The sequence below is a fragment of the Streptomyces sp. D2-8 genome, assembly GCF_023184515.1.
Lineage (GTDB): Bacteria > Actinomycetota > Actinomycetes > Streptomycetales > Streptomycetaceae > Streptomyces.
Map to the genome: position 1 here is coordinate 336,707 of NZ_JAAHBP010000008.1, position 56,805 is coordinate 393,511.

At 70.0% G+C, this 56,805-nt stretch carries 51 protein-coding genes, 1 tRNA gene and 3 pseudogenes; 37 read left to right on the top strand and 18 right to left on the bottom strand.

The window, feature by feature from the left end:
• Positions 1 to 575 precede the first annotated feature (575 nt).
• On the top strand, positions 576 to 1,505 hold the full coding sequence (locus tag G3I77_RS17510; RefSeq protein WP_248504792.1) for an aminoglycoside phosphotransferase family protein: 930 nt from the start codon (positions 576 to 578) through the stop codon (positions 1,503 to 1,505).
• Positions 1,506 to 1,696: 191 nt separating this feature from the next.
• A pseudogene (locus G3I77_RS17515) lies at positions 1,697 to 1,834 on the top strand (DUF5958 family protein); the annotation flags it as partial.
• A gap of 167 nt (positions 1,835 to 2,001) precedes the next feature.
• On the opposite strand, the pseudogene G3I77_RS40895 reads toward G3I77_RS17515, so the two are convergent.
• The 3 genes and pseudogenes from G3I77_RS40895 to G3I77_RS17530 form a co-directional block, all read right to left on the bottom strand.
• Positions 2,002 to 2,221, bottom strand: a pseudogene (locus G3I77_RS40895) (DUF4265 domain-containing protein); the annotation flags it as partial.
• Between the two features lie 415 nt (positions 2,222 to 2,636).
• Positions 2,637 to 2,969, bottom strand: coding sequence for a hypothetical protein (locus G3I77_RS17525; protein WP_248504798.1), 333 nt, complete (start codon positions 2,967 to 2,969; stop codon positions 2,637 to 2,639).
• 152 nt (positions 2,970 to 3,121) lie between these two features.
• A complete protein-coding gene (locus tag G3I77_RS17530; RefSeq protein WP_248504800.1) occupies positions 3,122 to 3,763 on the bottom strand; it encodes a hypothetical protein in 642 nt (213 codons plus the stop codon).
• Between the two features lie 493 nt (positions 3,764 to 4,256).
• On the opposite strand from G3I77_RS17530, the gene G3I77_RS17535 reads away from it, so the two are divergent.
• Positions 4,257 to 4,571 carry a DUF6234 family protein gene (locus G3I77_RS17535; protein ID WP_248504802.1) on the top strand — a complete coding sequence of 105 codons (315 nt, stop codon included), beginning with the start codon at positions 4,257 to 4,259 and terminating at the stop codon, positions 4,569 to 4,571.
• Between the two features lie 809 nt (positions 4,572 to 5,380).
• Here G3I77_RS17535 and G3I77_RS17545 read toward each other — a convergent pair.
• Positions 5,381 to 5,452: transfer RNA gene (locus G3I77_RS17545), tRNA-Arg, on the bottom strand.
• A 121-nt stretch (positions 5,453 to 5,573) separates the two neighbouring features.
• Between G3I77_RS17545 and G3I77_RS17550 the strand changes: the two genes are divergently transcribed.
• From G3I77_RS17550 to G3I77_RS17675, 26 genes are all read left to right on the top strand, one after another.
• Positions 5,574 to 6,086 (top strand): PleD family two-component system response regulator, encoded by a 513-nt coding sequence (locus tag G3I77_RS17550; protein ID WP_248504804.1) that lies wholly within the window; start codon positions 5,574 to 5,576, stop codon positions 6,084 to 6,086.
• Positions 6,087 to 6,191: 105 nt separating this feature from the next.
• Positions 6,192 to 7,238, top strand: a complete 1,047-nt coding sequence (gene nrtL, locus G3I77_RS17555; RefSeq protein ID WP_248504806.1) for an ArgS-related anticodon-binding protein NrtL — start codon at positions 6,192 to 6,194, stop codon at positions 7,236 to 7,238.
• Positions 7,239 to 7,254: 16 nt separating this feature from the next.
• A complete protein-coding gene (gene lysA / locus G3I77_RS17560; protein ID WP_248504808.1) occupies positions 7,255 to 8,646 on the top strand; it encodes a diaminopimelate decarboxylase in 1,392 nt (463 codons plus the stop codon).
• A 175-nt stretch (positions 8,647 to 8,821) separates the two neighbouring features.
• Positions 8,822 to 10,111 (top strand): homoserine dehydrogenase, encoded by a 1,290-nt coding sequence (locus G3I77_RS17565; protein ID WP_248504977.1) that lies wholly within the window; start codon positions 8,822 to 8,824, stop codon positions 10,109 to 10,111.
• A gap of 6 nt (positions 10,112 to 10,117) precedes the next feature.
• Positions 10,118 to 11,176 (top strand): threonine synthase, encoded by a 1,059-nt coding sequence (gene thrC, locus G3I77_RS17570; protein WP_102908196.1) that lies wholly within the window; start codon positions 10,118 to 10,120, stop codon positions 11,174 to 11,176.
• Positions 11,177 to 11,517: 341 nt separating this feature from the next.
• Complete coding sequence (thrB, locus tag G3I77_RS17575; RefSeq protein WP_248504810.1) at positions 11,518 to 12,447, top strand: homoserine kinase; 930 nt, start codon at positions 11,518 to 11,520, stop codon at positions 12,445 to 12,447.
• Between the two features lie 402 nt (positions 12,448 to 12,849).
• Complete coding sequence (gene rho, locus G3I77_RS17580) at positions 12,850 to 14,880, top strand: transcription termination factor Rho (RefSeq protein ID WP_248504813.1); 2,031 nt, start codon at positions 12,850 to 12,852, stop codon at positions 14,878 to 14,880.
• Between the two features lie 153 nt (positions 14,881 to 15,033).
• Positions 15,034 to 16,791: a trypsin-like serine protease gene (locus G3I77_RS17585; protein WP_248504979.1), complete on the top strand. Its 1,758-nt coding sequence runs from the start codon at positions 15,034 to 15,036 to the stop codon at positions 16,789 to 16,791.
• A gap of 207 nt (positions 16,792 to 16,998) precedes the next feature.
• On the top strand, positions 16,999 to 18,135 hold the full coding sequence (locus G3I77_RS17590; RefSeq protein ID WP_248504814.1) for an LCP family protein: 1,137 nt from the start codon (positions 16,999 to 17,001) through the stop codon (positions 18,133 to 18,135).
• Positions 18,136 to 18,284: 149 nt separating this feature from the next.
• Complete coding sequence (gene rpmE, locus G3I77_RS17595) at positions 18,285 to 18,506, top strand: 50S ribosomal protein L31 (RefSeq protein ID WP_003992975.1); 222 nt, start codon at positions 18,285 to 18,287, stop codon at positions 18,504 to 18,506.
• Between the two features lie 104 nt (positions 18,507 to 18,610).
• A complete protein-coding gene (gene prfA / locus G3I77_RS17600) occupies positions 18,611 to 19,687 on the top strand; it encodes a peptide chain release factor 1 (protein ID WP_248504815.1) in 1,077 nt (358 codons plus the stop codon).
• A 39-nt stretch (positions 19,688 to 19,726) separates the two neighbouring features.
• A complete protein-coding gene (prmC, locus tag G3I77_RS17605) occupies positions 19,727 to 20,572 on the top strand; it encodes a peptide chain release factor N(5)-glutamine methyltransferase (protein ID WP_248504816.1) in 846 nt (281 codons plus the stop codon).
• Between the two features lie 70 nt (positions 20,573 to 20,642).
• Positions 20,643 to 21,290, top strand: coding sequence for an L-threonylcarbamoyladenylate synthase (locus G3I77_RS17610; protein ID WP_248504817.1), 648 nt, complete (start codon positions 20,643 to 20,645; stop codon positions 21,288 to 21,290).
• Positions 21,287 to 21,967 carry a protein-tyrosine-phosphatase gene (locus G3I77_RS17615; protein WP_248504818.1) on the top strand — a complete coding sequence of 227 codons (681 nt, stop codon included), beginning with the start codon at positions 21,287 to 21,289 and terminating at the stop codon, positions 21,965 to 21,967. Before G3I77_RS17610 ends, G3I77_RS17615 begins: the two co-directional genes overlap by 4 nt.
• A gap of 68 nt (positions 21,968 to 22,035) precedes the next feature.
• A complete protein-coding gene (glyA, locus tag G3I77_RS17620) occupies positions 22,036 to 23,274 on the top strand; it encodes a serine hydroxymethyltransferase (RefSeq protein ID WP_248504819.1) in 1,239 nt (412 codons plus the stop codon).
• A gap of 129 nt (positions 23,275 to 23,403) precedes the next feature.
• Entirely contained in the window at positions 23,404 to 24,747 is a 1,344-nt protein-coding gene (locus G3I77_RS17625) for an MraY family glycosyltransferase (protein WP_248504820.1), read from the top strand.
• Positions 24,748 to 25,045: 298 nt separating this feature from the next.
• Positions 25,046 to 25,483: a hypothetical protein gene (locus G3I77_RS17630; RefSeq protein ID WP_248504822.1), complete on the top strand. Its 438-nt coding sequence runs from the start codon at positions 25,046 to 25,048 to the stop codon at positions 25,481 to 25,483.
• Positions 25,484 to 25,756: 273 nt separating this feature from the next.
• A complete protein-coding gene (gene atpB / locus G3I77_RS17635) occupies positions 25,757 to 26,524 on the top strand; it encodes a F0F1 ATP synthase subunit A (protein WP_184854058.1) in 768 nt (255 codons plus the stop codon).
• A 79-nt stretch (positions 26,525 to 26,603) separates the two neighbouring features.
• A complete protein-coding gene (locus G3I77_RS17640) occupies positions 26,604 to 26,840 on the top strand; it encodes an ATP synthase subunit C (protein WP_010040161.1) in 237 nt (78 codons plus the stop codon).
• Between the two features lie 39 nt (positions 26,841 to 26,879).
• Positions 26,880 to 27,428 carry a F0F1 ATP synthase subunit B gene (locus tag G3I77_RS17645; RefSeq protein WP_142159450.1) on the top strand — a complete coding sequence of 183 codons (549 nt, stop codon included), beginning with the start codon at positions 26,880 to 26,882 and terminating at the stop codon, positions 27,426 to 27,428.
• The gene (locus G3I77_RS17650) at positions 27,425 to 28,240 is read left to right on the top strand and encodes a F0F1 ATP synthase subunit delta (RefSeq protein WP_248504824.1); all 816 of its coding nucleotides are present in this window, start codon (positions 27,425 to 27,427) and stop codon (positions 28,238 to 28,240) included. The genes G3I77_RS17645 and G3I77_RS17650 overlap by 4 nt, the downstream gene beginning before the upstream one ends.
• Before the next feature lie 126 nt (positions 28,241 to 28,366).
• Entirely contained in the window at positions 28,367 to 29,956 is a 1,590-nt protein-coding gene (gene atpA / locus G3I77_RS17655; protein ID WP_248504826.1) for a F0F1 ATP synthase subunit alpha, read from the top strand.
• Between the two features lie 20 nt (positions 29,957 to 29,976).
• Positions 29,977 to 30,894 carry a F0F1 ATP synthase subunit gamma gene (locus G3I77_RS17660; RefSeq protein WP_248504827.1) on the top strand — a complete coding sequence of 306 codons (918 nt, stop codon included), beginning with the start codon at positions 29,977 to 29,979 and terminating at the stop codon, positions 30,892 to 30,894.
• Entirely contained in the window at positions 30,895 to 32,331 is a 1,437-nt protein-coding gene (gene atpD / locus G3I77_RS17665) for a F0F1 ATP synthase subunit beta (protein ID WP_107455436.1), read from the top strand. It abuts the gene before it with no gap.
• Positions 32,332 to 32,448: 117 nt separating this feature from the next.
• The gene (locus tag G3I77_RS17670; protein ID WP_215118518.1) at positions 32,449 to 32,826 is read left to right on the top strand and encodes a F0F1 ATP synthase subunit epsilon; all 378 of its coding nucleotides are present in this window, start codon (positions 32,449 to 32,451) and stop codon (positions 32,824 to 32,826) included.
• 131 nt (positions 32,827 to 32,957) lie between these two features.
• Entirely contained in the window at positions 32,958 to 33,404 is a 447-nt protein-coding gene (locus tag G3I77_RS17675) for a DUF2550 domain-containing protein (protein WP_189592969.1), read from the top strand.
• Between the two features lie 86 nt (positions 33,405 to 33,490).
• Here the strand turns inward: G3I77_RS17675 and G3I77_RS17680 are convergent, their stop codons facing one another.
• From G3I77_RS17680 to G3I77_RS17695, 4 genes are all read right to left on the bottom strand, one after another.
• Positions 33,491 to 34,006, bottom strand: a complete 516-nt coding sequence (locus tag G3I77_RS17680; protein ID WP_248504830.1) for a hypothetical protein — start codon at positions 34,004 to 34,006, stop codon at positions 33,491 to 33,493.
• 236 nt (positions 34,007 to 34,242) lie between these two features.
• Positions 34,243 to 36,066, bottom strand: a complete 1,824-nt coding sequence (locus G3I77_RS17685; RefSeq protein ID WP_248504832.1) for a glycoside hydrolase family 18 chitinase — start codon at positions 36,064 to 36,066, stop codon at positions 34,243 to 34,245.
• A gap of 124 nt (positions 36,067 to 36,190) precedes the next feature.
• Complete coding sequence (locus G3I77_RS17690; RefSeq protein WP_248504835.1) at positions 36,191 to 36,832, bottom strand: response regulator transcription factor; 642 nt, start codon at positions 36,830 to 36,832, stop codon at positions 36,191 to 36,193.
• Complete coding sequence (locus G3I77_RS17695; RefSeq protein WP_248504837.1) at positions 36,829 to 38,022, bottom strand: sensor histidine kinase; 1,194 nt, start codon at positions 38,020 to 38,022, stop codon at positions 36,829 to 36,831. The genes G3I77_RS17690 and G3I77_RS17695 overlap by 4 nt, the downstream gene beginning before the upstream one ends.
• 152 nt (positions 38,023 to 38,174) lie before the next feature.
• Between G3I77_RS17695 and G3I77_RS17700 the strand changes: the two genes are divergently transcribed.
• A complete protein-coding gene (locus G3I77_RS17700) occupies positions 38,175 to 38,753 on the top strand; it encodes a hypothetical protein (protein WP_248504839.1) in 579 nt (192 codons plus the stop codon).
• The gene (locus G3I77_RS17705) at positions 38,750 to 38,938 is read left to right on the top strand and encodes a DUF5708 family protein (RefSeq protein WP_248504841.1); all 189 of its coding nucleotides are present in this window, start codon (positions 38,750 to 38,752) and stop codon (positions 38,936 to 38,938) included. The genes G3I77_RS17700 and G3I77_RS17705 overlap by 4 nt, the downstream gene beginning before the upstream one ends.
• Before the next feature lie 28 nt (positions 38,939 to 38,966).
• Here G3I77_RS17705 and G3I77_RS17710 read toward each other — a convergent pair whose 3' ends face one another.
• A complete protein-coding gene (locus tag G3I77_RS17710) occupies positions 38,967 to 39,539 on the bottom strand; it encodes a cob(I)yrinic acid a,c-diamide adenosyltransferase (RefSeq protein ID WP_248504843.1) in 573 nt (190 codons plus the stop codon).
• Positions 39,540 to 39,552: 13 nt separating this feature from the next.
• Positions 39,553 to 39,651, bottom strand: a pseudogene (locus G3I77_RS17715) (ABC transporter permease); the annotation flags it as partial.
• Between G3I77_RS17715 and G3I77_RS17720 the strand changes: the two are divergent.
• The 4 genes from G3I77_RS17720 to G3I77_RS17735 all read left to right on the top strand — a co-directional run bounded on the left by G3I77_RS17720 (position 39,638) and on the right by G3I77_RS17735 (position 44,456).
• On the top strand, positions 39,638 to 40,231 hold the full coding sequence (locus G3I77_RS17720; protein ID WP_248504844.1) for a TetR/AcrR family transcriptional regulator: 594 nt from the start codon (positions 39,638 to 39,640) through the stop codon (positions 40,229 to 40,231). The pseudogene G3I77_RS17715 and the gene G3I77_RS17720 sit on opposite strands and share 14 nt — an antisense overlap.
• 116 nt (positions 40,232 to 40,347) lie before the next feature.
• Positions 40,348 to 41,196 (top strand): 3-hydroxyacyl-CoA dehydrogenase family protein, encoded by an 849-nt coding sequence (locus tag G3I77_RS17725; RefSeq protein ID WP_248504845.1) that lies wholly within the window; start codon positions 40,348 to 40,350, stop codon positions 41,194 to 41,196.
• 150 nt (positions 41,197 to 41,346) lie between these two features.
• Positions 41,347 to 41,670, top strand: coding sequence for an STAS domain-containing protein (locus G3I77_RS17730; protein WP_003993003.1), 324 nt, complete (start codon positions 41,347 to 41,349; stop codon positions 41,668 to 41,670).
• A 266-nt stretch (positions 41,671 to 41,936) separates the two neighbouring features.
• Complete coding sequence (locus tag G3I77_RS17735; RefSeq protein WP_248504846.1) at positions 41,937 to 44,456, top strand: ATP-binding protein; 2,520 nt, start codon at positions 41,937 to 41,939, stop codon at positions 44,454 to 44,456.
• 67 nt (positions 44,457 to 44,523) lie between these two features.
• Here G3I77_RS17735 and nucS read toward each other — a convergent pair whose 3' ends face one another.
• On the bottom strand, positions 44,524 to 45,195 hold the full coding sequence (gene nucS / locus G3I77_RS17740; protein WP_033312972.1) for an endonuclease NucS: 672 nt from the start codon (positions 45,193 to 45,195) through the stop codon (positions 44,524 to 44,526).
• Positions 45,196 to 45,449: 254 nt separating this feature from the next.
• On the opposite strand from nucS, the gene G3I77_RS17745 reads away from it, so the two are divergent.
• Complete coding sequence (locus G3I77_RS17745; protein ID WP_030246492.1) at positions 45,450 to 45,842, top strand: SCO5389 family protein; 393 nt, start codon at positions 45,450 to 45,452, stop codon at positions 45,840 to 45,842.
• An 84-nt stretch (positions 45,843 to 45,926) separates the two neighbouring features.
• Here the strand turns inward: G3I77_RS17745 and G3I77_RS17750 are convergent, their stop codons facing one another.
• Positions 45,927 to 46,955, bottom strand: coding sequence for an LLM class flavin-dependent oxidoreductase (locus tag G3I77_RS17750; RefSeq protein WP_248504847.1), 1,029 nt, complete (start codon positions 46,953 to 46,955; stop codon positions 45,927 to 45,929).
• A 265-nt stretch (positions 46,956 to 47,220) separates the two neighbouring features.
• Here G3I77_RS17750 and G3I77_RS17755 point away from each other — a divergent pair, with 265 nt between their 5' ends.
• Positions 47,221 to 47,553 carry an ATP/GTP-binding protein gene (locus G3I77_RS17755; protein ID WP_248504848.1) on the top strand — a complete coding sequence of 111 codons (333 nt, stop codon included), beginning with the start codon at positions 47,221 to 47,223 and terminating at the stop codon, positions 47,551 to 47,553.
• Between the two features lie 5 nt (positions 47,554 to 47,558).
• Here G3I77_RS17755 and G3I77_RS17760 read toward each other — a convergent pair whose 3' ends face one another.
• The 6 genes from G3I77_RS17760 to scy all read right to left on the bottom strand — a co-directional run bounded on the left by G3I77_RS17760 (position 47,559) and on the right by scy (position 56,731).
• Positions 47,559 to 48,440: an ABC transporter permease subunit gene (locus G3I77_RS17760; protein WP_248504849.1), complete on the bottom strand. Its 882-nt coding sequence runs from the start codon at positions 48,438 to 48,440 to the stop codon at positions 47,559 to 47,561.
• A complete protein-coding gene (locus G3I77_RS17765; protein WP_248504851.1) occupies positions 48,437 to 49,723 on the bottom strand; it encodes an ABC transporter ATP-binding protein in 1,287 nt (428 codons plus the stop codon). Before G3I77_RS17765 ends, G3I77_RS17760 begins: the two co-directional genes overlap by 4 nt.
• Before the next feature lie 113 nt (positions 49,724 to 49,836).
• Positions 49,837 to 50,607 carry an ABC transporter permease gene (locus tag G3I77_RS17770; protein WP_248504853.1) on the bottom strand — a complete coding sequence of 257 codons (771 nt, stop codon included), beginning with the start codon at positions 50,605 to 50,607 and terminating at the stop codon, positions 49,837 to 49,839.
• 2 nt (positions 50,608 to 50,609) lie between these two features.
• Positions 50,610 to 51,578, bottom strand: coding sequence for an ABC transporter ATP-binding protein (locus G3I77_RS17775; RefSeq protein ID WP_248504855.1), 969 nt, complete (start codon positions 51,576 to 51,578; stop codon positions 50,610 to 50,612).
• An 86-nt stretch (positions 51,579 to 51,664) separates the two neighbouring features.
• Positions 51,665 to 52,600 carry a cellulose-binding protein gene (locus G3I77_RS17780; RefSeq protein WP_248504857.1) on the bottom strand — a complete coding sequence of 312 codons (936 nt, stop codon included), beginning with the start codon at positions 52,598 to 52,600 and terminating at the stop codon, positions 51,665 to 51,667.
• Positions 52,601 to 52,783: 183 nt separating this feature from the next.
• Complete coding sequence (scy, locus tag G3I77_RS17785; protein ID WP_248504859.1) at positions 52,784 to 56,731, bottom strand: polarized growth protein Scy; 3,948 nt, start codon at positions 56,729 to 56,731, stop codon at positions 52,784 to 52,786.
• Positions 56,732 to 56,805 lie beyond the last annotated feature (74 nt).

The following is a 56,805-nucleotide window of genomic DNA, read 5'->3' on the forward strand; positions in this document are numbered from 1 at the left end:
GACCGGCACGGCCGCGAGGATCCGTACCGGCGCCGGAGGGACAGCGCTGATGGGAGGACGCGGCCCGACCGGGAGCCGGTCGGCACGGGTTCACCGACGGACGCCGACGGGCACCGCGCCGGATGGGATCGGCGCGCCTTGCACTGCTCGCCTTCCTGGCGAGCGCGCTCGTGCCCCTCACCGTCGCCGGTCATCCGCGCAGCGCGCTCTGGGTGCCGGTCGGCGTCGCCGGGCCGGCCCTCGCCGCAGCCGGGGTGTGGTGGACCTGGGCGCACAGCGGCGCCGGGCGTGCTGGGAGCGGTTGTTGTCCGTGCTAGCCGACGGACGAACTGCCCGTGCGCACGAGCGCACGCAAAAACTCCCGACCTGTACCGCAGGTCGGGAGTGATTCCGGAAGTGCCCCCGGCAGGATTCGAACCTGCGCACACGGCTCCGGAGCCCAGGTGAGAGCAGGACTCCACCGGGGCCCTGACCTGCGCCGGAGGCTCTGAGTAGGCAGGCGCCGAGCAAGATCATCACGTCCCTATTACGTGGGCCACCTGTCGGCCGGCGACTCCGGGCCGTATCGTCGAAGCATGATCTCGGGCAGCGATGGGGGACCGGTCGGCGGCGGCACGGAGTTCACGGCGGAGGGCCTGGCGGCCATCCTCCATGAGACGTGCGAGACGGCCGGACTCGACTCCCGCGGCGCCGAGTTGCTGCGGCTGGGGTCGAACGCGGTCTACCGCCTGGCTTCGTTACCGGTCATCGTCCGCATCGCCCGCGATCCGGCGGTGCTGGCGGAGATGGAACGGGCCGTGAACGTGGCCCGGTGGCTGGAGACAGAGAACTTCCCAGCCGCCCGAGTGCCAGCCTTGGTGAGTCAGCCGATGGTCGTCGGCGGCCTGGTGGTCACCTTCTGGGAGAGCGTCCAGGAGAACGAGGAGTACGCGACGCTCGGCGAGCTGGCTGACCTGCTGCGCCGCTTGCACTGGCTGGAAGAACCTGAGCCACTCGGCCTGCCGTACTTCGATCCGATGGCCAAGCTGACGGCGTCACTAGACGGGCTGAACGGCGTGGCCGAGGAAGACAGGGCCTTCCTGGAGGAGCGAGCGGCCAGGCTCTCCAAGGACTATGACCGGCTGGACTTCGTCCTTCCCTTCGGCATGATCCACGGAGATGCCAACATCGGGAACATCCTCCGGCACCGGGACGGGCAAGCGGTACTCATCGACCTGGACGGCTTCGCGCTTGCTCCACGCGAGTGGGACCTGATCCTGACGGCGATCTACCACGACCGTTACGGGTGGCACTCGAAGACGGAGTACGCGGAGTTCGTCCACCGGTACGGCTTCGACCTCATGAACTGGCCAGGCTACGAGACCTTGGCCGACCTCCGAGAACTCATGATGGTGGCATGGGCCGGTCACCAGGTCGGAACGAGTGAACATTCTGCCGCCGAGTTCGCCCGGCGGGTGCGGTCCCTGCGGACGGGCGAGGGGCGCGAGGAGTGGAAACCCTTCTGAGGGTGCCCTGGTCAAGTTCGCGTCAGCGCATGGTCAGCTGTACTGCTCCGAAGCGATCCACAACCTGTGCTCGCGGGCCTGCTCTGCGAGTTCATGCACCGCGCTGCTTCGGTCGGCCGCGCTGAGATTACGGCGGAACTCGGCGAGATAGCTGATGCATCGGGCCGACTTGAGCGGAAGCTCTTCCGGCCTACGAACTAACCAAGTCCTTCCGCTTGCTCGTCGCCCTCTTCAGCATCGCCGACTCCCGCAGGCGGGCGCTGCACTGTGTCGGCGGATGTGGTCACGCGTGGCACAACCTGCCGGATCCGCCACGCGACGCAACCTGAGATGTCTTCTTTCCCTGGGTGTTGTCGGGGATCTTGGGGAGCTGGGTCTTTACTGGTCAGGTGCGGTGGGATCGTGCGCCTGGTAGTCGTCGTTGGTCGTCATTGGCCACTGCCGAGCGGCCTCGGACGGCCCAGGGACGGCCCAGCCGTGGATCACATGAACGGCCTCAGCCAGCGGAGGTAACCCGCCACTGCGCGGTGATGCACCCCTCTTCCATGTCCCACCACTCCGTGGCCACGCCATGGCTGAGCAGCTTCTGCACCTTGGCGAGATCAGCGGTGGGCGGGACGTCCAAGGCAACCATGCCGAACCGCTCTATGCCCTCGCCGCAGAACTCCGAGTCCTTGAAACGCGTTGATCACGCTCTGCCGCACAGTTGCAGAGCCGCCGGGTTCGGTAGGAGTGCCCGCCGTCGTTGATCCAGACGCTGTCGGCCGACCACCTTGCGCCGCTGAGCACGGCCGAGCAGGCGATGAGCAACACGCTCACGAACGTGTGACGCCTCCCGCGCCGGTGGCGCGGGGTCAGCCAACGTGGCCAGCTCGGGCAGTGCGCGGTGCTGACGCGAGGGCGACTTGATCAGGCAGACGCTGGCACATTGAAGCTCCGGTTCGGCAAGGCGACTTGATCTCTCGCCCACTCCAACCGGACCTTCGATATGTACGGGACGGGCCCACCGGCGGTCGTCACACCACCGTCACCTGCAACCATTCGACCCCGCCAAGACTTTGCAACCGCCCTGGGTGAGCCCCCGACCACCACTTGGGAAGTGTCGGGGGCGCATACGCTCTCGCCGGAATCCTACGAATGATTCTTCTTCTCGACGTAGTAGGCGTAGGCATAGCCACCGCTCGTGCCGTCAGCGGTAACAGCCGAAAATGCGACAGGGCCCGACTCGGCTGTGTTGATGCTCCGTTGAAAAATGGACCCGTCGCATACAAGGGTGGCCGATGGAGCGTCTTTGCCCGCAGTGGTGAGCGTCAGTTTCACCTTTTCGCCACCCGTACAAGTGAACGCGAATGCCACGCTCAATACATCGTCGGGCACGGACGCCAGCGTGTTCCCGAAGTTCCGCTCCAGCACGCCAGACCCGTCACTCAGCGACTCCATTTCGATAATGCCCTTCTCCAGCACTGACTTCGCCGCTTCTGCCCCGTCCGAAGCGGAGGTCTTCGAAGTTGAGGCCTTCGGAGGAGACGGCTCGCTGGAGCTGCAAGCCCCCACAGCGAGCGGCATGGAGATACCCAGGCAAATGGAGAGATATCGTACGCGCCTGCCACTGATCATCACGAGTTCTTCCGCCCGATCGAAATGTCGCCCTTCCTGGGAGCCTTGATGACGATGGTCTTCTTCTTAACCTTGCAAGGCGGAGCAATCCACGTCTTGGTGGCCGTGAGCTTCCATCCCTGTTGGCCGAGCACTGCCCGGTACCCCTTCGTTGTGGTGTTCTTGTCGGTGACGGTCTGCGTACCGGACCATGTCCACTTGTTGCTGATCTTGGTATCGACAGAGGTCTTGGCCTTCGACAGGATGACCCCCGCCTCGGCTTCCGCACTGACGCCGATGTCCCAGGTGAATTCATAGCTTTCGGTCAAGGCCCAGGACACGCTCTGGCCGGGCAGCAGCCAGGTCGACTTCGGCGGCTTGCTGGCTATGAAGTACGGCGATCCCTTGACTTTGTACTTCGGCTTGTCGTTCACCTCAGGGCACGCGCTCGCGCTTCTGCCATCACTCGCCTTCTCGCGCTCCCCTTCGAAGGTGAACGTGACCTCGTCACCGAAACCGATGACACGCCCATCGTTCAGGACAATCCCGCCGCCGTCAGTGGGAGTTATCTCATCCTCCCCGCTATCAGCGTGCGCGATAGTCGACATACTAAGCACCGCAACTACGGTGGTAGCGGCGAGAACCCGTATCTTGCTGCGCATAAGTGCGCCCCCTGTTTTGTGTGTTGCCTCCAGCCGGGTTGGTCGCTTCCCGGCTGCGATCATCATCGCACCACATGTGAAGCAAGCGTCACAAGCGCATCAACGAAGACTTGAGGAATAACTGAGCGAGAAGCCGTGAACGCCGAAGAGCCCCGACTTCGATGGGCCGAGGGTCTTCGAACCGGTGGGGTTAACAGGATTTGAACCTGTGGCCTCATCCTTATCAGGTCGATCATGCGGTGTCGGCGACGTCAGTCAAGGCGCTCCGTGCCTTGCCTGCTCGTGCGCTGCTGTCCGGCTCAGGTCCCCGCTGTTCGCGCTTGTTGGTGTCAGCCGCTGATGTCAGTGCAGAGCGACAGCCTTGACAGATTCGCCCCGGTGCTTCGTGGAGACGGCGCATCTGAGTACCTGTGCTCATGTGCAGTGCCCGCTCTAACACCAAGCTGACTCCATGTACTTAGCAGATCGGCCTGAAGACGGGACGGCAGTGGGCATGGGACAGGCAGATGAACCATCAACCGGCCAGCAGATCGCGGTCAGCGTGGTGCTACTCGTCATCGACTTCATGGTCATCGCCTGCGCTGTGTACGTCTACGGGATGACGGGATGGGCCGAAAGCTACGACAGTGACAGCACCAGTCCGTCGAGTGCGTCGGGGGTGGCATTGCAGGCATCGTGGCTACTGGTAGGCGGCGCAGTAGTCACAGGCGGTGGCCTCCTGGCCAAGGGCTGGCGTATTGCTGGCATCGTGCAGCTGGTTGTCCTTGGGGGTGCGGCGGCACTGTTCTCTTCTGCTGTCGGTGGATAGCCCGCCCCTGCCAAGCCAGAGGTTCCCACCACTCACCCCAGCTCCCATCCCGTCCGCCGTCGACCCACACACCGTGGAGCGGGCGTGGTCCCTGGCGTCCAGGTGGAGCGCGCCACTGTACGAACGACCTGGACGCCAGGGACCGCGTCTGCTCGGCTCTGCCTGGGTCGACGGCGTACGGGATGGGAGCTCCCTGCGCACGCCACTTCGGGCCCGCAGTCGGGAACGGCGCCCCCTCCATCCCGGTGCCGGCCGATCCCCCGCCGGAGGCCTTGCCTTGCCCGCACGCTGCTCTGTGCGGTGATCGACTCATGGCCACCGGCCCTATCCACGCGTGGGCGCGCGTCGGCGCAGCCCGGGCGGAGCGGGCCGAAGGCAGGAGCGGCGCCCGGAGCGGAGCCGGGAGCGCGCCCGGCGGAGCGGAGCGCAGCCGGGGCTTGATGACGTAGCTGCTGAAGATCTACGCCAAGTGCATCGACGGCCAGGAGCAGGAGATGAACGACCGCATCATGCAAGGGCTGGGGGAGGGGGACGAACCTACGGACTGACAGCCGACCATGACCGACAGACCGAAGCCCCGGACCGTGAGAGGTCCGGGGCTTCGGCCTGTCCACGGGAGGTCCACAGGGCTACTCTCAAGGCCTGCGAAACGGCCTGTGACCTGCCGTGAAGCCCGCCAAGATCAACATGCTATTACAACGTGATCACTGGCAAACAGCTGCTCCCGGCGGCATTCGCCTGCACACACAACAAGACCCCGCACTCAGCAAACGCGCTGATGGCGGGGTCTTTAGGCACTTCCTGCGAAGTGCCCCCGGCAGGATTCGAACCTGCGCACACGGCTCCGGAGGCCGTTGCTCTATCCCCTGAGCTACGGGGGCGTGTCGGTCGAGGAGCTGTTGCTCGCGGCGACGGGTAGAACACTACCAGCTCCCTCGGGGTGGTCATGAACGGGTTTCCGCTGCCGGGGGCGGGGATGCGGGTCGCTCGAGCGGGGTGGAAGTGGGGAAAACCCGGACGCGATGGCCGGGGTCGACCTACTCTCGAGTTGTGCCAGGGGCGTCGGGTCGGGTGCTTGTTGTGGACGACAACAAGGTCATCCGGCAGTTGATCAGGGTCAACCTCGAGCTGGAGGGGCTGGAGGTCGTGACCGCGGCCGATGGTGCCGAGTGTCTTGATGTCGTTCATCAGGTTCGGCCCGATGTGGTGACCCTCGACGTCGTCATGCCCAGGCTGGACGGGCTGCGGACCGCCGCTCGCCTGCGGGCCGATCCGCGGACCCGGGACATGCCCCTCGCCATCGTCAGCGCCTGCGGTCATCACGAGGTCGAGGCCGGACTCGAAGTGGGTGTCGACGCCTTCCTCGCCAAGCCCTTCGAGCCCGCTGAACTGGTGTGTATGGTGCGGCAGTTGGTCGAGCGGGCCCGGGGTGGGGGCCGGCCGCGCGGCGGTGGTCCCGACGCCGGCGGCGGGGGCGCCCAGGCGAAGGAAGTGGATCAACCCGCCGTACCGTAGGCGCGTGGCCCGTGCGCAGCCCCTGAACAGGGGGGTGCGTCCACATCCCGGACCGTGCGGAAACCGGCTCGCATACCCACCCCCTTCCTCCCATACGCTTGTCCCGTGACCCCCGTCGAGCTCTCCCGCACCGTGCTGTACGCCGTGCGTCGTGCTGTCGACGAGGGTGAGCTCAGCGTGACCGTGCCGGAGCGGGCCGTGGTCACTCCGCCGGGGCCCGGGGGGTGTGGCGACTACGCCACGAACATCGCCCTCCAACTGGCCCGCGCGGCAGGACGGCCGCCGCGTGACGTGGCCGAGATCCTGCGGGCGCGGCTCCTCGACGAGCGACGGTTCACCGACGTCGTCGTCACCGGGCCCGGCTTCCTCAACCTCAGCCTGCAAAGCGCCGCCTCCGCCGGCCTCGTCGAGGAGATCCTGCGGCGCGGGCGGCGGTACGGGCACGCGGCCACCGGGTTCAGCGGGACCGCCGTCCGGCTCCGGTGCCCGGCGGAGGTGCGTGCCGTCGTGGTCGCGGACGCCGTGACCCGTGTGCTGCGCAGCCAGGGGGACTTCGTCCGTGTCGAGTGCGACGGCCGGCCCGACCCGGAGTGGGAGTCCGTCCTCGGGGCCGACGTCACCACCCGCGGGCCACGTCTCATCGCCGACCGGTCCCTCACCGTGCGCCCCGTCCCCGCCCCCGCCGACCCCCTGCCCCTCGGCAGGGACGCCGCCCGCTGGGCCCTGCTGCACCCCGCCGCCCACGACCGGCCCCGGATCCCCGGCGATCACCTCGTCCAGCGGGAGACCAACCCCCTCTTCCGCGTCCGGTACGCCCACGCCCGCACTCGGGCCCTCCTGCGCAACGCCGCCGACCTCGGCTTCCACCCCGAGCCCGGTCCCGTGAGCGAAGCGGAAGCGTTGACGGCCGTACTGGGCGACCACCCCCGCGTCCTCGCCGCCACCGCCGCGCAGCACGCCCCCGACCGCCTGGCACGGCACCTCATCGCCGTCGCCGATGCCGCGATGCCCCTGCTGTCCGCCGTGCTGCCCCTCGGTGAGGAGAAACCCTCGGCCGCCCACCGTGCCCGGCTCGCGTTCGCCGAAGCCGCCGGGACGGTGCTGGCCGGCGGCCTGTCCCTGCTCGGTATCGACGCTCCCGACCATCTCTGAGAGACACGAACAGATCATGAGCCGTTCCGCACACCCCGCCGGGCCCCGTCACGCCGATGTCCTCCCCGAGGGTCACTACTCCGCCCCGCCCGCCGACCTCAACGCGCTGGACCCCAAGGTGTGGGCCCAGACCGTGACGCGGGACGGCGACGGAGTCGTGACCGTCGGCGGCATCCCCGTCACCCGGCTCGCCGAGGAGTTCGGCACCCCCGCCTACGTCCTGGACGAGGCCGATTTCCGGGCCCGCGCGCGTGCCTGGCGCACCGCCTTCGGGACCGACGCCGACGTCTTCTACGCCGGCAAGGCCTTCCTCTCCCGCGCCGTCGTGCGCTGGCTCGACGAGGAGGGGCTGAACGTCGACGTCTGCTCCGGCGGCGAGCTGACCACCGCCCTCTCGGCCGGCATGCCCGCCGACCGCATCGCCTTCCACGGCAACAACAAGTCCGTCGACGAGATCACCAGGGCCGTCGAGGCCGGAGTCGGGCACATCGTCCTCGACTCCTTCCAGGAGATCGTCCGCGTCGCCCACATCGCGCAGAGCCTCGGAAAGCGGCAGAAGGTCCTCATCCGCATCACCGTCGGCGTCGAGGCCCACACCCACGAGTTCATCGCCACGGCCCACGAGGACCAGAAGTTCGGCATCCCGCTGGCCGGCGGACAGGCCGCCGAGGCCGTACGCCGGGCCCTGAAGCTCGACGGGCTCGAGCTCGTCGGCATCCACAGCCACATCGGGTCGCAGATCTTCGACATGTCCGGGTTCGAGGTCGCGGCCCACCGGGTCGTCTCGCTCCTGAAGGCCGTCCGCGACGAGCACGGCGTCGAGCTGCCCGAGATCGACCTCGGCGGCGGCCTCGGTATCGCGTACACCAGCGACGACGACCCCCGCGAGCCGCACGAGATCGCCAAGTCGCTCACCGAGATCGTCACCAGGGAGTGCGAGGCGGCCAAGCTGCGCACGCCGCGCATCTCCGTCGAGCCGGGGCGCGCCATCGTCGGCCCGACCGCCTTCACGCTCTACGAGGTCGGCACCATCAAGCCCCTCGACGGGCTGCGGACCTACGTCTCCGTCGACGGCGGCATGTCGGACAACATCCGCACCGCGCTGTACGACGCCGAGTACAGCGTCGCGCTGGTCTCCCGCACCTCCGACGCCGAGCCGATGCTCGCCCGCGTCGTCGGCAAGCACTGCGAGAGCGGGGACATCGTGGTCAAGGACGCGTTCCTGCCGGCCGACCTGGCACCGGGTGACCTCATCGCCGTACCGGCCACCGGCGCGTACTGCCGGTCCATGGCCAGCAACTACAACCACGTGCTCCGCCCGCCGGTCGTCGCCGTCGACGGCGGTGAGGCACGGGTGATCGTCCGCCGCGAGACCGAGGAGGACCTGCTGCGTCTCGACGTCGGCTGAGCGAGAGAGCAAAAAGGCGAGAAAGCGGAAATCGGCGGGCGGCGGAAGATCTCCTGTCTTCCGCCCCAGCGAAAATGAAATAGACGTCTCACGATCCGGACCGGGGGCAGAAACTCCCGTCCGGTGAGTGAGACTGGTTCCACCGTAGACGGTAATGAGGAAACGAGGTCGGATGATGCGTACGCGTCCGCTGAAGGTGGCGCTGCTGGGCTGTGGAGTGGTCGGCTCAGAGGTGGCGCGCATCATGACGACGCACGCCGACGACCTCACGGCCAGGATCGGGGCTCCGGTGGAGCTGGCGGGTGTCGCCGTCCGCCGGCCCGACCGCGTACGCGAGGGCATCGACCCCGCGCTCATCACCACCGACGCCACCGCCCTCGTCAAACGCGGCGACATCGACGTCGTGGTCGAGGTCATCGGCGGCATCGAACCCGCGCGCGGCCTCATCACCACCGCCTTCGAGCACGGCGCCTCCGTCGTCTCCGCCAACAAGGCGCTGCTCGCCCAGGACGGGGCGGCCCTGCACGCCGTCGCCGACCAGCATGACAAGGACCTCTACTACGAGGCCGCCGTCGCCGGTGCCATCCCGCTGATCCGGCCGCTGCGCGAGTCCCTCGCCGGCGACAAGATCAACCGGGTGATGGGCATCGTCAACGGCACGACGAACTTCATCCTCGACAAGATGGACTCCACCGGCGCCGGCTACCAGGAGGCCCTCGACGAGGCCACCGCCCTGGGCTACGCGGAGGCCGACCCGACCGCCGACGTCGAGGGCTTCGACGCCGCCGCCAAGGCCGCGATCCTCGCCGGCATCGCCTTCCACACGCGCGTGCGCCTCGACGACGTCTACCGCGAGGGCATGACCGAGGTGACCGCGGCCGACTTCGCCTCCGCGAGGGAGATGGGCTGCACCATCAAGCTGCTCGCCATCTGTGAGCGAGCCACCGACGGGGCGTCCGTCACCGCGCGCGTGCACCCGGCCATGATCCCGCTGAGCCACCCGCTGGCCTCCGTCCGCGGCGCCTACAACGCCGTGTTCGTCGAGTCCGACGCCGCGGGGCAGCTCATGTTCTACGGCCCCGGCGCGGGCGGTTCCCCGACGGCCTCCGCCGTGCTCGGCGACCTCGTCGCCGTCTGCCGCAACCGGCTCAGCGGCTCGACCGGACCGGGCGAGTCCGCCTACGCCGCGCTGCCGGTGTCCCCGATGGGCGACGTCGTCACGCGCTACCACATCAGCCTCGACGTGGCCGACAAACCGGGTGTTCTCGCCCAGGTCGCGACCGTCTTCGCCGAGCACGGAGTCTCGATCGATACGGTTCGCCAGTCGGGGAAGGACGGCGAGGCCTCCCTCGTCGTCGTCACGCACCGTGCGTCCGACGCCGCCCTCACCGGGACCGTCGAGGCGTTGCGCAAGCTCGACACCGTGCGTGGTGTCGCCAGCATCATGCGGGTTGAAGGAGAGTAACCAGCAATGACCCACCAGTGGCGCGGAATCATCGAGGAGTACCGGGACCGGCTGCCGGTATCCGACAGCACGCCGGTCGTGACGCTCCGTGAGGGCGGCACGCCCCTCGTGCCCGCGCAGGTGCTCTCCGAGCGCACGGGCTGCGAGGTCCACCTCAAGGTGGAAGGCGCGAACCCCACCGGGTCCTTCAAGGACCGCGGCATGACCATGGCCATCACCCGGGCCAAGGAGGAGGGCGCGCAGGCCGTCATCTGCGCCTCCACGGGCAACACGTCGGCCTCCGCCGCCGCGTACGCCGTGCGGGCCGGGATGGTCTGTGCCGTGCTCGTGCCGACGGGCAAGATCGCGCTCGGCAAGATGGGCCAGGCCCTCGTGCACGGCGCGAAGATCCTCCAGGTCGACGGCAACTTCGACGACTGCCTCACCCTCGCGCGCGGCCTGAGCGACAACTACCCCGTGGCGCTGGTCAATTCGGTCAACCCGGTACGTATCGAGGGTCAGAAGACGGCCGCGTTCGAGATCGTGGACATGCTCGGCGACGCGCCCGACATCCACGTCCTGCCGGTCGGCAACGCGGGCAACATCACGGCCTATTGGAAGGGCTACACGGAGTACGCCGCCGACGGTGTGGCGACCCGGACCCCGCGGATGTGGGGCTTCCAGGCCTCCGGCAGTGCCCCGATCGTGCGCGGCGAGGTCGTCAAGGACCCCTCGACCATCGCCACGGCCATCCGCATCGGCAACCCGGCCTCCTGGCAGTACGCGCTCGCCGCGCGGGACGAGTCGGGCGGTTTCATCGACGAGGTGACGGACCGTGAGATCCTGCGCGCCTACCGGCTGTTGGCGTCGCAGGAGGGCGTCTTCGTCGAGCCGGCGTCCGCCGCGTCCGTCGCCGGTCTGCTGAAGGCCGCCGAGCAGGGCAAGGTCGACCCGGGGCAGCGGATCGTGTGCACCGTCACCGGCAACGGGCTGAAGGACCCCGACTGGGCCGTCGCCGGTGCCCCGCAGCCGGTCACCGTACCCGTCGACGCGGCGGCCGCCGCGGAGCGCCTCGGCTTGGCCTGACGTGCGGCGATGCCGCGAGCGCCGGTGCAACGCCGGACACGGTCCGGCGTAAGACGGCGCTTGCCCGGGGAGTTTCCCTACGGGGGGTGCACAGGGGGCTTACGACACGCATCGTGCGCCTCCTGTGCGCCCTATGTCGCCACAGAACCTTCCTTCGATAGGCTGTACTGAACCCGCCCGCCGCATATGCCTCCGCATGGAGCACGGTGCCGCGCCGTCTCCGCGGCCGGGGCAGCGGCCGGCCCTCGCGGTCGGCAGCCGCCCCCAGGGTTCTCGTACGCCATCGAATGTCCACTGAACGTCATTCGACAATCACGCAGCTCAAGGAGAGTCATCGAGCGATGGCCGGTCCAGCGTTCCGCGCCGCCGCCGTCCGGGTGCGCGTCCCCGCCACCAGCGCCAACCTCGGCCCGGGCTTCGACGCCCTCGGCCTCGCGCTGGGCTTGTACGACGACGTGGTCGTCCGGGTGGCCGACTCCGGGCTGCACATCGACATCGCGGGTGAGGGAAGCGAGACGCTCCCGCGCGACGAGCAGCACCTTCTCGTACGTTCCCTGCGCACCGCCTTCGACCTGCTGGGCGGACAGCCGCGCGGTCTGGAAATCGTCTGCGCCAACCGCATTCCGCACGGCCGGGGCCTCGGCTCCTCCTCGGCCGCCATCTGCGCCGGGATCGTCGCCGCCCGCGCCGTGACCATAGGGGCCGACGCCAAGCTCGACGACACCGCGCTGCTCGAACTCGCCACCGAGATCGAGGGCCACCCCGACAACGTCGCGGCGTGCCTGCTCGGCGGCTTCACGCTCTCCTGGATGGAGGGCGGCGCCGCCCGCGCGATCAGGATGGACCCCGCCGATTCCATCGTTCCGGTGGTTTTCGTCCCCGGAAAGCCGGTACTCACCGAGACGGCGCGCGGCCTGCTCCCGCGCTCTGTTCCGCACGTCGACGCGGCCACCAACGCCGGCCGGGCCGCCCTGCTCGTCGAAGCCATGACGCGCCGCCCCGAACTGCTGCTGCCCGCCACCGAGGACCGCCTGCACCAGGAGTACCGCGCGCCGGCCATGCCCGAGAGCGCGGCACTGGTGGAGCGGCTGCGGGGCGACGGCATCCCCGCGGTCATCTCCGGGGCCGGACCGACGGTCATGGCACTGGCCGACACGGAGACCGCCGACAAGGTCGAGGCCCTGGCGGGCGCGGACTGGGCGGCGAACCGGCTGCCCCTCGATCAGCAGGGGGCGAGTGTTCTGCCGCTCGCTTCCTCCGGTGACATCTAAAAGCGCGCGGTTGCCGGATTTCGAGAGGGGGAATGTTTGTTGGATCCGGTAGTGTTAACCTCAAGTCTGCACCCGACCCCACCATGGCGAGGTGCCTCGTGTCCCCGTCCGGGACAGACATTCTTCCGGGAGCCCCCCAAGCCGCACTGTGTTCCGTACGTCGGACCGTACGCCGTACAAGGACACTGAGCGGGGCGCAGGGCACGCTCCGGAACCGGTGCGACCACGCCGCGTGACACTGACACTGGGTGCCACGGCTCAAGGAAGCGCCATCACCAGATTCCTCCGCCGCTTAGGCGGACCACCGCCCCGGCACGGTTCACACCACACGGACCGAAGTCGGACAGCACAACCGGTCGCCGAGCCAGACAGGCCGACGTCCGCTCCAGGGAAGGACCCTTCGTGAGCGACACCACCGATCTGATGGGCGCACGTGTCGAGGAGACCGCTGCCGCGCCCGCCACGGACGCCTCCGCGCCTGCCAGCGGTGCCGGCTCCCGGCGGCGCCGCGGTACCGGCCTCGAGGGCATGGTGCTGGCCGAGCTGCAGCAGGTCGCATCCGGCCTCGGCATCAGGGGCACCGCGCGTATGCGCAAGAGCCAGCTGATCGAGGTCATCAAGGAGGCACAGGCGTCCGGCGGCGCCGCTCCGGCCGCGAAGGCCGACGCCACCGCCGAGACCAAGCCCAAGCGCCGCGCCACTTCGCGGACCCGTACGGGCGACAACGCCGAGAAGGCGGACAAGAAGGCGGACGCGAAGGAGGCCTCTCAGGCCCCCGCGGACAAGGCCGACAAGGCCGTGGCCCAGCAGCAGATCGAGATCCCCGGCCAGCCCGCCGGGGGCCCCTCCCGTGACGGCGGAGACGACGCGCCCGAGCGCCGTCGTCGCCGGGCCACCGCCGAGGCCGGAGCCCCGGCCTCCGCTACGGAGACCATCGTCGCCGAGGCGAAGAACGACTCCAAGGCCGAGGCGCCGGCCCAGTCGCAGCAGCAGTCGCAGAACAACGAGGCCAAGTCCGACGCCGGTGACGGCGGCGAGGGCCGTCGTCGCGACCGCCGTGACCGCGGCAGGGACCGCGACCGCGACCGCCGGGGTGGCAAGGGCGACGACCAGCAGGGCGGCCAGCGCGGCCAGCAGCAGAGCCAGGGCGGCGGCGGCCGTCAGGACCGCGGCCAGCAGCAGGACGACGACGACTTCGAGGGCGGCCGTCGTGGCCGTCGCGGGCGCTACCGCGACCGCCGGGGCCGTCGCGGACGCGACGACATCGCCTCCGAGCCGCAGATCAACGAGGACGACGTCCTGATCCCCGTCGCGGGCATCCTGGACATCCTCGACAACTACGCGTTCATCCGCACCTCCGGCTACCTGCCCGGCCCGAACGACGTGTACGTCTCCCTCGCCCAGGTCCGCAAGAACGGCCTGCGCAAGGGCGACCACATCACCGGTGCCGTGCGGCAGCCCAAGGAAGGCGAGCGGCGCGAGAAGTTCAACGCGCTGGTGCGCCTGGACTCCGTCAACGGCATGGCGCCCGAATCCGGGCGCGGGCGGCCGGAGTTCAACAAGCTGACGCCGCTGTACCCGCAGGACCGCCTCCGTCTGGAGACGGACCCCGGAGTCCTCACCACCCGCATCATCGACCTCGTCTCGCCCATCGGTAAGGGCCAGCGCGGTCTGATCGTGGCCCCGCCGAAGACCGGCAAGACCATGATCATGCAGGCGATCGCCAACGCGATCACCCACAACAACCCCGAGTGCCACCTGATGGTCGTCCTCGTCGACGAGCGTCCGGAAGAGGTCACCGACATGCAGCGGTCGGTGAAGGGCGAGGTCATCTCCTCGACCTTCGACCGCCCGGCCGAGGACCACACCACCGTCGCCGAGCTGGCCATCGAGCGCGCCAAGCGCCTGGTGGAGCTGGGTCACGACGTGGTCGTGCTGCTCGACTCGATCACCCGTCTGGGCCGTGCGTACAACCTCGCCGCCCCGGCCTCCGGCCGCATCCTGTCCGGTGGTGTCGACTCGACGGCGCTGTACCCGCCGAAGCGCTTCTTCGGTGCGGCCCGCAACATCGAGGACGGCGGTTCGCTGACCATCCTCGCCACCGCCCTGGTGGACACCGGGTCCCGCATGGACGAGGTGATCTTCGAGGAGTTCAAGGGCACGGGCAACGCCGAGCTGAAGCTCGACCGGAAGCTCGCCGACAAGCGCATCTTCCCGGCGGTGGACGTCGACGCGTCCGGCACCCGTAAGGAAGAGATCCTGCTCGCCCCCGACGAGCTGGGCATCGTCTGGAAGCTGCGCCGGGTGCTGCACGCCCTCGACCAGCAGCAGGCGGTCGAGCTGCTCCTCGACAAGATGAAGCAGACGAAGTCGAACGCCGAGTTCCTGATGCAGATTCAGAAGACGACGCCGACGCCCGGCAACGGCGACTGAGGCATCACCACGCAAGAGGGCCGCTCCCCGAATGGGGGGCGGCCCTTTGTGGTGTTCATGTAGAGGTAGGATCACGCTCTCTTCGAACATGTGATCCCGAGGGGGGACATTCGTGGGTAGACCCATGCCCGGGGCGGTCGGCACAGACGCCGGATACGCATCGCGCTGCCCGTCGCCGCGGCCGGTGTCGCCGCCGCCGTGGCCGGCGCGCTGCTGACGACGTCCGCCGGTGCGGCCACCCCGCTGCCGCAGCCGACGATCAAACCCGCCACCAGCTCGCCGTCGCTCGCCGAGCTGGAGAAGCGCGTCGCGGGTGCCATGGCCGGGGACGACGTCGCCGGCAAGACGAGCAAGACCTCGCTCAGCGCCGGCACCACCACGAGCCGGATCGACCCCAAGGTCATCGGCGGCAACGAGACCACCGTCAGCACGGCCCCGTGGATGGCGCAGCTCCACTACTACGACGACCGGGGCACCTCCACCACCGGTGACGACATCGGCTTCTTCTGCGGCGGCGCCGTCGTCGCGCCGACGAAGATCCTCACCGCCGCGCACTGCGTCAAGGGCTACGACTGGAAGGGCAACGGCGCCGTCGTCACCGGCACCGCGCAGCTGCCCTCGGCCGACGGCACCGACCTGCACGGTGGCACCGTCACCGGCATCTGGCGGCAGTGGAACCACCCGTCGTACAACGCGACGACCATCGACAACGACATCGCGGTGCTCAGCCTGCCCGTCCCGGTCAAGGCCACGCCGATCCGGATGACGACGTCCGGCGACACCACGTCGTACAAGGCCGGCACCAGCGCCAAGGTCTACGGCTGGGGCCGCACCAGCTCCACCAGCGACGACATCTCCGAGACGCTGAAGACGGCCACACTGCCCGTACAGTCCGACACCACCTGCGCGGGCTACTACGGCCGGGACTTCGTCAAGGGCCACATGGTCTGCGCGGGCAAGCCCGCCACCGGCAGCGACACCGGCACCGTCTCCGCCTGCAACGGCGACTCCGGCGGCCCGCTGGTCGTGAACAACCGGATCGTCGGTGTCGTGTCCTGGGGCGTGACGGACTGCGTCGCCAAGGGCGCCTACAGCGTCTTCAGCAAGGTGAGCTCGTACGTCGGCGCCGCCTACCCGCGCCTGGACGACACCAACATCAGCGGCGACCACAAGGCCGACCTGTGGGTGCGCAACGCCTCCACCAAGACGGGCTACTCCAAGGACTCCAAGGGCACATCGTTCGCCGCCCGCCAGTCCTGGGGCAACTGGAACGGCGTCAACGTCGTCCTGCAGACCGACCTCGACCGCGACGGCTACCAGGACCTGATCTACCGGCGCAGCAGCGACGGAGACGTCTTCCGGACCCACTACGTGATCTCCAGCGGCACCTGGTCCACCAAGCAGATCGCCGACAACTGGAAGACCCGCACCCGCATCATCACCCCCGGTGACGTCACCGGCGACTACCTGCCCGACCTGCTCTCGGTCGACTCGGCGGGCGTGATGTGGATCTACCCGGGCAAGGGCAACGGCAGCTTCGCGCCCCGTGTGAAGGTCGGCTCCGGCTGGAACCAGTACAACTCCGTGCGCGGCAAGGGCGACTTCAACGGGGACGGCAAGACCGACCTGATCGCCCGCAGCAAGTCGGGCAGCTACATCTACCTCTACAAGGGCACCGGCAAGGCCGGCTCGGGTGCCTTCTCGGCCCGCGTCAAGGTGCGCACGTGGGGCGGCTACAACGCCTTCGACGCGCCCGGCGACGTCACCGGCGACGGCAAGGCCGACTTCCTGGCCCGCACCCCCGGCGGCACGCTCTACCTGTACGCGGGCACCGGCAAGGGGACCAGCGAGATCTTTGCCACAAGGAAGTCCGTGGGCACCGATTTCAAGCAGTACGACATCTTCGGCTGAAACCGCAGGTGAGCGGGTTTCACCCCGCTGTGACGAACACGGACTGTGCCCACCGCCGCACGCGGTGGGCACAGTCCGTTGTGCAACCCTTTCCCGAGTTTCTCCGTCTGACCAGGTGGGGCGACGATAGTGCGAGGAAGGGTCTTCTCCGGCCACGCCTGGCACTGACCGCAGGGGGTAACCGACCGTAGAAGAGCTGAGGAGTACATGGCTGCCGAGAGCACGCCGGACCCGGGCATACCGGGGGACACCGGCACCAACGGAGCACGTCACCGCGGCAAGGGCCGGCGCCGTAAGCCCCAGAAGCGTCACAAGGGCTTGATGATCATGGCCGGGACCGCCGCGGGCATCGTCGTGCTGGGCGGCGTCGGGGCCGGGTTCGTGTACTTCAAACTCAACGGCAACCTCAAGAGCGTCGACATCGACCAGGCCCTCGGCACGGACCGGCCCGAGAAGGCCGACAACGGCTCCGAGAACATCCTCGTCCTGGGCTCCGACACCCGCGCCGGCGGCAACAAGGAGCTCGGTGGCGGCACCGACGACGGCAGCGCCCGCTCCGACACGGCGATGATCGTGCACGTCTACAAGGGCCACAAGAAGGCCAGCGTGGTCTCCATCCCGCGCGACACCCTCATCGACCGCCCGTCGTGCACGGACACCAAGGGCACCGAGCACCCCGCCGCCCACAGCGTGATGTTCAACTCCGCGTACTCCACCGGCGGGGCCGCCTGCGCCGTCAAGACGGTCGAGTCGATCACCGACCTGCGCATGGACCACTACCTGGAGGTCGACTTCGCCGGCTTCCAGACGCTCATCGACGACCTCGGCGGCGTCGAGATCACCACGACCAAGAGCATCGACGACCCCGAGAGCCATCTGAAGCTCAAGGCCGGGACCCACACGCTCGACGGCAGGCAGGCCCTCGGCCTGGTCCGCACCAGACACGGCGTCGGCGACGGCTCCGACCTGGGCCGTATCCAGCTCCAGCAGGCCTTCATCAAGGCCCTGGTCAACCAGTTCAAGGACGTCGGCGTCTTCTCGAACCCGAAGAAGCTGCTCGACCTCGCGGAAACCGCGACCAAGACGGTGACGGCCGACTCCGACCTCGGCTCGGTCAACAAGCTCGCGTCCTTCGCGAACGGCCTCAAGGGCATCAAGCCGTCCAGCATGGACATGGTCACGATGCCGGTGGCCTACGACCCGGCCGACCCCAACCGCGTCCTCCTCCAGGAGAAGAAGGCCGACCAGATCTGGAAGGCCCTGGCGAACGACAGGCCGATCCCGGCGAGCGCCACCAAGGGCACGGCGACCGGTGAGGCCAAGGGCGTCGTCAGCGGCTCCTGAGGGCCGCGCCCCGAGGGAGGGGAACAAACGACGGCAACCCCCGGTTTTGGGAGAAGGCCCCAGTCCTGGCAGACTGGTACGTCGGCTCCGGTTCACGCTCCCGCACCCCGCGGCGGCGACCCGGCGCCCTCCCGAACCTAGGAGACACCTTGAAGCGCGACATCCACCCCGAGTACGTCGAGACGCAGGTCAGCTGCACCTGTGGCGCGTCGTTCACCACCCGCAGCACCATCGAGTCCGGCACCATCCGCGCCGATGTCTGCTCCGAGTGCCACCCGTTCTACACGGGCAAGCAGAAGATCCTCGACACCGGTGGCCGTGTGGCCCGCTTCGAGGCCCGCTTCGGCAAGGCCGCCGGCTCCAAGAAGTAGCGAGCTTCAATTCGCCGGTCCACGGCCGCGCCCCACCGAGGGCGCGCCTGGACCGGCGTTTTTGGTCGCCCGCCCTTCACCCCCGTCCGTACAGGAGCCACAAGATGTTCGAGGCCGTCGAGGAACTCGTCGCCGAGCACGCCGACCTGGAGAAGAGGCTCGCCGATCCGTCGGTCCACTCCGACCAGGCCAACGCGCGCAAGCTGAACAAGCGTTACGCCGAGCTCACCCCCATCGTCGCCACGTACCGCTCCTGGACGCAGACGGGCGACGACATCGGGACCGCGCGCGAACTGGCCGCCGACGACCCCGACTTCGTGGCCGAGGTCAAGGAGCTGGAGCAGCAGCGCGAGGAGCTCACGGAGAAGCTGCGCCTCCTCCTCGTCCCGCGCGACCCCAGCGACGAGAAGGACGTCATCCTCGAGATCAAGGCGGGCGCGGGCGGCGACGAGTCGGCGCTGTTCGCCGGCGACCTGCTGCGCATGTACCTGCGCTACGCCGAGCGCGTCGGCTGGAAGACCGAGATCATCGACGCCACCGAGTCCGAGCTCGGCGGCTACAAGGACGTCCAGGTCGCCGTGAAGACCAAGGGCGGCCAAGGCGCGACCGAGCCCGGCAAGGGCGTCTGGGCGCGGATGAAGTACGAGGGCGGCGTGCACCGCGTGCAGCGCGTGCCCGCGACGGAGTCCCAGGGCCGTATCCACACCTCCGCGGCCGGTGTGCTCGTCACGCCCGAGGCCGAGGAGGTCGACGTCGAGATCAACCCGAACGACCTCCGCATCGACGTCTACCGGTCCTCCGGGCCCGGCGGACAGTCCGTCAACACCACCGACTCCGCCGTGCGCATCACGCACATTCCGACCGGAGTCGTCGCCTCCTGCCAGAACGAGAAGAGCCAGCTGCAGAACAAGGAGCAGGCACTGCGTATCCTGCGCTCCAGGCTGCTCGCAGCGGCGCAGGAGGAGGCGGAGCGGGAGGCCGCCGACGCCCGCCGCAGCCAGGTCCGCACCGTCGACCGCTCCGAGAAGATCCGCACGTACAACTTCCCGGAGAACCGCATCTCGGACCACCGCGTCGGCTTCAAGGCGTACAACCTGGACCAGGTCCTGGACGGCGATCTCGACGCGGTGATCCAGGCCTGCGTCGACGCCGACTCGGCGGCGAAGCTGGCGGCTGCGTAAGGCACGCACGAGCACGTACGAGTACTACGGAGGACTTGCGTGAACCTGCTGCTCGCGGAGGTGGCCCAGGCCACCCAGCGGCTCGCCGACGCCGGCGTGCCCTCGCCGCGTACCGACGCGGAGGAACTCGCCGCGTTCGTGCACGGCGTCAAGCGCGGCGAGCTGCACTCCGTCAAGAACTCCGACTTCGACGCCCGCTACTGGGAGGTCATCGCCCGCCGCGAGGCCCGCGAACCGCTCCAGCACATCACCGGGCGCGCCTACTTCCGCTACCTGGAACTCCAGGTCGGCCCCGGGGTGTTCGTGCCGCGGCCCGAGACGGAGTCCGTGGTCGGCTGGGCCATAGACGCCGTACGGGCCATGGACGTCGTCGAGCCGTGCATCGTCGACCTGTGCACGGGCTCCGGCGCCATCGCGCTCGCCCTCGCCCAGGAGGTGCCGCGCTCGCGCGTGCACGCCGTGGAGCTGTCCGAGGACGCCCTCAAGTGGACCCGCAAGAACGTCGAGGGGTCCAGGGTCGACCTGCGGCAGGGCAACGCCCTCACCGCCTTCCCGGACCTGGACGGTCAGGTCGACCTGGTCATCACCAACCCGCCGTACATCCCGCTCACCGAGTGGGAGTACGTCGCCCCCGAGGCCCGGGACTACGACCCCGACATGTCCCTCTTCTCCGGCGAGGACGGCCTCGACCTCATCCGCGGCCTGGAGCGCACCGCGCACCGGCTGCTGCGCCCGGGCGGCGTGGTCGTCGTCGAGCACGCGGACACCCAGGGCGGCCAGGTGCCGTGGATCTTCGCCGAGGACCGCGGCTGGACCGACGCGGCCGACCACCCGGACTTGAACAACCGCCCGCGGTTCGCCACGGCCCGCAAGGCGCTGCCGTGAGCACACCGGGCGCACCGCGGTCTTCGCGGACTTCATCCCAGCAGCACGTGTACGAGGAGGCCAGCTAAAGATGGCACGGCGATACGACACCAACGACGCGACCGACCGCGTGACCGGTCTGCGCGAGGCAGCGTCCGCCGTCCGCCGTGGCGAGCTCGTGGTGCTGCCGACGGACACGGTGTACGGCATCGGCGCCGACGCGTTCTCCTCGGAGGCGGTCGCCGACCTGCTGGACGCGAAGGGCCGGGGCCGCAACATGCCCACCCCCGTCCTCATCGGCTCCCCGAACACGCTGCACGGCCTCGTCACGGACTTCTCCGAGCTGGCCTGGGAGCTGGTCGACGCCTTCTGGCCGGGCGCGCTCACGCTCGTCGCCCGGCACCAGCCGTCCCTCCAGTGGGACCTCGGGGACACCCGTGGCACGGTCGCCGTGCGCATGCCGCTGCACCCCGTCGCCATCGAGCTGCTGACCGAGGTCGGCCCCATGGCCGTCTCCTCCGCCAACCTGACCGGCCACCCGGCGCCGGAGGACTGCGACTCCGCGCAGGAGATGCTCGGTGACTCCGTCTCCGTCTACCTCGACGGCGGCCCGACCCCCGGCATCGTGCCGTCGTCGATCGTCGACGTGACCCGTGAGGTGCCGCTGCTGCTGCGCGCGGGTGCCATCTCGGCGGACGAGCTGCGAAAGGTCGTACCCGACCTCGAGGTGGCGAATTGACGGCCCCTGGATCGGGGCGTGGCATAGGCAACGGGGAAAGCGCGGCGGAGATCACGACGACCTTCGTGGGACTTCCGCGCGACAGCTTCCGCATCCTCCACGTCAGCACCGGCAACGTGTGCCGCTCGCCCATCACCGAGCGGCTGACCCGCCATTTCGTCAAGGAGCGCCTCGGCATCCTCGGCGGCGGGCTCGTCGTGGAGAGCGCGGGTACCTGGGGTCATGAGGGCGCGCCCATGGAGTCCCACGCGGAGACCGTCCTGGCCGACTTCGGCGCGGACGCCTCAGGCTTCACCGGGCGCGAGCTCCTCGACGAGCACGTGATCCGCGCCGACCTGGTGCTGACCGCCACCAGGGACCACCGGGCGCAGGTCATCTCCATGGGGCACTCGGCGGGCCTGCGGACCTTCACCCTCAAAGAGTTCACCCGCCTGGTCAAGGCCATCGACCCGGCGACCCTGCCGCCCCTGGAGGAGGGCGTGGTCGTGCGCGCACGCGCGCTGGTCCGCGCCTCGGCCGCTCTACGCGGGTGGCTGCTGGCGCCGACCGCCGAGGCGGACGAGGTCTACGACCCGTACGGCGCGCCCCTGACGTTCTTCCGCTCCATCGGGGACGAGATACACCAGGCACTGGATCCGGTCGTCACGGCCCTCACCGGCGTCCCCGCAAAGACGTAACGGCCGAGCGCTCCTCAGGCCCCGGGCCTACATTGGTCGTACGTCAGCGTCGACGCCCGGAGCCCACCATGACGGTCACCCCTGCCATCGAGACCGACGTCCTGCGCCGCCAGGACCCCGAGCTCGCCGACATCCTGCTCGGGGAGCGGGAGCGGCAGTCGACGACGCTCCAGCTGATCGCCGCCGAGAACTTCACGTCCCCGGCCGTACTGGCCGCGCTCGGGTCACCGCTCGCCAACAAGTACGCCGAGGGCTACCCGGGGGCGCGGCACCACGGCGGCTGCGAGATCGTCGACGTCGCCGAACGCGTCGCCGTCGAGCGGGCCAGGGCGCTGTTCGGCGCCGACCACGCCAACGTCCAGTCGCACTCGGGCTCTTCGGCGGTGCTCGCCGCCTACGCCGCCCTGCTCCGCCCCGGCGACACCGTCCTCGCGCTCGGCCTGCCCTACGGCGGCCACCTCACGCACGGTTCGCCCGCCAACTTCTCCGGTCGCTGGTTCGACTTCGTCGGATACGGCGTGGAGGCCGAGTCCGGGCTCATGGACCACGAGCAGGTGCGCACCCTGGCCCGCACGCGCCGGCCCAAGGCGATCGTGTGCGGCTCGATCGCCTACCCCCGGCACATCGACTACGCGTTCTTCCGCGCGGTCGCCGACGAGGTGGGCGCGTACCTCATCGCGGACGCCGCGCACCCTCTCGGGCTCGTCGCCGGGGGAGCGGCCCCGAACCCGGTGCCGTACGCGGACATCGTCTGCGGGACCACCCACAAGGTGCTGCGGGGCCCGCGCGGCGGCGTGATCCTTTGCCGCTCGGAGCTGGCCGAACGGGTCGACCGGGCCGTGTTTCCTTTCACACAGGGCGGCGCGCAGATGCACACCATCGCCGCCAAGGCGGTCGCGTTCGGGGAGGCGGCAACACCGGCGTACGCCGCGTACGCCCATCAGGTGGTGGCGAATGCGCGGGTTCTGGCGGCCCGGCTGGCCGCGGAGGGTCTGGTCGTCACCACCGGCGGCACGGACACCCACCTGATCACCGCCGACCCGGCGCCCCTCGGCGTCGACGGACGCACCGCCCGGGGCCGTCTCGCCGCTGCCGGCCTGGTCCTGGACTGCTGTGCGCTGCCGCACGGCGACGCCCGGGGACTGAGGCTCGGCACGGCCGCGATCACCACGCAGGGCATGGGCGAGGCGGAGATGGCCCGGATCGCCAAGCTGATCGGCGGGGTGCTCCGAGGCGTGACGGAAGCCTCAAGAGCCCGTGAAGAAGTGCGGGAGCTGGCCGGTGGATTTCCGCCGTATCCCGCTTGAGTCGGGGTAAGCGCACCAGGGTGCACAGCCACTCGTGCAACCATCGTCGCTACCCGGAAGTCCCCACCCATATGCGCGCATCGCTAGGGTGAGGGGCTGAGATGGCCAGCGAGACCTGTGGGGAAGCCCGTGCGTGAATACCTCCTGACGCTCTGCATCACGGCCGCGGTGACGTATCTGCTGACAGCGCCGGTACGGAAGTTCGCGATCGTGGCCGGAGCGATGCCGGAGATCCGGGCACGTGACGTGCACCGGGAGCCCACTCCGCGCCTCGGCGGTATCGCGATGTTCTTCGGCCTGTGCGCGGGCCTGCTGGTCGCCGACCACCTGACCAACCTCAACCAGGTCTTCGAGACGTCGAACGAACCCCGGGCGCTGCTGTCCGGGGCGGCCCTGATCTGGCTGATCGGTGTGCTGGACGACAAGTTCGAGATCGACGCCCTGATCAAGCTGGGCGGCCAGATGATCGCCGCGGGCGTGATGGTCGTGCAGGGTCTGACGATCCTGTGGCTGCCCGTCCCGGGCGTCGGCTCGGTCGCGCTCACCCAGTGGCAGGGCACCCTGCTCACGGTCGCGCTGGTCGTCATCACCATCAACGCGGTCAACTTCGTCGACGGCCTGGACGGCCTCGCGGCCGGCATGGTCTGCATCGCGGCCACCGCGTTCTTCCTGTACGCCTACCGCATCTGGTACTCGTACGGCATCGAGGCCGCCGCCCCGGCCACCCTCTTCTCGGCGATCCTGATGGGCATGTGCCTGGGCTTCCTGCCGCACAACATGCACCCGGCCCGGATCTTCATGGGCGACTCGGGCTCGATGCTGATCGGCCTGGTGCTGGCCGCCGGCGCGATCTCCGTCACGGGGCAGGTCGACCCGGACGCGCTCAACCTGTACGTGGGGTCCGAGAAGGAGGCCGTGCACCAGACGGTCCCCGTCTACATCCCGCTGCTGCTGCCGCTGACGATCATCGCGGTGCCGGCCGCCGACCTCATCCTGGCGATCGTGCGCCGCACCTGGCGCGGCCAGTCGCCGTTCGCCGCCGACCGCGGCCACCTGCACCACCGGCTGCTGGAGATCGGCCACTCGCACAGCCGCGCGGTGCTCATCATGTACTTCTGGTCGGCGCTGATCGCCTTCGGCGCGCTCGCCTACTCGGTCAACTCGGCGTCCATGTGGATCGTGCTGGGTGTGGTGTTCCTCAGCGCGATCGGCCTGCTCCTGCTTCTGCTGCCGCGCTTCACACCGCGCGCCCCGCGCTGGATGGAACGCTTCGTGCCGCCGCGTTACCGGCGTCGGGGCTCGGTCGCGGCCCTCGCGCCCGAGGCCTCGACGCCCGCGTCAGCGGCGGACCAGCACGCCCCGGTCGGGCCGGAGAACCGCACCCCCGTGGTGTCCGGCGTCGCCGGCGTCAACGGGGCGACCGCCATCGGCCCCCGTTCGCGTCTGGACCGGCGCAAGGCGGGGACAAGGTAAGAATCTGACTAGAGCATTGCCAAGTCGTGGGGTGGTGATGGGGGTACGAAGCGCCCCAATACCAGACATGTCGGCGGTGTTCTCGCTCAGACGCGCATGTTCACTCTCATGTGTGACAGTGCGCACACCGTCAGGTAAAGACTGCATCAAATAGTTTGTGATACGGTTCACGAGAACCCCCCGGATAGAGCCGAAGGACCGCAGTGCGACGGTCCATTGGCGTGAGGACTCCACTCAGCCCGGGACTACGCTCGTCCATGACGACACCCCTGCCCCCTGCGAAAGCGGAGTTGCCGCCATGCCGTCCAATGACGCCCGGAACCTCTTGCAGTGCGCTGTGCCCACAGCCGCTGCCGGTGTGGTCGTGGTCGCCGTCAGCGGCGTGGTGGCCGGAGGCAAGGGAGCCGTCGGAGCGGCCGTCGGCGCCGTGCTGGCCATCCTCTTCATGGGAATCGGTCTGTACGTTCTCCAGTGGACGGCAAAAACGCTCCCGCAGTTGTTCCAGGCCATGGGGCTGATGCTCTATGTCGCTCAGCTGCTGCTTCTCCTGATCTTCGTCGCCCTCTTCAAGGACACCTCTCTCTTCAACGCGAAGACGTTCGCCCTCGGGCTCGTCATCGCCACCGTCGTGTGGATGGCCGCGCAGGCTCGTGCGCATATGAAGGCCAAGATTTTCTACATCGACCCGGACTCCGAGAAGAGTGAGAAGCCCGAGAAGACCGGGTCGTCGTCGTGACGAGTAGGGGCGCGATAAAGGCCGGTGGGAACTCCTGCTATCGTCCGGTGCCAACTGCGGCATCGCGGGCGCGGGCATCTGAGCTGACGCCTGCTCGAACGCGAGGCTCGATGCCCCCCAGCCGCCCTCACATCCGTAACACCAGTCCAGTGCCGATCCGCGGCTGCGCGCCGCGCCGACACAACGAGGTTGCCGTACCCATGCGTCACGCCGAAGGAGCCCCCGGTGAGTGCTGACCAGACCCAGCTCGCCTTTGACTGGAGCTGTCGGATCATGTCCGACGGGTGTGGTTTTCCGGCACCGGGCCTGCACTCGTTCCTCTTCAAGCCGATTGCCACGGTTGGAGGATTCGAGTTCAACAAGGTGATGCTGCTTGCCCTCATCACCACCATCCTCGTCATCGGCTTCTTCTATGCGGCCTTCGGCAAGGCCAAGGTGGTACCGGGCAAGCTGCAGATGGTCGGTGAAGCCGGTTACGACTTCGTCCGCCGCGGCATCGTCTACGAGACCCTCGGCAAGAAGGAGGGCGAGAAGTACGTCCCCTTGATGGTCTCGCTCTTCTTCTTCATCTGGATCATGAACATCTGGTCCGTGATCCCGCTCGCGCAGTTCCCGGTCTCGTCGATCATCGCGTTCCCGGCGGTCCTCGCCGTGATCGTCTACGTGACCTGGGTCTCGCTGACCTTCAAGCGACACGGCTTCGTCGGGTTCTTCAAGAACATCACCGGCTACGACAAGTCCCTCGGCCCGGTGCTGCCGCTCGTCATGGTCATCGAGTTCTTCTCGAACCTGCTCGTCCGGCCGTTCACGCACGCCGTGCGACTGTTCGCCAACATGTTCGCCGGCCACCTGATGCTGGTGATGTTCACCGTCGCCTCCTGGTACCTGCTGAACAGCTGGATGATCCCGGCGGCCGGTGTCTCCTTCGTCATGACCGTCGCCATGATCGGCTTCGAACTTTTCGTGCAGGCCGTCCAGGCGTACGTCTTCGTACTCCTTGCCTGCACGTACATCCAGGGCGCTCTGGCCGAGCACCACTGAGCCCCGCCCGCCCCCGCAAGTCCCAAGAACGTCCGGTGGCCAACCCCCGCCGGTCCGTGAAAGAGAAGGAAGATTCAGCATGGCTGCCACTGAGACCCTCGCCGCTGTCTCCGGTTCGCTCGGCTCCATCGGCTACGGCCTCTCCGCCATCGGCCCCGGCATCGGCGTCGGCATCATCTTCGGCAACGGCACCCAGGCGCTGGCCCGTCAGCCCGAGGCCGCCGGCCTGATCCGTGCCAACCAGATCCTCGGCTTCGCGTTCTGTGAGGCGCTCGCCCTCATCGGCATCGTTATGCCGTTCGTGTTCGGTCAGTAATCACCTGCTCACCGACACGTTTCGACGAAAGGCACTGATGTGATCGCCAACCTGGTGCAGCTGGCGGCCGAGGAAGAGCAGAACCCGCTCGTTCCTCCGGGCCCCGAGCTGCTCGTCGGCACCATCGCCTTCGCCATCGTGTTCTTCTTCTTCTGGAAGAAGCTGCTTCCGAACATCAACAAGGTTCTGGAGGAGCGCCGCGCGGCGATCGAAGGCGGTATCGAAGAGGCCGAGACCATGAAGGTCGAGGCCCAGAGCGTCCTTGAGCAGTACAAGGCACAGCTCGCCGAGGCCCGGCACGAGGCCGCGCGCCTGCGCCAGGAGGCGCAGGAGCAGGGTGCCACGCTCATCGCCGAGATGCGGGCCGAGGGCCAGCGTCAGCGCGAGGAGATCGTCGCCGCCGGCCACTCCCAGATCGAGGCCGACCGCAAGGCCGCCGCGTCCGCGCTGCGCCAGGACGTCGGCAAGCTCGCCACCGACCTGGCCGGCAAGCTCGTCGGCGAGTCCCTCGAGGACCACGCCCGCCAGAGCCGCGTGATCGACCGGTTCCTCGACGAGCTCGAGGAGAAGGCCGAGGCCGGACGATGAACGGAGCGAGCCGCGAGGCCCTGGCAGCCGCACGTGAGCGTCTCGACGCGCTGACGGACTCCACGTCCGTGAACGCGGGCTCGCTCGCCGACGAGCTGGCCGCCGTCACCGCGCTGCTCGACCGCGAGGTGTCGCTGCGTCGGGTCCTCACCGACCCGGCGCAGGCCGCGGAAGCCAAGGCCGAGCTGGCCCAGCGTCTGCTCGCCACCCAGGTCAGCGGCCCCGCCGCCGACCTGGTGGCCGGCATGGTGCGCTCCCGCTGGTCGCAGTCGCGCGATCTGGTGGACGCGCTGGAGGTGCTGGCCAACACCGCCGACCTCACGGCCGCCCAGCAGGCCGGCAAGCTCGACGACGTCGAGGACGAGCTGTTCCGGTTCGGCCGGATCGTCTCCGGCAGCACCGAGCTGCGCGCCGCGCTGACCGACCGCAAGGCCACCACCTCGGCCAAGGGCGAGCTGCTGCGCAGCCTGCTCGGCGGCCGGGCGCAGCCGACCACCGAGCGTCTGGTCACGCGCCTTGTGACCGCGCCGCGGGGACGTAGCCTGGAGTCGGGACTCGAGTCCCTGTCCAAGCTCGCCGCCGAGCGCCGGGACCGCATGGTGGCCATCGTCACCTCGGCGGTACCGCTGAGCGACCCGCAGAAGCAGCGCCTGGGCGCCGCCCTCGCGAAGCTCTACGGCCGCCGGATGCACCTCAACCTGGACGTGGACCCCGAGGTCCTCGGCGGAATCCGGGTGCAGGTCGGCGACGAGGTCATCAACGGCGCCCTGGTGGACCGCATCGAGGACGCCAGCCGCCGGCTCGCCGGCTGAGCAGCAACTCAATAGGCACAACGTACTTACGACGGCCCTGGTTGGGCCGTGCAGAAGAATCCTGGGGGTCGCCCCCAGACCCCCAAAGTGAAACTTCGGGCCCAACAAGGAGAGCAGGGAACCCAGATGGCGGAGCTCACGATCCGGCCGGAGGAGATCCGGGACGCGCTGGAGAACTTCGTCCAGGCGTACAAGCCGGACGCGGCCTCGCGCGAGGAGGTCGGTACGGTCACCTTCGCCGGCGACGGTATCGCGAAGGTCGAGGGCCTGCCCTCGGTCATGGCCAACGAGCTGCTGAAGTTCGAGGACGGCAGCCTCGGTCTCGCCCTCAACCTCGAGGAGCGCGAGATCGGCTGCGTCGTCCTCGGCGAGTTCAGCGGCATCGAGGAGGGTCAGCCGGTCTCCCGTACCGGTGAGGTTCTCTCCGTCGCGGTGGGCGAGGGCTACCTCGGCCGCGTGGTGGACCCCCTCGGCAACCCGATCGACGGCCTCGGCGAGATCGAGACCGAAGACCGTCGCGCCCTGGAGCTGCAGGCCCCGGGCGTCATGGTCCGCAAGTCGGTGCACGAGCCGATGGAGACGGGCTACAAGGCCGTCGACGCGATGACCCCGATCGGCCGTGGCCAGCGTCAGCTGATCATCGGTGACCGCCAGACCGGCAAGACCGCCCTGGCCGTCGACACGATCATCAACCAGCGCGACAACTGGCGCTCGGGCGACCCGAACAAGCAGGTCCGCTGCATCTACGTCGCCATCGGCCAGAAGGGCTCCACCATCGCCGGCGTGCGCGGCGCTCTGGAGGAGGCCGGCGCGCTGGAGTACACGACCATCGTCGCCGCTCCGGCGTCCGACCCGGCCGGCTTCAAGTACCTGGCGCCGTACACCGGTTCGGCCATCGGCCAGCACTGGATGTACCAGGGCAAGCACGTCCTGATCATCTTCGACGACCTGTCGAAGCAGGCCGACGCCTACCGCGCCGTGTCGCTGCTGCTGCGCCGCCCGCCGGGCCGTGAGGCCTACCCGGGTGACGTCTTCTACCTGCACTCCCGCCTGCTGGAGCGCTGCGCCAAGCTCTCCGACGAGATGGGTGCCGGTTCGATGACCGGTCTGCCGATCGTCGAGACCAAGGCCAACGACGTCTCGGCGTTCATCCCGACCAACGTCATCTCCATCACCGACGGCCAGTGCTTCCTGGAGTCGGACCTGTTCAACGCCGGTCAGCGCCCCGCGCTGAACGTCGGTATCTCCGTCTCCCGAGTCGGTGGTTCCGCGCAGCACAAGGCGATGAAGCAGGTCTCCGGCCGTCTGCGCGTGGACCTCGCCCAGTTCCGTGAGCTGGAGGCGTTCGCCGCCTTCGGTTCCGACCTGGACGCCGCGTCCAAGGCGCAGCTCGAGCGCGGTCAGCGCATGGTCGAGCTGCTGAAGCAGGCGCAGTACCAGCCGATGGCCACCGAGGACCAGGTCGTCTCCGTCTGGGCCGGCACCACCGGCAAGATGGACGACGTCCCCGTCGCCGACATCCGCCGCTTCGAGAAGGAGCTGCTGGAGTACCTGCACCGCAAGGAGCAGGGCCTGATGACCTCCATCCGCGAGGGCGGCAAGATGTCCGACGACACCCTCCAGGCCGTCGCCGAGGCCATCGTGGAGTTCAAGAAGCAGTTCGAGACCTCCGACGGCAAGCTCCTCGGCGAGGACACCCCGGCTGCCGGCAAGTGACGACGGAAGGGACCTGACTCATGGGAGCCCAGCTCCGGGTCTACAAGCGTCGCATCCGATCCGTCACCGCGACCAAGAAGATCACCAAGGCGATGGAGATGATCGCCGCCTCGCGCGTCGTCAAGGCGCAGCGCAAGGTGGCGGCCTCCACCCCGTACGCGACCGAGCTCACCCGCGCGGTCACGGCGGTCGCCGGCGGATCGAACACCAAGCACCCGCTCACGACTGAGCCGGAGAACCCGACCCGCGCCGCGGTCCTGCTCCTCACGAGCGACCGCGGTCTGGCCGGCGCCTTCAACTCCAACGCCATCAAGGCCGCGGAGAGGCTCACGGCGAAGCTCGAGGCCGAGGGCAAGGAGGTCGTCAGCTACATCGTCGGCCGCCGCGGTGTCGCCCACTACAACTTCCGCGAGCGCAAGATCGCGGAGTCGTTCACGGGCTTCACCGACGAGCCGTCGTACGCGGACGCCAAGAAGGTCGCGGCCCCGCTGATCGAGGCGATCGAGACGGAGACGGCCGAGGGCGGCGTGGACGAGCTCCACATCGTCTACACCGAGTTCGTGTCGATGATGACGCAGACGGCGATCGAGGCCCGGCTGCTGCCGCTCAGCCTCGACGAGGTGGCTGCGGAGGCCACGCCCAAGGGCGAGATCCTCCCGCTGTTCGACTTCGAGCCCTCGGCGGAGGACGTCCTCGACGCCCTGCTGCCGCGCTACGTCGAGAGCCGCATCTACAACGCGCTGCTCCAGTCGGCCGCCTCCAAGCACGCCGCCACGCGGCGCGCGATGAAGTCGGCCACCGACAACGCCGGAGAGCTCATCGAGACGCTCACCCGGCTTGCCAACCAGGCCCGCCAGGCCGAAATCACCCAGGAAATCAGCGAGATCGTCGGTGGCGCGAGTGCCCTGGCCGACGCGACCGCGGGGAGTGACCGATAAATGACCACCACTGTTGAGACGGCCACGGCGACGGGCCGCGTCGCGCGGGTCATCGGCCCGGTCGTCGACGTGGAGTTCCCCGTCGACGCGATGCCGGAGATCTACAACGCCCTTCACGTCGAGGTCGCCGACCCGGCGCTGGCGGGCGAGAAGAAGACGCTGACCCTCGAGGTCGCCCAGCACCTGGGTGACGGCCTGGTCCGCGCCATCTCCATGCAGCCCACCGACGGTCTGGTCCGCCAGGCCCCGGTGACCGACACCGGTGCGGGCATCACCGTCCCGGTCGGCGACTTCACCAAGGGCAAGGTGTTCAACACCCTCGGTGAGGTGCTGAACAGCGACGAGGTCCACGAGGGCGAGCGCTGGTCCATCCACCGCAAGGCCCCCGCGTTCGACCAGCTCGAGTCGAAGACCGAGATGTTCGAGACGGGTCTGAAGGTCGTCGACCTGCTCACCCCGTACGTCAAGGGCGGCAAGATCGGTCTGTTCGGTGGTGCCGGTGTCGGCAAGACCGTGCTGATCCAGGAAATGATCATGCGTGTCGCCAACCTCCACGAGGGCGTCTCCGTCTTCGCGGGCGTCGGCGAGCGCACCCGTGAGGGCAACGACCTCATCGCGGAGATGGAAGAGTCCGGCGTTCTGGACAAGACCGCCCTGGTCTTCGGTCAGATGGACGAGCCCCCGGGCACCCGTCTGCGCGTGGCCCTGGCCGGCCTGACGATGGCGGAGTACTTCCGTGACGTCCAGAAGCAGGACGTGCTGTTCTTCATCGACAACATCTTCCGCTTCACCCAGGCCGGTTCCGAGGTGTCGACCCTGCTCGGCCGTATGCCCTCCGCGGTGGGCTACCAGCCGAACCTGGCCGACGAGATGGGCACCCTCCAGGAGCGCATCACCTCGACCCGTGGTCACTCGATCACCTCGATGCAGGCGATCTACGTCCCCGCGGACGACCTGACCGACCCGGCCCCGGCCACCACCTTCGCCCACCTCGACGCGACGACGGTGCTCTCCCGTCCGATCTCCGAGAAGGGCATCTACCCGGCCGTGGACCCGCTGGACTCGACGTCCCGGATCCTCGACCCGCGGTACATCTCGGCGGAGCACTACAACGCCGCGATGCGCGTGAAGAACATCCTGCAGAAGTACAAGGACCTGCAGGACATCATCGCGATCCTCGGTATCGACGAGCTCGGCGAGGAGGACAAGCTCGTCGTCCACCGTGCCCGTCGCGTGGAGCGCTTCCTGTCCCAGAACACCCACGCCGCCAAGCAGTTCACCGGCGTGGACGGTTCGGACGTGCCGCTGGACGAGTCGATCGCCGCGTTCAACGCGATCTGCGACGGCGAGTACGACCACTTCCCGGAGCAGGCGTTCTTCATGTGCGGTGGTCTCGAGGACCTGAAGAACAACGCGAAGGAGCTGGGCGTCTCCTGACCCGGGCAGTGCTCGAGTCATGAGGGGGCGGGGTTCGTCCCGCCCCCTCATTCACGCCTACTAGACTTGTAACCAACACCCGGCGCTCCCGCCGGGTGGTGACCCGAGGAGCCACCCTTGGCTGCTGAGCTGCACGTCGCGCTGGTCGCGGCCGACCGTGAGGTCTGGTCCGGCCAGGCCACCCTGGTCGTCGCGCGCACCACGTCCGGCGACATCGGCGTCATGCCCGGTCACCAGCCGCTGCTCGGTGTGCTGGAGTCGGGCCCGGTGACCATCCGTACGAGCGAGGGCGGGACGGTCGTCGCCGCGGTCCACGGCGGATTCATCTCGTTCGCGGACGACAAGCTGTCGCTGCTGGCCGAGGTCGCCGAGCTGTCGGACGAGATCGATGTCCAGCGCGCGGAGCAGGAGCTCGAGCGCGCGAAGGCGGAGGACGACGCGGAGGCCAAGCGCCGCGCGGACGTCCGTCTGCGGGCTGCCACGGCGGCGCGCTGACCGGAGTCCGCCGTGTGATGACGTCACTCAGCCGCGGCTGGGTACCGGAGAGATCCGGACCCAGCCGCGGCTGAGGCGGATGTGGGTGATTTTTACGTTCCGTTACCTAGGAGACGAGGAGGTCGGTGTCGATGGTCCTCGCTCTGACTGTGTGCGGAATCGTGGTGGCCCTCGTGGTGGTGGGCCTGTTCGTCTTCGGTCTGCGCCGCCGGCTGATCCAGCGCTCGGGCGGCACCTTCGACGCCAGCCTGCGCTGGGACGCCCCGGCCGAGGGCGACACGAACGGCAAGGGCTGGGCCTACGGGGTGGCCCGGTACAACGGCGACCGCGTCGAGTGGTACCGCGTCTTCTCGTACTCGCCGCGTCCGCGCCGCGTCCTGGAGCGTTCCGCGATCGAGGTGGCCGGCCGCCGGGTCCCGGAGGGCGAGGAGGAGCTGGCGCTCCTCTCCGACCATGTGATCCTGGCCTGTCTGCACCGGGGCACGCGTCTCGAACTCGCGATGAGCGAAGACGCGCTGACCGGTTTCCTCGCGTGGCTTGAGGCAGCCCCGCCCGGTCAGCGAGTGAACGTGGCGTAGCCACCTCCGCTCGCTGACCGGGCGGCCTTCACCGGCCTCCACCACCCCCCGGGGCCGTCTGGCGGAGCGCCGATGTCGTCCGGGAGTCAGCCGAGTGGCAGGGGCGTGCCGGCGTGGCTGACGGACAGCGTGCCCGTGCTGCCCGTTTCGTCGACGCTGACCCACGTGCCGTTGTGGTTGATCCCCTCTTCGTTCCCCACGCACGGCTGTCCGACGCTCGGAACCGTGCCTGATGTGCTGGTGCTCGTGTACCCCAGAAGGTTGAATCCCGTGACCTGGTTTCGCTCACGGGCGTCATAGGCCACCGCGCTGCTGACAGCGGCCTGCCGCTTGAGCGTGATGGTGTGGGTCTTCTGGCCCTTGGTGCCGACCCCTGTGCTCCACTCGCACACAGCGCTGTACAGCGTGGTCGCGTCGTACGAGAACGACACTCCGGTGGCGTTGGCCTGCAACTGCTTGTTGTTCCAGCCGAACACCGTCTGGACGTCGCCCTTGCCGACGAATCCCGTGCCGGTCGCCGGATCGAGTGTCACCGCGGCCAGTGCCGGACCGGTGGCGAGTACGACGGCCGCCGCCGCTCCCGCGAGCACTGCCACGGGCATCAGCTTGTTCCTGAGATACATGGTCCCCCCTGAACGAATGGTTCCGTTTGCTGTGTGACGGATCAACTTTCCCCCTCGGCCGACTGCGGCGCATGCACCAACAGTCCCTAGCCGGTGGACCAAAGGTCCCTATGGGGCGTGCGCGGGGGGCGCGCATGGGGCGTGAAAAGTCCGCCGTGGGCAGAGTCGGATCTGCCCACGGCGGAGACGGGGAAGCGCGGCGGAGAACCCGGTAGTTACCGCAGGCCGCTGTCGATGGCGGTCGCCAGCTCTCCGTTGGCGGTGTCTCCGCTGAACTCCCAGAAGAACGCGCCGCCGAGCCTCTGGTTCTTCGCCCAGGTCATCTTCCCGGCGATCGTGGCCGGAGTGTCGTACGACCACCAGTTGCTGCCGCAGTGCGCGTACGCGGTGCCGGCGATGGTGCCGGTGGCCGGGCAGGAGTTCTTCAGGACCTTGTAGTCCTCGATGCCCGCCTCGTACGTGCCCGGAGCCGCGCCGGTCGCCGATCCGCCCGGGGCGGACTGGGTGACGCCGGTCCAGCCGCGGCCGTAGAAGCCGATGCCGAGCAGGAGCTTCTTGGACGGGACACCCTTGGCCTTCAGCTTGGCGACCGCGTCGGCCGAGTTGAAGCCCGCCTGCGGGATCCCCGGGTACGACGTGAGCGGGGAGTGCGGGGCGGTCGGGCCGTCCTTGTCGAAGGCGCCGAAGTAGTCGTACGTCATCACGTTGTACCAGTCGAGGTACGGGGCGGCGCCGCCGTAGTCGGCCGCGTCGATCTTGCCGCCGGAGGAGCCGTCGGCGGTGATGGCCGCGGTGACCAGGTAGTTCGGGCCGAACTCGGTGCGCAGCGCCGACATCAGGTTCCTGAAGGCGGCCGGGCCGGAGGTGTCGCAGGTCAGGCCGCAGGCGTTCGGGTACTCCCAGTCGATGTCGATGCCGTCGAAGACGTCGGCCCAGCGCGGGTCCTCCACGACGGCCTTGCAGGACTTGGCGAAGGCGGCCGCGTTCTGCGCCGCCTGGCCGAAGCCGCCGGAGTAGGTCCAGCCGCCGAAGGAGTACAGCACCTTGATGTGCGGGTACTTCGCCTTCAGCTGGCGCAGCTGGTTGAAGTTGCCGCGCAGCGGCTGGTCCCAGGTGTCGGCGGTGCCGCTGACGGACTGGTCGGCGGTGTAGGCCTTGTCGTAGGCGGCGTAGGTGTCGTCGACGGTGCACTGCCCGTTCTTGACGTTGCCGAAGGCGTAGTTGATATGAGTGATCTTCGACGCCGAGCCCGAGGTCACCAGGTTCTTGACGTGGTAGTTGCGGCCGTAGACGCCCCACTCGGTGAAGTAGCCGAGCTTGACCTTGTCGCCGGTGGGCGGCTCGGTGGTGCCGCCCGTGGTGCGGACCCGGACGGCGCCGCTGACCGGGCCGGTCTGGTCGGCGGTGTCACGGGCCTGGACGGAGTAGGAGTAGTCGGTGCCGGCGATGAGGCCGGTGCCGGTGTACGACGTGCCCGTCACGGTGGCGACCTTGGTGCCGTCGCGCAGGACGTCGTAGTTCTTGACGCCCTTGTCGTCGGTGGCGGCGGACCAGGACAGCTTCACCGAGGTGTCGGTGATGTCCGAGGCGGTGGGGGTGCCGGGGGCGCTCGGCGCGCTGTCGCCGGGTTCCGTGGTGCCGCCGTCGCAGCTGCCGCCGTTGAGCTTGCAGTTCGTGGGGGAGCCGGTGCCGGTGCCGTTGAAGCCGAAGGAGATGGAGGCGCCGGGGGCGAGGGTGCCGTTCCAGGACTTGTTCTTCGCGGTCCAGTGGGTGCCGGAGGAGGTGACGTCGGCGTCCCAGGCGGAGGTGACGGAGGTGCCGGAGGGGAAGTCCCACTCGACGGTCCAGGAGCTGAGGGCCGTGGTGCCGGTGTTCTTCACCGTCCACTTGCCCTCGAAGCCGGAGCCCCAGTCCTGGGTCTTGGCGTAGGAAGCGGTGGCGGACGTCGCGGCCTGGGCCGGGCTCGCCAGGCCGACGAGGCCGGCCAGCGGGAGCAACAGGGTCGCGAACCCTGCCGCGGCTCTGTGTCTGAAGCGCATACTGCGCCTCCTTGATGGAGTTGTGGGGGGCGTGACTGAGCCTCACGCCACACATGGTGCGGTGAGAATAGAAAGGTCTGGACCACCGGTCAATAGGTCTGGACCACCACGCGCCGAACTCGGTTCAGATACCCAACTCCTGGGCCAGCACGGCGGCTTGCACCCGGCTCCGCAGTTCCAGCTTCCCCAGCAGTCTGCTGACGTGGGTCTTCACGGTCGCCTCGGCCATGTCGAGCCGCTCCGCGATACCCGCGTTGGACAGACCCTCGCCGAGGCAGGCCAGCACCTCGCGCTCCCGCCGGGTCAGCCGGCCGAGCACCGCCGGATCGGCCGTGGGCTCCCGGGCGGGCTTGGCGGCGAACTCCGCGATCAGCCGCCGCGTGACCGCCGGGGCGATCAGCCCCTCCCCGCGCGCGACCGTCCGCACGGCCTCCAGCAGCTCCCTCGCCTCGGTGTTCTTCAGCAGAAAGCCGGACGCGCCCGCCCGCAGCGCCCCGAAGACGTACTCGTCGAGGTCGAACGTGGTCAGCACCAGCACGTCGGCCAGTTGCTCCCCGACGACCTGCCGGGTCGCCGACACGCCGTCCAGGCGCGGCATCTGAACGTCCATCAGCACGAGGTCCGGCCGCAGCGCCCGGGCCAGCGCCACCGCCCGCTCACCGTCCGCCGCCTCGCCGACCACCTCGATGTCGGGCGCGCTGCGCAGGATGAGTACGAGCCCTGCGCGGACGGCGGACTGGTCCTCGGCGACCAGGACGCGGATCATGCGGTGTCTCCTTCGACGATGTCGGTGACGGGCAGGGTCGCGCGTACGACCCAGACCTTGCCGCCCGGCGAGTCCTCGGGGCCTGCCTCGAACGCGCCGTCCAGCAGCGCGGTGCGCTCCCGCATGCCGACCAGACCGGCGCCGGAGCCGGGGGCGCTCGGCCCGTCCCGGTCCCCGTACGGGCTGGTCACCGCGACGGTCAGCAGGCCGTCGAGCTGGGCGAGGGACACGGTGACCCGGCCGGGTGCGGCGTGCTTGAGGGCGTTGGTGAGGGACTCCTGGACGATGCGGTAGGCGGCGAGTTCGAACGGCGCGGGGACCGTGCCGTGAGCGACGTCGAGCGTGACGTCCAGGCCGTTGGTGCGGGCACCCTCGACCAGGGCGCCGAGTCCGTCGAGGGTGGGGGCTGCGGCCGGCTCGGTGTCCCCGCTGGAGTCGCGCAGGATGCCGATCAGCCGCCGCATCTCCGAGAGCCCCTGCACGCTGTTCTCGCGGATGACCACCAGCGCCTCCTGGGAGGTCCTCGGGTCGTCGAGGGAGAGCGCGGCGGTGGAGTGGATGGCGATCGCGGAGAGGTGATTGGCGACCATGTCGTGCAGTTCGCGGGCCATCCGCGCGCGCTCGGCGGTGACGGCCTGGGTGCGGTCCATCTCGGCGAGCAGCGCGGTCTGTTCGGCGCGCAGCCGGGCCGCCACGGCGGCGTCGCGGTGGTTGCGGACGATCAGGCCGGTGGCCGCGGGCGCGAAGGCCACGACACCGGTGACCACACCGATCAGCAGGGCCTCGGGCTCACGCCACAGCGCGAACGGCACCACGGTCCCCGCCACCGACAGCAGCCCGGTGATCCGCGGGATGCGGTGGGCCGAGGCGGGCGGGCCGTACAGGACGGCCGCGTACATGAGGTCGGTGTACATCACGATCGTGACCAGGTTGCCCTGGGTGAGGACGTCCACGACGATCGCGGCCGTGCCGGTCAGCAGGGCGATGCGCGGTGCGCTCCGGCGCAGCAGTTCGCAGCCGGCCATGACGAACAGCGGCAGCAGGACCGGCCAGCGCCCGGGCAGGAGCACATACGGCTCGGTGTGCGGACGGGTGGCCAGGCCCAGGCCCCACAGCAGCAGCCCGCCGAGCAGCCCGCCCAGTGCGACGCAGAGGTCGAAGCGGTGCGGGCGGGGGAGTCGTACGGCCATGGCACCATCCAACACGGCCGTCGCGCCCGGCGCGTGATCCCCGCGTAGGGTCCCCGGCTGCATCTTTCGATGTACCGCGGGTTCGTCAGTCGCGACGACGATTCGGGCCGCACCGACCGGGAGCCTTGAAGGGTGACCGAGAGGAGCGAACCGTGATCGTCGCCTTGATCGCAGCCTGCGAGATCGGCTTCTGGGTGCTGCTGGCGGCCGGGCTGTCCGTCCGCTACCTGCTGCGCATGCCGCGCACCGGACTGGCGCTGCTGCTGTGCGAGCCGCTGCTGGAGGTCGTCCTGCTGGTCGCCACCGCGCTGGACCTGAAGAACGGCGCCGAGCCGAACTGGACGCACGGTCTGGCCGCTCTGTACATCGGCTACACCGTCGGACACGGCCACCGCACCGTGAAGTGGCTCGACGGCCACGCGGCCCACCGGCTCGGCGGCGCCCCGCCCCCGCAGAAGCCCCCGCGCTTCGGCATGGCCCGGGCGCGCCACGAGGGCACGGTGTGGCTGGGGACGCTGACGGCGGCCGTCGTCGCGACCGTGCTGCTCCAGCTCGCCATCTGGTACGTGGACGACCCGAGCCGGGTCACCTCCCTGGAGAGCTGGCGCGGGGTGGCCTGGCGCACGGCGGGGATCCACGGCCTGGTCGCGCTGAGCTATGCGATCTGGCCGCGGAAGGCTCCGGCGGGTGAGCCGGAGGTCACGCCGGAGAAGGAGGGGGTGCACCGATGAGCAAGGCCCGCGGGAACCTGGTGGAGGGGATCGTCACCTTCGTGATCGGCATCGGGTTGTGGCTGTTCACCGGCGACGTGGAGGTCCCCGTCGTCACCCTCACGAAGGTCGGCGTCGTGATGATGTGCGTCGGCGGTGTGCTGGTCGCCGCCGGGCTGTGGCAGGGCGCGCGGCGCCGGGTCTGAGCGCCGCCGCCTGCCGGGTGCGGGGGCTTCAGCGCTCCCCGCCCGGTACCCACAGCACATCCCCGACCTCCTTGTTGGCCGTCCTCGCGAGGATGAACAGCAGGTCGGAGAGGCGGTTGAGGTAGGTGGCCGTCAGCGGGTTCATGACCTCGCCGTGGACCTCCAGGGCGGACCAGGTCGAGCGCTCGGCCCGGCGTACGACCGTGCAGGCCTGGTGGAGCAGGGCCGCGCCGGGGGTGCCGCCGGGGAGGATGAAGGAGCGGAGCTTCTCCACCTTCTCGAGGAAGCGGTCGCAGTCCGCCTCCAGCTTGTCGATGTAGAACTGCTCGACCCGCAGGGGCGGGAACTCGGGGTTCTCCACCACCGGCGTCGAGAGGTCCGCACCCACGTCGAACAGGTCGTTCTGGACGCGGGTGAGGACCGTGACGATCTCCTCGTCCAGGCCGCCCAGCGCGATGGCCGTGCCGATCACGGCGTTCGCCTCGTTGGCGTCGGCGTACGCGGAGATCCGCAGGTCGGTCTTGGCGACCCGGCTCATGTCGCCGAGGGCGGTGGTGCCCTGGTCGCCGGTCCTGGTGTAGATGCGCGTCAGATTGACCATGCGGCCAGCGTAGTTACGCTCCGGCGGTTCGGAAAACGCGTGTGCCCACTGTCACGGCCAGCGCGGTGAAGCCGACGGCCACCAGGACGCCGTACAGCATGTGCGCCGTGGCCACCGGGCTGTTCCTGGAGCACGGCTTCGTGGCGGTGACGATCGCGGACGTGGCGGAAGCGGCCGACGTCTCCGTGAACACCGTCTACAACTACTTCCCGGCCAAGGAGGACCTCTTCTTCGACCGCTCCCGGGGCGTCGTCGACCGGCTCTCCCGCTGGGTGCGCGGCCGGGACGCCGGGGAGTCGGCCGCCCGCGGGGTGCTGCGCGAACTGCGCGCCGAGATCGAGGCCGGCTCACCCCGGATGGGCCTGATCGAGGGCTATGACCGTTTCATGCGCTGCATCGACGAGGCCCCGCCGCTGCGCTCCCGGCTGTGGCGCCTGCAGCAGGAGGTCCAGGACAACCTGGAGGCGACCCTCCGCGAGGAGGTGGGTGCCGAGGCCGACGACCCGCTGCCGAGGTTGATCGCCGGTCAGATCTGCTGGGTGCACGGCACCGTCTTCGTCGCGATCGGCCGCGAGATGACCAAGGGGCGCAACCCGGACGAAGTGTCACGGGAGATGCTCGTCCTCCTCGACGACATCGAGGAGCTGTTGAGCGAGAAGGTGCTCAACTACGCCGTGCGAGGCGGCGCGTGACGCGCGTCTCACGTCGTGAGACGTGAAACGCGTTACTAAGCGCTCACACGCACTCTCACGAGCGCTAGTCTCCGCCCGAGAGGCAGACATAAGCAGCGCGTCAGGGGAGTCGCACAGTGGCACGGAAGCTTGCCGTCATCGGAGCCGGCCTCATGGGATCCGGCATCGCCCAGGTCTCCGCACAGGCGGGCTGGGAGGTCGTCCTGCGTGACGTCACCGACGAGGCGCTGACGCGGGGCACCGACGGCATCAAGGCGTCGTACGACAAGTTCGTCGCCAAGGGCAAGCTGGAGGCGCACGACGCCGACGCCGCCCTGGCCCGCATCACCGCGACCACCGACCTGGACGCCGCGGCCGACGCGGACGTCGTCGTCGAGGCCGTCTTCGAGAAGCTCGAGATCAAGCACGAGATCTTCCGCGCCCTCGACAAGATCGTGAAGGACGAGGCGATCCTCGCCTCCAACACCTCCGCCATCCCGATCACCAAGATCGCGGCAGCGACGGAGCGCCCGGAGCGGGTCGTCGGCACGCACTTCTTCTCGCCGGTGCCGATGATGCAGCTGTGCGAACTCGTCCGCGGCTACAAGACCAGCGACGAAACCCTCGCCACGGCCCGGGAGTTCGCCGAGTCGGTCGGCAAGACCTGCATCGTCGTCAACCGCGACGTCGCCGGCTTCGTGACGACCCGTCTCATCTGCGCCCTGGTCGTCGAGGCCGCGAAGCTGCAGGAGTCGGGCGTGGCGAGCGCCGAGGACATCGACCTGGCCTGCAAGCTGGGCTTCGGTCACGCCATGGGCCCGCTGGCGACGGCGGACCTGACGGGCGTCGACATCCTGCTGCACGCCACGAGCAACATCTACACGGAGTCCCAGGACGAGAAGTTCGCGGCTCCCGAGTCGATGCGCCGGATGGTTGACGCCGGTGACATCGGGCGCAAGAGCGGGCAGGGCTTCTACAAGCACTGAAACCGCACATGCCCCGGGGGCCATCACACCCCAGGGTGAATTCGGTATCGGTTCGCTTACAAGAAGCAACCTCTGACTCCTCCACGCAGTCAGAGGTTGCATCACCCACATCAGAACGCGGAGCACGATTCGCACGCACGGGGAGCGCATATGCACATCAGGGGCGACCACGCCGAGCTGGTCGTCGGGGGCCGCCTCGACGTCCGGAGCGCGGCGGACGCCCGTACGGTCCTGCACTCGGCCGTCGACGACGGAGTCGGTGACCTGGTGCTGGACCTGTCCGAACTGGACTCCTGGGACGCCACCGGACTGGGTGTGATCATGGGGGCCCACCGGCGGGCCGGCCGCTGCGGCCGCCGCCTGGTGCTGCGCGGAGTACCACCGCAGATGCAGCGCCTGCTGGTGGCCACCCGCCTGCACCGGATCCTGGCGATCGAGGGGGGCATCGGGGTGGAGACGCTTCCGCGAGTGTGACGCGCGTACGGGTGTGAGCCGGGCGACCGGGGAGACCCGGACGCACGTCGTCGAATCGTGCGACGCGCACAATCCTCACGAGACCGTGACGTTACGGACGGCGCGGTACCCCGGACTGTCGTAGATACTGTGCGAAGGCTTAGGGTTCGGCTGCCCGCTGCCTTGACACCCTTCGAGCGGGACCGGACCAGAAGCGACAGCGCGGTGTGCAGCAAGGCCGGGAGGGGCTTTTCCAGGCACACACACGCTTTTGGGGGGCTTGACCTATGGATCCTGACAACCAGGGACCCGAGGAGTACGGCCACGACGGTGACGGCCCTGCGCCGCGCCCGCGCCCTCCCAGGGAATCCCTCGCACCCGACTTCGGGCAGCACGCGCCGGCGCTCGCCCGCACGGTGCAGCTCGTCTCCGGCGATTTCCTGCTGACCGTCAACCCCGTCGACGGCAGCGAGATAGAGGCCTGCCCGCCCACCGAGCGACCCGCCCGGCCCGTGAAGCTCACCGCGACCGAGCGCGGAGAGGCCGAGCGCGCGGCCCGCCCGCCCGTCCCGCCCGGCCCCCCGCAGCCCGCCCTGCCGCTGCTGGCCCGCCAGGACGAACGCGAGAGCCTGGTGCGCCTGCTCGCCCGCGGCCGCTCCACCCGCCTCACCGGCGCGCCCGGCTCCGGCCGCACCCGCCTCCTCGACCTCGTCGCCGAGGACTGCTCCGACCTCGCCCCCGACGGCGTCGTCCGGCTCAACGGCTTCGGGCGCACCTCCGGCGATCTGCTGTACGACCTGTTCCACGCGGTGTACAGCGCCCCCCTGCACCGCCCGAACCGGGACGAACTGCTCACCTACGTCCGTGAGATCGGCGCGGTCGTCGTCCTCGACGACCTGGAGTTCGGCGGCGCCGCGCTCGACGAGCTGCTGGAGGCCACCCCCGAGTGCGCCTTCCTGCTCGGCGCCACCCCGGACGTGCCGGCCCCCTCCGCCGACGCCGGCGTCGAGGAGGTCCTCCTCGGCGGACTGGAGCGCGCGGCCGGGCTCGACCTGCTGGAACACGCCGTCGGCCGGACCCTCACCGAGGACGAGTCCAACTGGGCGGGCGACCTCTGGTTCGAGTCCGAGGGCCTGCCGCTGCGCTTCGTCCAGGCCGGAGCCCTGCTGCGACAGCGCGACCGGCTGCGTGCCGGCACCAGTGCCGTCGACGAGTTCGGTGTCTTCGAGGACGCGCCCCCGGCCGACACCGTCGAGGCCTGCGACCTCGGCGACGACGTGCCGCTGCCCGCGCTCGGCGAGGCCGCCGCGCCCGCGCCGCTGCTCGCCTCCCGGCTGAGCGCCTCCGCCCGCGCCACCCTGCGGTTCGCCGTCGCCCTCGGCGGCGAGGTCCCGCACCAGGCGCATCTGCCCGCCCTGGTCGGCGACACCCACGCGGACGCCGCGCTCGGCGAACTGGCCGCCTGCGGCCTGGTCTCCCCGGTCGGCTCCCGCTACCGCCTCGCGGCCGGCGTGCCGGCCCAGCTGGAGGCCGCCGGGTACGCCGACGAGGCCGAGGCCCGCGCCCACAGCGCCGCTCAGCACTACTCCTGGTGGGCCGGGCACCCCTCGGTCACCCCGGAGCGCGTGTGCGCCGAGGCCGACGCGGTCCTCGCCGCCCTGGCCGTCCTCGGTCCGGCAACCCGGCCGCCCGCCGAGGGCGAGGAGTGCGCGGCCGTGCACCTGGCCCGCACCGCCGCCCCGGCGTTCGCCGCCGGACTGCACTGGAGCGCCTGGGAGCGGGCCCTGCGGTCCGGCGCCGAGGCCACCCGGCTCGCCGGGGACGTCGCCGAAGAGGCCTACTTCCACCACGAGCTCGGCATCCTCGCCCTGTGCGGGGGGCAGCTCGACCGGGCCCGCGCCGAACTGGAGGCCTCCATCGGCCTGCGCGGCGCGCTCGCCGACAAGCGCGGCGCCGTCGCCGGCCGCCGTGCCCTCGCCCTCGTCGCCGACCGCTCGGGCACACCGATCGGGCTCGGGCCGACCGCGGGGGAGGAGGTGCCCGACGCCCGTGACGAGGAGTCGGCGTCCCCACCCGGCGGTGTTCCGGCGGCCTTCCCGACGCTCCAGCAGCCGCCCTCCCCGGCCCTGGTCACCCACCGCAGCCCGCCCGCGCCCGCGCGGGGGGCCCGGGGCGGCCTCAAGGGCCTGGCCCGGCGCAACCTCGTGGCCGCCGGTGCCGGTGCCCTGCTCGTCGCCGTGCTGGGCACCGTGGTGACGCTCGGCGCCACCTCCGACAACGAGCAGAACCCGCCGTCCGACCAGGTCGGCGTCAACCCGTCCGCCAGCCAGGGCGTCAACGACGGCAGCCTCGGAGCCGACCAGCCGGTCAGCGACAGCAACGGCGACACGGTCCCGGCGACCAGCCGCCCGACCGACCCGGGCCCGGACGGCACACCCGGCACGTCGGACGACCCGACGCCGACGGACTCCCCGAGCGGTTCGCGGGACCCGAGTGGTTCCGCGTCGCCGTCGAAGTCGCCGTCGTCCTCGAAGCCGCCGTCCACGTCCAAGCCGCCCACGACGTCCAAGCCCCCCGCGACGTCCAGGCCGCCGACGTCCAGGCCGCCGACGTCCAGGCCGCCGACCTCCGAGCCGCCCACCTCGGAACCGCCCACCTCGGAGCCGCCCACCTCGGAGCCGCCGACGACCAGCCCGTCCACGTCCGACTCGGCCAGCGGCCCGGTGCCGAGCGCCCCCACGAGCACCTCGGCGAGCGCGCCGCAGAGCACCACGGGCTCGCCGAGCAGCCCGGAGACGGTGATCTGACACCCGTACACACGGCAGGGCCGGGTCCGTTGTGCGGACCCGGCCCTGTTCGTCGTCGTACGGGCTGTCAGAACAGCCGCAGCTTGTCGTCCTCGATGCCCCGCAGCGCGTCGTAGTCGAGGACCTGGCAGCCGATGCCGCGGTCGGTCGCGAGGACGCGGGCCTGGGGCTTGATCTCCTGGGCCGCGAAGACACCGCGCACCGGGGCGAGATGGGGATCGCGGTTCAGCAGCTCCAGATAGCGCGTGAGCTGCTCCACGCCGTCGATCTCACCGCGCCGCTTGATCTCCACCGCGACGGTCTTGCCGTCGGCGTCCCGGCACAGGATGTCGACCGGCCCGATGGCCGTCGGGTACTCACGGCGGATCAGCGTGTAGCCCTCGCCGAGTGTCTCGATGCGGTCGGCGAGCAGCTCCTGGAGGTGCGCTTCCACGCCGTCCTTGATCAGGCCGGGATCCACGCCCAGTTCGTGCGAGGAATCGTGGAGGACTTCCTCCATCGTGATGATGAGCTTCTCGCCCGCCTTGTTGACGACGGTCCAGACGCCCTCCTCCTCGCCGGTGCCCTCCTTCAGCGTGCAGGGCGGCGACATCCAGTTAAGGGGCTTGTAGGCCCGGTCGTCGGCATGGATCGAGACGCTGCCGTCCGCCTTCACCAGAATCAGGCGCGGGGCCGAGGGAAGGTGGGCGGTGAGCCGCCCGGCGTAGTCCACGGAGCAGCGGGCAATGACGAGACGCATGGTCGGCAACGCTACTCGACGGGCACCTGTCGACGCGATTCGCCCTGGAAAACACGTGTTCAGTAATGGCCGATTGTGTGCACGGTGTGCTCAGCGGGAGTGTCTCATCTGCGCATTTTCCTGGTGCCGTCCCCGTACGGTGCTTACCGTATGAACGGGAGGTCGCGAGACGTGTACGCAGCGTGTCCGGATATCGCGAACTCTCCCTATCTGTCCGGCAACCCCCGCCAGTCGGGGGTGCGAGAGGAGAACTCATGTCGCTCGACGTCTCACCGGCCCTACTCGAACAGGCCGAGCGAGGCGAGGTCGACGAAGCGGAATTCGTCGACTGCGTCCGGACCTCCCTGCCTTATGCGTGGGAGATGATCAGCTCACTGGTGGCCCAGCTGAAGGTGGACGGCGGCGCGTTCGCCGACAACCAGACGCCCCCGCCGGACGAGCAGGCACGCGGTCAGCTGCTGCGTGCGCTTGCGAGTGACGCGATACGCGGCGCGCTGCAACGGCACTTCGGTGTGCGCCTGGCCTTCCAGAACTGCCACCGGGTGGCCGTGTTCCCGCTTGACTCCTCGGTCGACGAGAAGCTGGGCCGCTTCACCTCGGTCCGCAGTCAGGTGCTGAACCAGTCACCCGAGTTCCGGGACTGCTGACGCGGCGCCACTTGCTTGCCGCTCCGTACGCGGAAGGTGCAGTTCTGTACCGGAGCGGCAAGCCCCCAGGAATCCACCGCGCTCTCACACGAGTTGGGGGAGCACCTCGGCGCCCAGCCGCCGTACGTTCTCCTCGGTCGCCGCCAGGTCCCCGGAGCCCTCGACGAGCAGCGCGAAGCGGGAGATTCCCGTCCGCTCGCTGGTCGCCGCCAGCCGGTCCGCGCACAGCCGCGGAGTGCCCACCGGGTGCAGCCCGCAGAGCAGTTCCGTGTAGGCCAGCGGGTCGCGCATCCGGCGTGTGCGCCCGTCGACCGTGACATGAGCCTCCAGGCCCTGCTTCAGCCAGCCCGGCATCGCCTTCATCAGCGTCTCCGCCGCGTCGACCCGCCGGTCCGCGATCTGGCAGACGCCGGCCGACACATGGGACGCGTCCCGGATCTCCTCCGGCGACCGGCCGCAGGCGCGCGCGTGCTGCCGCCACAGCGCGACCATCTCGGCCTTCTCCTCGTCCCCCACGTGCATCCCGAGCAGCATCGACAGGCCCCGCTCGGCGGCGAGCCGCACGCTCGCCGGCGAGGTGCAGGCGACGACGAGCTCGGGCCCCGCGACCTCCGTCAGGGCCTCCGACGGCCGGGGCACCACCGGGACTTCACGGAAGCGGAAGCGCTCCCCGTCGGCCGCCACGGACGACTCGCGCAGCCACCGCACCAGAAGCTCCAGGGACTCCGGGAACCCCTTCTCGTACGCCTCCAGACCCGCGCCGAACACCTCCAGGTCGATCCACGGGCCGCCGCGTCCGACACCGAGCGTGAAACGGCCGCCGCTCGTGTGGTGCAGCAGCGCGGCCTGTTCGCCGAGGGCCACGGGGTGGACGGTGGGCAGGACACTGACCGCCGTACCGACCCGGATGCGGCGGGTGCGGCCCAGCAGCAGGGCGGCCAGGGTGATGGCCGACGGGCACGTGCCGTACGGCACGAAGTGATGCTCGGCCAGCCAGACCGTGTCGAGCCCGGCCTCCTCGGCCACCTCGGCCGAGCGGACCGCGCGGTGCAGCGCCTCTCCCTCGCCCTGACCGGGGAACTGGGCCGCCAACACGAAACTTCCAACGCGCATTGCTTTCCTGCTTCCTTGGCTCCGACACGGAGCTCCCCCACAGCGCATAACCGTCTGACACGTGCCGAGGACACGGCCGGGCGGAGTGTTTTGCGGATTGTCTGCAGAATGGGGCATTCCGCCGGGAGTCCGGGGGAGGGTAGCCGAGACGAGTCCGATGCGCCCGCGAGGGACTTGTGGCGTTTGGTGCCGTACGCGTACCCCCGTGCGCGCCGCGTAGGCTGGACGCGGCCCGTGCTTCCTGTATAGCCCCGAGAGGTGTCCCGTGTCCCCGCGTCGCAACCGACCCAAGGACGCCGCTTCGTCCGGCCGGAGCGTCGAGGACGACCGCCCCGGCCGCTACGGCGGCTGGCAGTCCTCGGAGAGCTGGCAGGGCGAGAACTGGAGCGTGCGGCACGTGGCCGGCGCGAGCGCGCAGGGCAAGGCGTACCGCTGCCCCGGCTGCGACCAGCTGATCCCCGACGGGGTGCCGCACGTGGTGGCCTGGTCGGAGCACACGGGCGTCGACGACCGGCGGCACTGGCACAAGGCCTGCTGGAACGCGCGGGACCGCCGCACCCCGGGGGTGCGGCGGTCCCGTAACGCGCCGAGATTCTGACGTCCTCAGACGTCCCGCTTCTCCAGCAGCGCGAAGGCGCCGGCGAACGCCACGGCCGTCGCGCCGAGGATGATCCACAGCGGGTCCCAGCCGGACGGGCCGGACTGGCTGAGGGAGTTGGCGTAGAAGACGCTGAGCTGGTTCGGGATCGAGTACTCGAACAGGGCGTCGCGCACGCCCTCCAGGGACTCCGAGAACATGAACAGCGCGATCACCAGCGGGGCCAGCACGGTGCCGATCATGATGGTGATGGCGCCGGCCGAGTGCCGGATGATCGAGCCGACGAGGAGCGAGAGCAGGCCCAGCAGCGCGATGTAGAGCGAAATGCCGACCGTGCCCTTCAGCCACTCACCGCCGGAGGGGTCCTCGGCGCCGTTGCCCTCCAGCATGGCCACGTGCAGGAAGGCGACGAGGGAGCCGGCCACCAGCGTCACCACGAACGCGACCAGGAAGAACACGATGGCCTTCGCCGCCAGCACCCGTCCGCGGCTCGGGCACGCGACCATCGTGGTGCGGATCATGCCGGTGCCGTACTCCGAGGCCGTGGTCAGCACGCCGAGCGTGATGATGCACATGCTGCCGAGCAGCAGGCCGAAGAAGCCGAGGGACAGCGCGTTCTCGCCGGACAGGTCCGAGGAGGAGCTCGACACCACGATGCCGGTCAGCAGACCGATGCCGACCACGAGCAGGACGAACACGCCGAGCGTCCACATCGTGGAGCGCACCGACCTGATCTTCGTCCACTCGGAGGCGATGGCGTTCCCGAGGTGCGTGCGCACGACCGGGATCGGCGAGGTGTAGCCGGCGCCGCCGGGCTGCGGGGCGGAACCGGGCGCCGCCTGCCAGGCGGGCGCGGCCTGCGGCATCTGGGGCTGGGGGCTGCTCATCGGGCGTCCTCGGGCTTGGTCAGGTCGGAGGTCGGGGCGGCGGGAGCCGGGGGTGCCTGCGGCGCGGGCTGCGCGGCACCCTGCGGCGCCTGGGGCGCGGGCTGGGCGTACGGGTTGGGCGTTCCCGCGCCGGGGGCGCTCGGAGCGGCGCTGGGTGCGCCGTGAGCCCCCGGCGCGCCGTACGGGCCCGCCGGAGCCTGGCCCGCCGGAGCCTGGCCCGGCGCGCCCTGCGGCGGGGCCGGGAACGGCTGGCCGCCCTGCTGGGGCGGCGGCGGGGCGTACCAGCCCGGCTGGCCCTGCCCGGGCACCGGCATCGGCGGCTGCGCGCCGGGCGGCAGCGGCTGTTGGAACCCTTCCTTCTGGTCGATCGTCGAGCGGTAGTCGACGGCGCCCTGCGTCATCCGCATGTACGCCTCCTCCAGGGAGGCCTGGTGCGGCGACAGCTCCCACAGCCGTACGTCGTGGTCGTGCGCGATGTCGCTGATGCGGGGGAGCGGCAGCCCGGTCACGCGCAGTGCGCCGTCCTGCTCGGGCAGCACGTGCCCGCCCGACTCGGTGAGCGCGGCCGACAGCTTCTCGCGCTGCTGCGGCTCGCTGTCCGGCGTCCGCACGCGCGCGAAGTCCGCGGAGTTCGCCGAGATGAACGCGGTCACGCTCATGTCGGCGAGCAGCTGACCGCGCCCGATGACGATGAGGTGGTCGGCGGTCAGCGCCATCTCGCTCATCAGGTGGGAGGAGACGAAGACCGTACGGCCCTCGGCCGCCAGCGCCTTCATGAGGTTGCGGACCCAGAGGATGCCCTCGGGGTCGAGGCCGTTGACCGGCTCGTCGAACAGCAGCACCTGCGGGTCGCCGAGCAGCGCCGCCGCGATGCCGAGCCGCTGCCCCATGCCGAGGGAGAAGCCCTTGGACCGCTTCTTGGCCACGTCCTGCAGGCCGACGACCCCGAGCACCTCGTCCACCCGCCTGGCCGGGATACCCGACAGCTGGGCCAGGGACAGCAGGTGGTTGCGGGCCGAGCGGCCGCCGTGCACCGCCTTGGCGTCCAGCAGGGCGCCGACCTGACGGGCGGCGTTGGGCAGCCTGCGGTACGGATAGCCGCCGATCGTCACATGCCCGGCCGACGGGTTGTCCAGGCCGAGGATCATCCGCATCGTCGTCGACTTGCCCGAGCCGTTCGGCCCGAGGAAGCCGGTGACGGCTCCGGGCCGCACCTGGAAGGAAAGGTTGTACACAGCGGTCTTGTCGCCGTAGCGCTTCGTCAGGCCGACTGCTTCGATCATGCTCCGCACCCATCGCAAGGTTCAGGTCAGCGGGGCACACGCCCCCGTAAGGGTTAGGAGGATATCGAGGCGCTGACGGTTCCGCCCAAGAGGAGGTAAAAGGTCAGGCCACGCTAGGCGTCGCGCTTCTTCAGCAGCACATAGCCGCCCAAGAGCGCCGCGAGGACCCACAGCCCCATGATCCCGAGGCCGCCCCACGGTCCGTACGGAGTGTCGTCGCCGATCGGCGTGACCACCTGCATGATCTTGCTGCCGGCCTGGTCGGGAAGAAACCGGCCGACCTTCTTCGTCGCGTCGACATTGCCCAGGATGTTGGAGATCAGGAAGAAGAACGGCATCAGGATGCCCAGCGACAGCATCGGTGAACGCAGCATCGCGGCGACGCCCATGGAGAACATCGCGATCAGCGCCATGTAGAGGCCGCCGCCGAACACGGCCCGCAGCACCCCCGGGTCGCCGATCTCCGCCCGGTGCGAGCCCAGCATGGCCTGCCCCAGGAAGAAGGCGGCGAAGCTGGTGACGAGGCCGACCAGCAGGGCGAGCCCACTGGCGACCGCGATCTTGCTGAACAGGAAGGAGCCGCGCTGCGGCACCGCGGCCAGGGAGCTGCGGATCATGCCGGTGCTGTACTCGTTGGACACGACCAGCACCCCGAAGACGATCATCGCGAGCTGACCGAGACTCATCCCCGCGAAGCTGATGAACGTCGGGTCGAACTCCGCCCGGTCCTGCGCGTTCATGGAGTCGAACTCGTTCTTCGACAGCGCCGAGATCAGCATGCCGAGGGCGATCGTCACGACCACCACCAGCGAGAGTGTCCACACCGTGGACGCCACCGACCGGATCTTGGTCCACTCCGACCGTACGACCTGTGTCGTCGCCATGCTCAGCCCCTCTTCCAGCCGTCGCCCCACTGCTGCCGCGGTGGCTCGGGGCTCGTCGCGCTCGTCTCGCTGTGTGCGTGGTACTCCACCGACTCCGCTGTCAGCTGCATGAACGCCTCCTCCAGCGAGGCCTGTTGCGGGCTCAGCTCGTGCAGGGTGATCCGGTGCTGCGCCGCCAGCTCACCGATGTGCTCGGCCTTGCCGCCGTCCACCTCCAGTACTCCGTCGCCGCTCTCCACGGCCACGATCCCGGCCTGGTGGAGCACGTCGAGCAGCCGTTCCCGCTGCGGACTGCGGACCCGGACGTAACTGCGTGAGTTGCGGTCGATGAAGTCCGCCATGGAGGTGTCCGCGAGCAGCCGCCCCTGCCCGATGACGACGAGGTGCTCGGCCGTCAGGGCCATCTCGCTCATCAGGTGGGAGGAGACGAACACGGTCCGGCCCTGTGCGGCGAGCGACTTCATCAGGGTGCGGATCCAGTGGATGCCCTCGGGGTCGAGGCCGTTGACCGGCTCGTCGAACATCAGGATCCGCGGATCGCCGAGCAGCGCGGCCGCGATGCCGAGCCGCTGCCCCATGCCCATCGAGAAGCCCTTGGTCTTCTTCCGCGCGACGGCGGTCAGCCCGACCGTCTCCAGCACGTCCCGCACGCGGCTGCGCGCAATGCCGTTGCTCTGCGCGAGGCACAGCAGATGGTTGTAGGCGGTGCGCCCGCCGTGCCAGGCCTTGGCCTCCAGCAGGGCGCCGATGTACGTCAGCGGGTCCTTGAGCTGCTGGTAGTGCTTGCCGTCGATACGGACGTCGCCGGCGGTCGGGTGGTCGAGACCGAGGATCATCCGCATGGTCGTGGACTTGCCCGCGCCGTTGGGCCCGAGGAAGCCGGTGACGATGCCCGGTCTGACGGTGAAGGACAGGTTGTTGACCGCCACCTTCTCGCCGTACCGCTTGGTCAGCCCCTCGAGCTCAATCATGCCGCCACGCTAGAACGTGGCAAAGCCCTCTGCCACCCGAGCGGCAGAGGGCTTTGCAGGAGATTCAGACTCCGTAGGCCGGGCTGTTACCGGGACTGCTGCGCCGGGACCCCACGGGAGATCGGCTCGTCCTCGGCCGGCGTGCCGGCGGCGGCCACCGCGGCGCCCGTGAGCGTCGCGAGCATCTCGCGGACGTTCGTCAGCTGGGCGTTGATGCTGTCGCGGCGGTTGGTGAGGGCCGCGAGCTCCCGCTCGGATTCCGAACGGATGCGGTCGGCCTTGGCGTTGGCGTCGGCCACGATGTCCTCGGCCTGGCGCTGGGCCGTCTCCACCGTCTGGCGGGCGCGGCGCTCGGCGTCCGTGCGCAGCTTCTCCGCCTCCAGACGCAGCTGCTCGGCGCGGTGCTCGATCTCGGCGAGACGCTTCTCGGCCTTGGCCTGACGCGAGGCCAGGTCGCGCTCGGACTGCTCGCGGCGCTTGGCGAGGTTCGTCTCGAAGTCGGCGGCGGCCTGCGCGGCCTTGGCGCGGGTCTCCTCGAAGAGGGCGTCCGCCTCCTCGCGCTTGGACTGCGCGTCCTTCTGCGCCTCGGAACGCAGCTGGGAGGCGTCACTCTTGGCCTTCTCGACGATCCGCAGGCCCTCGTCCTCGGCCTTCGCCTTGCGCTCCGCCGAGTACGACTCGGCGTCGTTGCGCACCTGCTGGGCCGCCGACTCGGCGAGCTCGCGGTGCTGCTCGGCCGCGCGCCGGGCCTCCTCGCGCAGGTCCTTCGCCTCTTCCTCGGCGAGGCGGAGGATTTTCTCCACGCGCGCGCCGAGACCCGCGTACGACGGCTCGGCGTCGGTGACCTGGGCCTGGGCGTTCTGCGTCTCGAGGTGGAGCTCCTCGATGCGCTTTTCCAGAGCGGTGATGCGGGCGAGAGCGCTGTCACGGTCGGAGACGAGCTTGGAGATACGTTCGTCCACCTGAGCGCGGTCGTACCCACGCCGCACAAGCTCGAAGCCGTAGGGGGAAGTGTCGCTCATGGGGTTCCTGTCGAATGAGACCGGTGAGGTGATAGGTGGAATCCTAGGGGCCGAAACGGTGTGTCATCGAGCGGATGCGCGTTTGATCTGGAAAATGACACCCCTTTTGAGTGGCTAATCCCCGGACCGCTTGCCAAAGACTTGGCCAAAGGCCCCAGCACACACCTGATTCGCCCCGTTTCGCTAGCTATCCGAGGACTTGCCACCCGTACGGGGTGCGCCGACCGTCGCGCCTGCCTTGACTCCGTTGTCCTTGCCCGTGGAGGGGGCCTCAAAGGACTCCAACGCCTCCAGGACGTCCTGGACACGGGAGATCTCGGCGTTGATGTCCTCGCGGCGGCGGACCAGGACCTCCAGCTCGCGCTTTCCCTCCTCGACCGTGCGCTTGGCCTCGCGGATCGCCTCGGCCTTGAGCTCCTCGGCCTCCCGGACCAGCGTGGACTTCTTCTGCTCGGCCTCCTTGAGCAGCCCCTCGGCCTTCTTCACCGCGGCGATACGGACCTTGCCCGCCTCGGAGTTGGCCTCCGAGACGATCTCCTTGGCCTTCGCCTGCGCCTTCGCCAGCTGCTCCTCGGCCGCCTTGACGAGCGCGTCGCAGCGGTCGCCCGCCGACTTCATCGTCTCGGCCGACTCACGACGGGCTCGCTCGTGCAGCTCCTCGATCTCGGAGGTGATGCGGTCGCGCAGCTCCTCGGCACGCTCCCTTATCTGCGTGGCGTCCCGGCGCGCGCCGACCAGCAGCTCGTCCGCGTCCGTACGGGCCTTCTCCACCAGGGAGTTGCCCTCGACCGTCGCCTCGGACACCAGCCGGTCGGCCTCCGTACGGGCCGCCCCCACCATCGTGTCGGCCTGCGACTCGGCCTCCGCGGTGGTCTTGTGGGCCTGCTGCTGCGCCTCGGTCAGCAGCTTGTCCGCCTCGGCCGTGGTCTCCGTGATGAGCTTGTCGACCTGCTCGGCCGCCTCGGAGCGCCGCTTGTTGGCGTCCTTGCGGGCCTCGTCCAGCGTGCGGTCGGCCTCCTCGCGCGCGGTGCTGACGAGCCGCTCCGCCTCCGCCTCCGCATCGGTCTTCACGCGCTCGGCCTCGCCGCGGATCCGCTCCGCGTGCTGCTGCGCCGAACCGACCGTCTCGGCCGCCTCGGCCCGCAGCCGCTCGGCCTCGCCGGTGGCCTCCCCGACCAGCTGCTCGGCCTTGGCGACCGCCTCCGTCCGCACCCGCTCGGCCTCCGTGGACGCCTCGGAGCGGACCCGCTCGGCCTCGGAGATCGCCTCCGTACGGACCCGCTCGGCCTCGGCGACCGTGTCCATCCGCAGCCGGTCGGTCTCCTGGACCGTCTCCGTCGTGAGCCGCTCCGCCTCGCTGCGCGCCTCGGTGATGAGGGTGTCCGCCTGCGTCGCCGCGTCCGACCGGATGCGGTTGGCGTCCTCCCGGGCGTCCGCCCGGGTGCGCGAGGCGCTCTGCTCGGCCTCGGCGATCGCGTCCGCCGCCTCCGTGCGCGCCCGCTGGGCGTGCTCGGCGACGTCCGTGCGGATCCGCTCCGCCTCCGAGATCGCCTCGGACATCGTCCGCTCGGCGAGCGCCTTGGCGGCCTCGGACTCCTCGTGCGCCTCGCGCCGCAGCCGGCCCGCGTCCTCGCTCGCCCGCTCGCGCTCCGCGTAGGCGTCGGAGCGGACCCGGTCCGCCTCCTCCTGGGCCTCCCGGCGCGTACGGTCCGCCACGTGTTCGGCGGCGGAGCGCAGCCCGGCGATCTCCTCCTGGGCCTGCTCGTGCAGCCCCGCGACGGAGTCCCGGACCTGCTGGGCGTGCTGCTCGGCCGCCGACACCATCTCCGTGGCACGGCGGTCGGCCTCCTCGACCAGCCGTACGGCCTCGGCCTGCGCCTCCTCCACGCGCTTGCGCGCCGAGGCCAGCAGCTCCTCGCTCTGCTCGCGGGCCCGCTCGCGCTCCTGGTCGGCCTCCTGCCGGGCGCTGCCGAGGAGCTCCTCGGCCTCGCGGCGGCGCCGGTTGGCCTCCTCCTGGGCGGCGGCCAGCGTCTCGGACGCCTCCGCGGCGAGCCGCTCGGCGGCGGACTGCGCCTCCGCGCGCATCCGGTCGGCGCTCTCCTGCGCCTCCGACTTCAGCCGCTCGGCCTCGTTCGCCGCCTCCGAGCGCAGCCGTACGGCGACGGCCTCGCCCTCGGCACGCGCCGCGGACGCGTCCGACACGGCCTCGTCGCGCAGCCGCTCGGCCTCCGCCTCCGCCTGCTGCTGGAGCGTGCGGATCCGCTCGGCGGCCTCGGCGCGCAGCCGCTCGTTCTCCTCGACGGCCTCGCGGCGGATCCGCGCGGCCTCCTCACGGGCGTCCGACAGCGCCTGCTCGGCGGCCGTCAGCCGCTCCTCCGCCTCCGTCTGGAGCCGCGTCAGCTCCTCGGCGGCCTCGCCGCGCCGGGCCTCTATGGCCCGCTCGGTCTCCTCGTGCAGCTCCCGCGCCGCGCGCTCGGCGTCCTCCCTGAGCGCCTCGGCCTGCTCGACGACCTCCTCGCGGTGCCGCTCGGCCTCCTGCCGGGTGCGCTGGAGAGTCTCCTCGGCCTGCCGGCGCAGGGTCGTCGCCCGCTCGATGGCCTCGGTGCGGACCTTCTCGCTGTCCGTCTGGGCCGTCGTGCGCAGCTCGTCCGCGTCCGCCTTGGCCTTGGCGAGCAGCTCCTCGGCGGACTTCGCCGCCTCCTCGATCTGCGCCACGGCCTCCTTGCGGGCCTCGGCGCGGATCTTCTCGCCCTCGTCGACCGCGTCCGCCCGCAGCTGCTCGGCCTCGCCGCGCAGCCGGCGGGCCTCCTCCTGCAGCTCGACCGTCTTGGCGCGGTACTCCTTGGTGTCGTCCTTCGCCGCGCCCTTGAGCTGCTCGGCGATGTCGTGCGCCTCGGCCCGCAGCCGGTCCGCCTCGGTCTCGGCCTCCGAGCGGATCCGCTCGGCCTCCTCGGCCGCGGCCTTGGTGGTCTTCTTCGCGTCCTCCGACGCCTTGGTGAGGACCTCCTCGGCGGTCCTGGCCGCCTTGGACAGCTGGGTCGCGGTCTCCTCGGCGGTGAGCGTGCGGGCCTTCTCCGAGGCCTCCGCGACGATCTTCTCGGCCTCGGCGCGGGCGTCGGCGACCAGCTGCTCGGCCTCGGACTTGGTGTTCTCGGCCTCCTTCGTGGCCTCCTCGACCAGCCGGGCGACCTGCTCCTTGGCGGTGCGCGTCCGCGTCTCGTTCGCGGACTCGGCGCTCGCCAGGGCCTTGGCGGCGGCCTCCTTGGCCTCCGTGACCAGCTTCTCCGACTCGGTCTGCGCCTTGCGCAGCGCCTCCTCGGCCTCGGCCATCCGCTGCTCGGCGGCCTTGCTCAGCTCCTGGGCCTCGCGGCGCGCGGACTCCGACTCCGAGGCGCTGGACGTGCGCAGCTGCTCGGCGTGGTCGGTGGCCTCCTGGGCCTGGTTGGAGGCGGCGTTGAGCAGGCGCTCGGCGTCCGTGCGGGCGCGGCGCAGAATCTGCTCGGCCTCCGCGCGGGCCTCCTCGGCCGCGCCCGTCAGCCGCTGCCGGGCCTCGGTCGACAGCCGCTCGGCCTCCGCGCGGGCGGTGGCCAGGGCCTGCTCGGCCTCCGCGCGGGACTCCTCCAGCAGCCGGCGGGCCTGCTGCTCGGTGCGCGCCCGCAGCTGCTCGGCCCACGCCACGTTCTCGTTGACGTGCGACTCGACCGTCTGGCGACGCTCGGCCAGCTCCTGGTCCAGCTGCTGGCGGCGGGTCACCGCCTCCTGGTGCAGCTCGGCCTGGAGCCGGGCCGCCTGCTCGGCGTGCTCCTGGAGGATCCGCTGGGTCTGGGCCCGGGCCTCGCTCAGCTCGCGGTCGGCGTCCGCGCGGATCTGGTCGGCCTGCACCTGCGCGTTGCGCAGCAACTGCTCGGCCTGCCAGCCGATGTCGCCCCCCTCGAAGGAGGGCCGGGACATGATGGTGCGCCGCGCCTCGTGCAGCTTGGCGCGCAGCACCTCGACCTGGTAGCCGAGGTCCTCGGCGTGCTGGATCGCCTTTTCCCGCTCGGTCTTCAGCCGCTTCATCTCGGCTTCGAACCGAGAGAGGTGGTCGACGTCAGCCGCCGGCTCTCGCTCCTGGCTCTCGTAGCCCCGCACTGCGCGGTCCCATCCGTCCCCTGGTCGCAACTCTGCCCAAACGAGCTCCGTCCATCCGCCGGACGGGGCCCCCG

What these genes read in the sequence shown, in the direction of transcription:
- G3I77_RS17510 (WP_248504792.1), top strand. Translation starts at nt 576, where the DNA reads ATGATCTCGGGCAGCGATGGGGGACCGGTCGGCGGCGGCACGGAGTTC.
- G3I77_RS17765 (WP_248504851.1), bottom strand. Translation starts at nt 49,723, where the DNA reads ATGATCGAAGCAGTCGGCCTGACGAAGCGCTACGGCGACAAGACCGCT.
- prfA (WP_248504815.1), top strand. Translation starts at nt 18,611, where the DNA reads ATGTTCGAGGCCGTCGAGGAACTCGTCGCCGAGCACGCCGACCTGGAG.
- G3I77_RS17775 (WP_248504855.1), bottom strand. Translation starts at nt 51,578, where the DNA reads ATGATTGAGCTCGAGGGGCTGACCAAGCGGTACGGCGAGAAGGTGGCG.
- G3I77_RS17685 (WP_248504832.1), bottom strand. Translation starts at nt 36,066, where the DNA reads ATGCGCTTCAGACACAGAGCCGCGGCAGGGTTCGCGACCCTGTTGCTC.
- G3I77_RS17710 (WP_248504843.1), bottom strand. Translation starts at nt 39,539, where the DNA reads ATGGTCAATCTGACGCGCATCTACACCAGGACCGGCGACCAGGGCACC.
- G3I77_RS17680 (WP_248504830.1), bottom strand. Translation starts at nt 34,006, where the DNA reads ATGCCCGTGGCAGTGCTCGCGGGAGCGGCGGCGGCCGTCGTACTCGCC.
- G3I77_RS17720 (WP_248504844.1), top strand. Translation starts at nt 39,638, where the DNA reads ATGTGCGCCGTGGCCACCGGGCTGTTCCTGGAGCACGGCTTCGTGGCG.
- glyA (WP_248504819.1), top strand. Translation starts at nt 22,036, where the DNA reads ATGACGGTCACCCCTGCCATCGAGACCGACGTCCTGCGCCGCCAGGAC.
- G3I77_RS17530 (WP_248504800.1), bottom strand. Translation starts at nt 3,763, where the DNA reads ATGCGCAGCAAGATACGGGTTCTCGCCGCTACCACCGTAGTTGCGGTG.
- nucS (WP_033312972.1), bottom strand. Translation starts at nt 45,195, where the DNA reads ATGCGTCTCGTCATTGCCCGCTGCTCCGTGGACTACGCCGGGCGGCTC.
- G3I77_RS17750 (WP_248504847.1), bottom strand. Translation starts at nt 46,955, where the DNA reads ATGCGCGTTGGAAGTTTCGTGTTGGCGGCCCAGTTCCCCGGTCAGGGC.
- G3I77_RS17535 (WP_248504802.1), top strand. Translation starts at nt 4,257, where the DNA reads ATGGGACAGGCAGATGAACCATCAACCGGCCAGCAGATCGCGGTCAGC.
- atpA (WP_248504826.1), top strand. Translation starts at nt 28,367, where the DNA reads ATGGCGGAGCTCACGATCCGGCCGGAGGAGATCCGGGACGCGCTGGAG.
- G3I77_RS17760 (WP_248504849.1), bottom strand. Translation starts at nt 48,440, where the DNA reads ATGAGCAGCCCCCAGCCCCAGATGCCGCAGGCCGCGCCCGCCTGGCAG.
- lysA (WP_248504808.1), top strand. Translation starts at nt 7,255, where the DNA reads ATGAGCCGTTCCGCACACCCCGCCGGGCCCCGTCACGCCGATGTCCTC.
- G3I77_RS17590 (WP_248504814.1), top strand. Translation starts at nt 16,999, where the DNA reads ATGGCTGCCGAGAGCACGCCGGACCCGGGCATACCGGGGGACACCGGC.
- G3I77_RS17650 (WP_248504824.1), top strand. Translation starts at nt 27,425, where the DNA reads ATGAACGGAGCGAGCCGCGAGGCCCTGGCAGCCGCACGTGAGCGTCTC.
- G3I77_RS17745 (WP_030246492.1), top strand. Translation starts at nt 45,450, where the DNA reads ATGTCGCTCGACGTCTCACCGGCCCTACTCGAACAGGCCGAGCGAGGC.
- G3I77_RS17780 (WP_248504857.1), bottom strand. Translation starts at nt 52,600, where the DNA reads ATGAGCGACACTTCCCCCTACGGCTTCGAGCTTGTGCGGCGTGGGTAC.
- G3I77_RS17770 (WP_248504853.1), bottom strand. Translation starts at nt 50,607, where the DNA reads ATGGCGACGACACAGGTCGTACGGTCGGAGTGGACCAAGATCCGGTCG.
- G3I77_RS17640 (WP_010040161.1), top strand. Translation starts at nt 26,604, where the DNA reads ATGGCTGCCACTGAGACCCTCGCCGCTGTCTCCGGTTCGCTCGGCTCC.
- G3I77_RS17730 (WP_003993003.1), top strand. Translation starts at nt 41,347, where the DNA reads ATGCACATCAGGGGCGACCACGCCGAGCTGGTCGTCGGGGGCCGCCTC.
- G3I77_RS17695 (WP_248504837.1), bottom strand. Translation starts at nt 38,022, where the DNA reads ATGGCCGTACGACTCCCCCGCCCGCACCGCTTCGACCTCTGCGTCGCA.
- atpD (WP_107455436.1), top strand. Translation starts at nt 30,895, where the DNA reads ATGACCACCACTGTTGAGACGGCCACGGCGACGGGCCGCGTCGCGCGG.
- G3I77_RS17565 (WP_248504977.1), top strand. Translation starts at nt 8,822, where the DNA reads ATGCGTACGCGTCCGCTGAAGGTGGCGCTGCTGGGCTGTGGAGTGGTC.
- G3I77_RS17735 (WP_248504846.1), top strand. Translation starts at nt 41,937, where the DNA reads ATGGATCCTGACAACCAGGGACCCGAGGAGTACGGCCACGACGGTGAC.
- G3I77_RS17690 (WP_248504835.1), bottom strand. Translation starts at nt 36,832, where the DNA reads ATGATCCGCGTCCTGGTCGCCGAGGACCAGTCCGCCGTCCGCGCAGGG.
- G3I77_RS17630 (WP_248504822.1), top strand. Translation starts at nt 25,046, where the DNA reads ATGCCGTCCAATGACGCCCGGAACCTCTTGCAGTGCGCTGTGCCCACA.
- thrB (WP_248504810.1), top strand. Translation starts at nt 11,518, where the DNA reads ATGGCCGGTCCAGCGTTCCGCGCCGCCGCCGTCCGGGTGCGCGTCCCC.
- G3I77_RS17705 (WP_248504841.1), top strand. Translation starts at nt 38,750, where the DNA reads ATGAGCAAGGCCCGCGGGAACCTGGTGGAGGGGATCGTCACCTTCGTG.
- G3I77_RS17610 (WP_248504817.1), top strand. Translation starts at nt 20,643, where the DNA reads ATGGCACGGCGATACGACACCAACGACGCGACCGACCGCGTGACCGGT.
- atpB (WP_184854058.1), top strand. Translation starts at nt 25,757, where the DNA reads ATGTCCGACGGGTGTGGTTTTCCGGCACCGGGCCTGCACTCGTTCCTC.
- G3I77_RS17660 (WP_248504827.1), top strand. Translation starts at nt 29,977, where the DNA reads ATGGGAGCCCAGCTCCGGGTCTACAAGCGTCGCATCCGATCCGTCACC.
- G3I77_RS17675 (WP_189592969.1), top strand. Translation starts at nt 32,958, where the DNA reads ATGGTCCTCGCTCTGACTGTGTGCGGAATCGTGGTGGCCCTCGTGGTG.
- thrC (WP_102908196.1), top strand. Translation starts at nt 10,118, where the DNA reads ATGACCCACCAGTGGCGCGGAATCATCGAGGAGTACCGGGACCGGCTG.